Raw genomic sequence first — 56,679 nt, forward strand, 5'->3', positions numbered from 1 at the left:
CTCCGGCACCCAGCCCAGCTCCTCGCGGGCCAGGGCGGCGGAGGCGACCAGCTCGGCCGGGTCGCCGTCGCGGCGCGGCGCCACCTCGACCGGCAGCGGGTGCCCGGTGACCTCGCGGACCACGTCGGCGACCTGGCGGTTGGTGAAGCCGTTGCCGTTGCCGAGGTTGTAGATCCGGTGCCGGCCGGGGACGGCGGCGGAGAGCGCCAGCAGGTGGGCCCGGGCCAGGTCCTCGACGTGGATGTAGTCGCGCACGCAGGTGCCGTCGACGGTGGGGTAGTCGTCGCCGAAGAGCTGGAGCTTCTCCCGCCGGCCGGCGGCGACGTCCAGCGCGATCGGGATCAGGTGGGTCTCCGGGTCGTGCCGCTCGCCGATCGCCAGGCCGTCGCGCAGGTACGCCCCGGCGACGTTGAAGTAGCGCAGCGAGACGGCGGCCAGGTCGTGGGCGATCGCCTCGGAGGTGAGCGCGTAGTCGACGGCGAGCTTGGTCGCGCCGTACGTGTTGGTGGGGGCCTTGACGGCCGTCTCCGGGATGGGCAGCTCCTCGGGGTTGCCGTAGACGGCGGCGGTGGAGGAGAAGACCATCCGCGGCACCCGGGCGGCGCGCACGGCGTCGATCAGGGCGATCGAGCTGACGGTGTTGGCGTGCCAGTAGAGCTCCGGCTTGACCATCGACTCGCCGGCGGCGATCAGCGCGGCGAAGTGCAGCACGCCGTCGAAGCCCGCGTCGGGGGTGAGCACCCGGGCCGCCTCGTGGACCGGCAGGTCGACGTGGGTGGCCTCGGGGGCGAGCGCCTCCCGGTGGCCGGTCCGCAGGTCGTCGAGGACGGTCACCTCGTGGCCGTTGTCGAGCAGCATCCGGGTCACCACGCTACCGATGAAGCCGGCGCCGCCGGTGACGAGCAGTTTCACGTCGGGTCCTCCTGACTTGGCCGCTCCCGCCGCGGCCGTTCGTGATCACCCTACGGCGGCCCGCGGTGACCACGCTTCCCGTCTACGCCTCCACCATTCCATCATAAAGACTCATGATTGAACAGATCCGAACATCGGCCACCGTCCGTGCCGCGCGCCCCTACCATCACCTCTATGCGGGAGGCGGGCGGTCCCGGGCTCCGGAGGCGCGCGCCGGGGCGAACCCGGCGGGCCCCCGGGCCGGTGGCCCGTGGCGTCGCCCGGCTCGTCGTCCGCGCCGCCGACGCCGCCACCCGGCTGGTCACCGACCTGCTCGGCGCCAGCCCGGCCGCCGGTCGGGAGCGGATCAGCGAGGACGAGCTGCGCGACCTGGTCGCCGCCAACACCGTTCTCGACCCGGACGAGCGGCGGATCATCGACGAGGTGCTGGTCGCCGGGGCGAGCCTGGTGCGCGAGGTGATGATGCCCCGGACCGAGGTGGTCTTCCTCGCCGCCGGGCTGAGCCTCGCCGAGGCCGCGCGGGTGGTCCGGGCCGAGACGCACACCCGCTACCCCGTGGTCGACGGCACCCACGACGACGTGGTCGGCTTCGTCCACCTGCGCGACGTGCTGCTCCGCCCCGACCTGGACCCGTGCACCACGGTGGGCGAGCTGACCCGCCAGGTCAAACAGCTGCCCGGCAGCAAGCGGGTGCTCGCCGCGCTGACCGAGATGCGCAAGGAGGGGCACCACCTGGCGGTGGTGGTCGACGAGTATGGCGGCACCGCCGGCATCGTCACCCTCGAAGACCTGATCGAGGAGCTGGTCGGGGAGATCCACGACGAGTACGACGACGCACCCGAGCCGGTCCACGCCGGACTGCCCGCCGTGGTGGACGGCCGGCTCAACCTCGCCGACTTCGCCGAGCGGACCGGGGTGGAGCTCCCCGTCGGGCCGTACGAGACGGTCGGCGGGTTCGTGATGGCGGCGCTGGGCCGGCTGCCGGTGGCCGGCGACGAGGTGCCGGTCTCCCCGGACGACGCGCCGGAGCCGGACGAGCGCGGCACCGGCTGGCTGCTGCGGGTGCTGGCCCTCGAGGGCCGCCGGATCTCCCGGGTCGCGGTCTCCACGGCCCGGCTGCCGGAGCAACGACGCGAGGTCAGCGCCCCGGCCGGGCCGGTGGCGAGCCGACCCGCCGGCCCGTCATGACGTACGCCAGCGGTTGCTGACAGAATTGCCGGCATGTCCGACGTTCCCGCCCGCCCCCGCGTCTTCTCCGGCATCCAGCCGACGGCCGACTCGTTCCACCTCGGCAACTACCTCGGCGCGGTGCGGCACTGGGTGGCCCTGCAGGACACCCACGACGCGTTCTACTGCGTCGTCGACCTGCACGCCATCACCGCGGGGCACGACCCGAAGGTGCTCCGGCAGCGGACCCGGGTGGCCGCCGCGCAGCTCTTCGCGGTCGGGCTGGACCCGGAGCGCAGCACCCTCTTCGTCCAGTCGCAGGTGCCCGAGCACCCGCAGCTGGCCTGGGTGCTCGGCTGCATCACCGGCTTCGGCGAGGCGAGCCGGATGACCCAGTTCAAGGACAAGTCGCAGAAGCAGGGCAGCGAGCGGTCCAGCGTCGGTCTCTTCACGTACCCGATCCTCCAGGCCGCCGACATCCTGCTCTACCAGGCCAACGCGGTGCCGGTCGGCGAGGACCAGCGCCAGCACCTGGAGCTCTCCCGCGACCTCGCCCAGCGGTTCAACTCGCTGTTCGGCCAGACGTTCACCGTGCCGGCGCCGCACATCGTCAAGGACACCGCGAAGATCACCGACCTGCAGGACCCGACGGCCAAGATGTCCAAGTCATCCTCCTCACCGGCCGGCATCATCGACCTGCTGGAGGACCCGGCCCGGTCGGCCAAGAAGATCCGCTCCGCGGTCACCGACACCGGCCGCGAGATCGTCTTCGACGCCGAGACCAAGCCCGGCATCTCCAACCTGCTCACGATCTACTCGGCGCTCTCCGGCCGGAGCATCGACGACCTGGTCGCCGGCTACGCGGGTAAGGGCTACGGCGACCTCAAGAAGGAGCTCGCCGAGGTGGTCCGGGAGTTCGTCACCCCGATCCAGGAGCGCACCCGCGCCTACCTCGACGACCCGGCCCAGCTGGACAAGCTGCTCGCCACCGGCGCGGAGAAGGCCCGTGCGGTCGCCGCGCCGACGCTGCGGGCGGCGTACGAGCGGGTCGGGTTCTTCCCGCCGGTCCGTTTCGAGTAACGGCCCCAGGGTCGACGGGTACGGGTGGAGGGTGGCGCGGAGCGTGGATCGCAGGGACGGGGCGCCGCTGGCCGGCGACACCATCCAGATCGGGATCGCGGTGGACATCCCGGAGCCGTGGGGCGGCATGCTCACCCGGCGCCGGATCGAGGCGGGTGACCCCCAGGCCGTCCCGGCGCACGTGACCCTGCTCGGGCCCACCGAGATCCCGGTGGCGGTGCTGCCGGTGGTCGAGGAGCACCTGGCCGCGGTGGCCGCCACGCACCTGCCGTTCACCCTGCACCTGCGCGGGACGGGCACCTTCCGGCCGGTCACCCAGGTGGTCTTCGTGGCGGTCGCGGCCGGGATCAGCGAGTGCGAGCTGCTGGCCGCCGCCATCAACGCCGCGCCCGGCCTGCACCGGGAGGCCCGCTTCCCGTACCACCCGCACGTCACCGTCGCCCAGGACGTCGCGCCGGAGGCACTGGACAAGGCGTACGAGGACCTGGCCGACTTCTCGGCGATGTTCGAGGTCGAGGCGTTCACCCTCTTCTCGCACAGCGGCCAGACGCGGTGGCAGCCGCGCCGGGACTTCCGGCTCGGCGGCTGAACCCTCTCCGGCGGGCGGTCCGCCGCCCGGGTGACGACAGATCGGCGAGGATGACGTGGTGGACGCGTGGGGTCGACTGACCGGCGGTATCGACCGCCGGTTCACCGTGGCCCGGCACCGCTGGCCCCGGTTCGACCACCTGTGGCGGGCGGTGGACCTGTACGGCGCGGTGCTGGGCGGACGGCTGGCCGCCGCGATCGCCTACTACGGGTTCTTCGCCGTCTTCGCGCTCGCCCTGGTCGGCTACTCGGTCTTCGGCGCGATCCTGGAGGACAACGACGAGGTCAGCGAGGCGGCGGCCGGGTTCCTGAAGGAGAACCTGCCGTTCCTCGACCCGCAGCAGATCGCTCAGAGCAGCAACGCGGTCGGGGTGATCGGCCTGGTCATCCTGGTCTTCACCGGGATCGGCTGGGTGGAGGCGATCCGCTCCTCACAGCGGCTGATGTACGGCTTCAACCAGCAGCCGGGCAACCTGGTGGTGCGCCGGCTGGTGGACCTGGGCGTGCTGCTGCTGGTCTTCGTGCTGCTGGGCATCTCGGTGGCGGCGGTGGACGCGCTGGAGTCGGTGCTGCGTTTCCTGCTGCGCTCCACCGGCTCGGTCGGCCTGACCACGATCAGCGCGGTGCTGAGCGTGCTGATCAACGCGGTGCTGGCCACCGCGCTGATGATCGCCGTGCCCCGGCTGCGGATGAGCCGGCGCCGGCTGCGCCCGATCGTGCTGCTCGTCGCGGTGGGGATCACGCTGCTCAACACCGTCGGGCGCTTCTACGTGGTGCGGACCGAGCGGAATCCGGCGTACACCGTGGTCGCCGGCGCGGTCGGGTTGCTGCTCTACCTCTACCTGCTCAACCAGCTGCTGCTCTTCGGCGCCGCGCTCGCCGCGACCAGTCGGTACGGGCGGGTGGTGGACCTGGCGGAGGGGCCCGCCCCCGCGGATCTCGACGACGACGAGACCGAGGCCGAGGTCGACGCGGACACCGATCCGGGTACCCCGGGAGGGGCGGGCTGACATGCGTCTGGAGATCGACCCGGCCTCGGCGGTGCCCCCGTACGAGCAGGTGCGCGGGCAGTTGGCCGGCATGATCGGCGACGGGCGGCTGGCGGTGGGCACCCGGCTGCCCCCGGTGCGGCAGTTCGCCGCGGAGCTGGGGCTGGCGGTAAACACGGTGGCCCGGGCCTACCGCGAGCTGGAAGCGGCCGGCCTGCTGGAGACGAGGGGGCGGCACGGGACGTTCGTGGCGCCGGGGCGCGACGACGCGGCCGACCGGTTGCAGCGGGCCGCCACGCGGTATGCCGAGGAGGCGCTGCGGCTCGGGGTGCCGCCGGAGCGGGCCCTGGCGCTGGTCCGCGCCGCCCTGGATGCGGCCCGGCCGGGCTGACCGCGCCGCCCGCCGTGGTGGCGTCGGGTCCCGGCCGCGACGGAGAAGTCAGGAGATCGACAGTGCGAGAACCGGTAGTTGCCGCAAATGCCACTCACGTCCCGGTCGGAACGGACCATGATGAGCCGGTGGGCGCACTCGTGACGTTGGACCTGCCGGACGACTCGCCGATGCTCGGCCTGCCGTGGATCATCACGTTCGGCCCGCTGGCCGACCCGGCGGAGTGGGAGCCGGTGGTCTGCGGGCCGTACGAGCGGCCGCACGCGCTGGCCCTGGCCGAGGCGGTGGTCGCCGAGGAGCAGCTGATGGCGGTGGTCGAGCCGCTGCTTCCGGCGCTCTCGGCCGACGAGATCCGGGGTGAGATCGCCGCCGCCCAGATCGCCGCCGAGGACGAGACGGCCGGGATCGAGGAGGCCGACCTCTACGGCGACTTCGAGGACGTGATCGACGAAGAGCTGGAGGCGGCGGCCGCCCGGCACGAGGAGTCCGAGCCGCTGCCCGCGCCGACCGAGCAGGAACTGCGCGCCGGCTTCGAGCGGATCGCCGAGCTGCTGCGGAACAAGGGTCGCTGAGGCATCGGCGGGGCCGTCCCCAGGTGGACGCCGGCGCCCCGGGAAGCGAACTCCCGAGGCGCCGGTGCCACCTCACCCCCCACCACAAGGGGTCGGTAGCCCAGTCGCCCGTCGGCGCGGGGCACAACGGACGACCAGGTCGATGGCGGGTTACCCGGCTCAGCGCCGTTCGAACCACGCAGCACTGTCCACCGGCAGGAGGTGACCGTTCTCCCGCTCGGTGAGGTCGGCGCTGGCGACGATCGGCGGGCCGTAGCCCTCGATCAGCACCTCGGCGCCACTGATGTTGACCACGCAGGTCAGCACGGTCCCGTCCAGGGACCGGCTGAACGCCAGCACGCCCGGCTCGGTCTCCAGCCAGACCACCCCGCCGGCGGTTCCCGCCAGAGCGGGGTGCGCGCGCCGGATGCGCAGCGCGGCCCGGTAGAGCTCCAGCGTCGAGCCGGGCACGTCGGCCTGGGCGGCCACCGAGAGGGCCCGCCAGGTCGCCGGCGCCGGTAGCCAGCTCAGCTCGCTGCCCTCCGGGCCGAAGCCGTACGGGGCCAGCTCGCCGCTCCACGGGATGGGCACCCGGCAGCCGTCCCGGCTCTCGCCGGTGCGCAGGAACGCCGGGTCCTGGCGCAGCTCGTCGGGGAGGTCCAGCACCTCCGGCAGGCCCAGCTCCTCGCCCTGGTAGACGTACGCGCAGCCGGGCAGGGCCAGCATCAGCAGGGCGGCGGCCCGGGCGCGGCGCAGGCCGACCTCGCCGTCGCCGTACCGGGTGACGTGGCGCTGCCGGTCGTGGTTCGACAGCACCCAGGTGGTCGGGGCGCCGACGATGGTCGACTCGGCCAGGGCGGTGTCGATCACCTTGCGGAACGAGTCGGCCGACCAGGTGGCGTCGAGGAAGTCGAAGCTGAACGCCTGGTGCAGCTCGTCCGGGCCGATGTAGCGGGCCAGCCGCTGCGGGGTCTCGGCCCAGGCCTCGGCGACCGCCATCCGGCCGCCCGGGTAGCTGTCCAGGATCGGCCGCCAGGCGCGGTAGATGTCGTGTACCTCGTCCTGGTCGAAGTACGGCAGGCGACCCTTGCCGAGCAGCTCGGACTGGCGCTGCCCGGTGGTCATCGAGTTGAAGCCGACGTCCGGCAGCCCGGCCGCCTTGATCATCCCGTGCGCCACGTCGATCCGGAACCCGTCCACGCCCCGGTCGAGCCAGAAGCGCAGGACGTCCTCGAACTCGGCGCGCACCTCCGGGTGGCGCCAGTTCAGGTCGGGCTGGGCCGGGTCGAACAGGTGCATGTACCACTGGCCGTCGGGCAGCCGGGTCCAGGCGGGGCCGCCGAAGATGCTCTCCCAGTCGTTCGGCGGCAGCTCGCCCTGCTCACCCTTGCCGTCGGCGAAGAGGTAGCGCTCCCGCTCCGGGGAGCCCGGGGCGGCGGCCAGCGCGGCCTGGAACCACGGATGCGCGCTGGAGGTGTGGTTGGGCACCAGGTCCACGATGATCCGCAGGCCCAGCGCGTGCGCGTCGGTGATCATCGCATCGAAGTCGGTGAGGGAGCCGAAGAGCGGGTCGACGTCGCGGTAGTCGGCGACGTCGTAGCCGGCGTCGATCTGCGGCGAGGTGTAGAAGGGGGTCAGCCAGAGCGCGTCCACGCCGAGGTCACGCAGGTACGGCAGCCGCTCCCGGATGCCCTGGAGGTCGCCGACGCCGTCGCCGTTGGCGTCGGCGAAGCTGCGGACGTAGACCTGGTAGATGACCGCGGAACGCCACCAGTCGTTGTCGGAGGTCAGCGGCGTGGGGTTGGTGGCGGCGGTCATCGGTGACGATCCCCGTTCTGTGGCGGGACGGCGGCACCCGCGCGGCGCTGGGTGATGGGCGCGGGTGGTGAGCAGAATGCCGTCCGCACGCTGCAAGAGTCAAGCATTCCTTGCGCAAGAAATGACGGCCGTCACCCTCCGGCCAGCGGCTCGTCACGTTTTTTCCGTCCCACGTGCCGGGACGGAGGGGCGCGACGGGGCCGGAGGGGCGGCCGCCCCTCCGCTTTGGTGATCGACTTCGGCCCGCGGTGGGCCGGGTGGTTGGGGGGTGTGCCGGGTCAGGCCGGGACGGCGAGGGCGGGCGGCGCCGGGCGCTGCCGCTTCGAGCCGCCGGCGGCGGGACCGGCCTGGCGGACCACCGCGGTCGAGCCGCGGACCACCAGTTCCGGGCGGAAGAGGTACTCCGAGTGCGGCGCGGCGTGCCCGTTGATCTCGTCGACCAGGGCGCGCACCGCGGCGACCGACATCGCGCTGACCGGCTGGCGCATGGTGGTCAACGGCGGGTCGGTGAAGGCCATCAGCGGCGAGTCGTCGTAGCCGACCACCGACACGTCGCCGGGGACCGACAGGCCGCGCTGCCGGGCGGCCCGGATCGCGCCGAGCGCCATCAGGTCCGAGCCGCAGACGAGGCCGGTGACCCCGCGCTCGATCAGCCGGCCGGCGGCGGCCTCGCCGCCCTCGACCCCGAAAAGGGAGAGCTCGGCCAGGTCGTCCAGCTCGCTCTCCGGCACGTCGGTGAGCCGGGGCACGGCGGCCCGGAAGCCGGCCACCCGGCGCTGCACCGGCACGAACCGGTCCGGGCCGGTGATCAGGCCGATCCGGCGATGCCCGAGCGCGACCAGGTGGGCGACCGCCAGCTCGGTGGCCTCCCGGTCGTCGCAGGAGACGAAGGGGGCGGGGATGCCGGGGGCGTACCCGTTGATCATGACGACGGGCAGCGGCCGGGCGATCAGCGCCCGGTACCGGTCGTGGTTGGCCGCGGTGTCGGCGTGCAGGCCGGAGACGAAGACGATCCCGGAGACCTGCCGGTCCAGCAGCATCTCCACGTACTCGTCCTCGGTGACGCCGCCGGGGGTCTGGGTGCAGAGCACCGGGGTGAACCCGCTCTGCGCCAGGGTCGACTCGATGACCTGGGCGAACGCGGGGAAGATCGGGTTCTCCAGCTCGGGCACGACCAGGCCGACCAGCCCGGCGCTGCGCTTGCGCAGCCGGGCGGGGCGTTCGTAACCGAGCACATCGAGGGCGGTCAGTACGGCTTGCCGGGTCTCCGGGGCCACTCCGGGGCGGTCGTTGAGCACCCGCGACACCGTGGCCTCGCTGACTTCGGCCTGTTGGGCGATGTCGGACAGTCGAGCGCGCATGGCGGCACTTTAGCTCAAGGGCAAGTTCTTGCGTACACTCCTGCAATCCCTTCCATTCTCTGCAACCTCTTGCTAACGTCCCGGCAACACGCGAGAGCAGCGGCGCGGCAACCCGGCGCCGGTTGGCAAGAACTTTCAGAGGTTTCCACGGCGGGCCGCCCTTCCCCCGGCGGGCCGCCATGACGACAGGAGTACCGATGCGCATCCGTACCGCGGGTGTGGTCACCGTTCTCGGCCTGGCGCTCGCCGCCTCCGGCTGCGGCGGCGACAACAAGTCCGACGAGCCGGCCGCCAAGGCCTCCCCCCAGGCCGCGAGCGGCAAGCTCGTCATCTGGGCCGACGACAAGCGGACGGCGGCCCTCAAGCCGTTCGCGGAGAAGTTCGGTCAGGAGAACGGTGTCACCGTCGAGGTGCAGGCCGTCTCCAAGGACCTGCAGACCAACTTCGTCACCGCCTCCCAGCAGGGCAGCGGCCCGGACGTCGTGGTCGGCGCGCACGACTGGATCGGCAACCTGGTGCAGAACGGGGCCATCGACCCGGTGCAGCTGGCCGACGACCAGAAGAGCGCCTTCAACCCCACCGCGATCAAGGCCGTGACCTTCAACGGTCAGGTCTACGGCGTCCCCTACGCCACCGAGAACGTGGCCCTGTTCCGCAACACCGAGCTGGCCCCCGAGGCGCCGAAGACGATCGAGGACCTGGTCGCCACCGGCAAGCAGCTCAAGGCCCAGAAGAAGGCCAGCGAGATCCTCTGCCTCCAGTCCGGGCAGAACGGCGACGCCTACCACATCTACCCGCTGTACACCTCGGGTGGTGGCTACCTCTTCGGCACGGGCGCCAACGGCGACTACGACCCGAAGGACCTGGGCGTGGGCAAGCCGGAGTCGATCGCGGCCTTCCAGAAGATCGCCAAGCTCGGTGAGAAGGGCGAGGGTGCGCTGAAGCGCTCCATCTCTCCGGAGAACGCCATCGCCACCTTCGGCGCCAAGAAGTGCGCCTTCCTGGTGTCCGGCCCGTGGGCGATCGCCGACGCCAAGAAGGCCGGCATCAAGTACGACATCTCCCCGGTCCCCGGCTTCGCCGGTGGCAAGGAGGCCCAGCCGTTCGTGGGCGTCCAGTCGTTCTACGTGGCCGCCAAGGGCAAGAACAAGGCCCTGGCCCAGGAGTTCGTCACCAACTACGTGACCAAGCCCGAGCTGGCCGTGGCGCTGTACAACGCCGAGCCGCGCCCGCCGGCGCTGACCGCCGCCTTCGACCAGGTCAAGGGCAGCGACCCGGACCTGGCCAAGTTCGCTGAGGCCGGCAAGAACGGCCAGGTGCTCCCGGCGATCCCGGCCATGGCCGCGATCTGGGACCCGTTCGGCAAGGCCGAGGCCGCCGTCATCAGTGGCGCCGACCCGGCCAAGACCGTCACCGCCGCAGGCAAGACGATCTCCGGTCAGATCAAGTAATGAGCACGTCGCTGTCCGGCCCGGGGTCTGCCATGCAGACCCCGGGCCGGGGGCCCGTCCGCTCCGGGCTCCCGCGCAAGTCCCGTACCGCGCGGAACCACGCGCCGATCACCCTGACCGGTCTCGTCGTCAAGGTGGTCCTGCTCGGCCTCGTGGCCGGGATCGCGCTCTGGGCGGCCTTCCCGCTCATCGAGGCAAAGTACTGGGTGGGCCTGGCCATCCTGCTGGCGACCACCGCCGGCCTGTTCTACCTCTACCTGACTCCGCGGCACATCCCCGCCAAGTATCTGATCCCGGGCACGCTCTTCCTGATCGTGTTCCAGGTCTTCCCGGTGCTCTACACCGCCAGCACCGCCTTCACGAACTTCGGCGACGGTCACCGTGGTGACAAGTCCGACGCGATCGTCGCCATCCAGAGCTCGTCGGTGAAGCAGGTCCCCGGCTCCGCCCAGTACCCGCTCTCCGTCGCCACCAAGGGCGACCCGGCCACCGGGTCGCTGGTCTTCCTGGTCACCGACCCGAAGACCGGTGCGGTCTCCGTCGGCGACGCCGGCGGGCTCCAGCAGCTCGACGCCGGCCAGGTCACCGTGGCGCCGGGTGGCAAGGTCACCGCCGCCGACGGCTACACCGTCCTCAACTTCGGCCAGGCCAGCGCCCGCAGCAAGGACATCACCGAGCTGGTGGTGCCGACCGCCGGCGGCGCGCTGCGCTCCTCCGGCCTGTCCCGGGCGTACGAGGGCAAGGCGCTCCGGGCGTACGACAAGGGCTGCGACTGCATCAAGGACAGCGAGAGCGGCAAGAGCTGGACCGCCGACGAGTCCGTCGGCTCCTTCGTCGCCGCCGACGGCGAGCGGCTGGCCCAGGGCTGGAAGGTCAACGTCGGGCTGGAGAACTTCGGCCGGGTGCTGACCGACCCGAACATCTCCGGCCCGTTCTTCGGCACGCTGGTCTGGAACTTCGCCTTCGCGATCGGCTCGACCGGCTTCACGTTCCTGCTGGGCATGTGCATCGCGCTGGCCCTGCACTCGCCCCGGATGCGTGGGACGAACCTCTACCGGGTGCTGCTGATCCTGCCGTACGCCATGCCGTCGTTCGCGATGCTGCTGGTCTGGCGGGACATGTTCAACACCGACTTCGGCCTGGTCAACAACCTGTTCGGGCTGAGCGTCGACTGGTTCGGTGAAACCTGGTCGGCCCGGCTCGCGGTGCTGCTGGTGCAGCTCTGGCTGGGCTACCCGTACATGTTCCTGGTCGCCACCGGCGCGCTCCAGGCCATCCCGCGGGAGCTGACCGAGGCCACCTCGGTCGACGGGGCCAGCCCCTTCCAGTCGTTCAAGGCGGTCACCCTGCCGCTGCTGCTGGTGGCGATCTCGCCGCTGTTGATCGCGTCGTTCGCGTACAACTTCAACAACATCAACGCGATCTGGTTCACCACCGAGGGTGGCCCGTTTCCCGCGGACAACCCGCGCAGCGGCGCCACCGACCTGCTGATCACGTACACCTACCGGTTGGCCTTCGGGGCGCAGGGCGCCGAGTACGGCATGGCCGCCACGGTGTCGATCTTCATCTTCGCGATCGTGGCCATCGTGTCCGCGGTCAGCTTCTCGCGTACCCGCAAGCAGGAGGAGGTGTACTCGTGACCACCTTCGCCGACGCGCCCGTCGCCAACCGCAACGCGACGGGCAGGTCCAAGGGCCGCTGGTTCGCGCAGGTCGGCTGGCGGCACCTGGTCGGGGTGCTGGCGGTGGCGTTCAGCCTCTTCCCGATCCTGTTCGTCGTCTCGGCGGCACTCAACCCGCTGGGCACCCTCTCCTCCACCGAGCTGCTGCCGACCGGGGCGTCGTTCGAGAACTTCTCCAACCTGTTCTCGAAGACCGCGTTCGGCCACTGGTTCCTGAACTCGCTGCTGCTCGCCGGGGTGGCCAGCTTCGCGTCGATCTTCCTGTCGGCGCTGGCCGCGTACGCGTTCTCCCGGATGCGCTTTGCCGGCCGCCGGGTCGGTCTGCTCACGCTGCTGCTGATCCAGATGTTCCCGCAGTTCCTGGCGATCGTGGCGATCTTCCTGATCTTCACCACGGTCACCGACCTGTGGCCGTCGATCGGCTTCAACACCCCGTGGGGCCTGTTCCTGCTCTACATGGGTGGCGCGCTGGGGGCGAACACCTGGCTGATGAAGGGCTTCTTCGACACCCTGCCGAAGGAGCTGGACGAGTCGGCCACCATGGACGGCGCGTCGCACGCCCAGGTCTTCTTCCGGATCATGCTGCCGCTGGTGGCGCCGATCCTCGCGGTGACCGGGCTGCTCGCCTTCATCGGCTCGATCAACGAGTTCATCCTCGCCAACGTGTTCCTCACCAACACCAACTCGAAGACCCTCGCGGTCGGCATGTTCGGTCTGGTGGCGGGGGAGCGCAACAACAACTTCGGGATGTTCGCGGCGGGCACCCTGCTCACCGCCATCCCCACGGTGCTGGTGTTCCAGCTGCTCCAGCGCTACATCGTCTCCGGCCTGACCGCCGGCGCCGTCAAGGGATGAAGCGGATAGGTGGCCGCTGTTCGCGGAGGGCGGGGTCAGCGGTCCGGGTTCGACCGGGGCGCTGACCGGGGGGTGGTCCGGGTTCGTCCGGGCCGCTCCTTTTCCCTGTACCGGATCGCTACCGGAAGGTCCTGGCATGTCCCTCCAGCCGCACCACGACGGATCCGCCACCTACGTACCCGAGCAGGAGCCGGAGCTCGGCGCGACCGTGCCGGTCTTCGTCCGGGCCCCCGCCGGCGCGGGCGTACGCCAGGTGCACGTCCGGACCACCGGTGACGGTGAGCCGCGCTTCGCCGAGGCGACCGTCGACCGGACCGAGGGCGGCGACGTCTGGTGGCGGGCCGACGTCGAGGTCCGCAACCCGGTCAGCAACTACCGCTTCATGCTCTCCGGGGCGCGGGGCCACCGCTGGCTCAACGCCGCCGGCCTGGTCGACCACGACGTGCCGGACAACGGCGACTTCAAGCTGGTCAGCTACGCCCCGCCGCCGGCGTGGGCCCGGGACGCGGTGATCTACCAGATCTTCCCGGACCGGTTCGCCCGCTCCGCCGCCGCCGACGGCCGGACCGCGCCGGACTGGGCGATCCCGTGCGACTGGGACACCCCGGTGATCGGGCGCGGCCCGGAGACGCCGTACCAGTTCTACGGCGGTGACCTGGACGGCATCACCGAGAAGCTGGACCACCTGGACCGGCTCGGGGTGAACACCGTCTACCTCACCCCGATCTTCCCCGCCCGCTCCAACCACCGCTACGACGCGTCCAGCTTCGACACCGTCGACCCGCTGCTCGGCGGCGACGCGGCGCTGGCCCGGCTGGCCGACGCCGTCCGCGCCCGGGGCTGGCGGCTGCTCGGCGACATCACCAGCAACCACACCGGCGACGCGCACGAGTGGTTCACCACCGCCGCTTCCGACGTGCGCGCGCCCGAGCGGGAGCTGTACTACTTCAGCGAGGTGACCGGCGACTACGAGTCCTGGAACGGGATCAAGTCGCTGCCGAAGCTCAACTGGGGCAGCGCCGAGCTGCGCCGCCGCTTCGCCACCGCCGACGACTCGCTGCTGCGCCGCTGGCTGCGTCCGCCGTACGGGCTGGACGGCTGGCGGGTCGACGTGGCCAACATGACCGGCCGGCGCGGCGCGGACGCGTACACCCACGAGGTGGCGCGGTTGCTGCGCGAGGTGGTCGCCGAGACCCGGCCCGACGGGTTGCTGCTCGCCGAGCACGGCCACGACCACACCGGCGACCTGGACCGGGACGGCTGGCACGGCACGATGAACTACGTCGGCTTCACCGACCCGGTCTGGTCCTGGCTGCGGCACGGCGACCAGCCGGTGCCGAACTTCCTCGGCACCCCGGGCGGGGTGGCCCGGCGGGACGCCGACGCGGTGCTGGCGACCATGGACACCTACCGGTCGTTGATCTCGTGGCGGTCGTACACGCACTCGTGGCAGCTGCTCGGCTCGCACGACTCGGCCCGGATCCGGACGGTGGTCGGCGACGCCGCCCGGCAGGAGGTCGCCGCCGGCCTGCTCGCCACGATGCCGGGCACCCCGGTGATCTTCGCCGGGGACGAGCTGGGGCTGACCGGCACCAACGGCGAGGGCTCGCGTACCCCGATGCCCTGGCACCGGCCGGAGAGCTGGGACCAGGGCACGTTCGCCGCGTACCGGTCGCTGCTGGCGCTGCGGCGCAGCGAGCCCGCGCTGCGCCACGGCGGCCTGCGCCGGGTGCACACCGACGCGGACACCCTGGTCTTCCTCCGCGAGGCGCCCACCGGCACGGTGCTGGTGCTGGCCCGGCGGGCGGCCGGCACCCCGGTCCGGCTGGCCGGCCTGGCGGCGGGGGAGAACGTGTACGGCGGCGCCCCGGCGCTGCGCCCGGACGCCGACGGAGTGGTCAGCCTGCCCGGCGACGGCCCCACCTTCCAGGTCTGGCGCCTTCGCTGAGGGGCGCCCCGCGAGATGATCGCGCTCGAACCAGGAAGTAGTGGTCTGCCGGCACCGGGGAGGCCACTACTTCCTGGATTTTGTGGTGCTGGTCGGGCGGTCCCGCTCGGTTCGGCCGGCCGACCGGGACCCGGCGCGGATCTCCGACCGGGAGCCGGCGGAGATCACGGATTGAGCTCGGCCGGCGGGCCCCCTACTACAATCCGTCGTTGATGGGGCAGGATGACCCGCGTGGAAGCTCTTCGCCTGGTACTTCTCTATGTCCATCTGATCGGCTTCGCGCTGCTGCTCGGTGGCGCGATCGCCCAGTACGTCAGCGGCCGGCTGCGGATCAACGCGGCCATGCTCTGGGGCTCGGTGATCGGCCTGCTGACCGGGCTCGGCCTCGCCGCGCCGCTGCGGGACGGCGACGAGCCGGCGCCCGCGAAGCTTGTTACCAAGTTGGTGCTGGCTCTGCTGATCTTTGTCATGGTCTTCTTCTCCCGTAAGCGGGAGTCGGTCGCCCGTGGCCACTTCCTGGCGATCGTCGGGTTGACCCTGCTCAACGCGGCGGTGGCGGTGTTCTGGCGGTAGGCTCCGGGCCGGTTCGGGTGACTCCGGGAAACCGGACGTTACCGACACCGGTCGGGTCTCCTGCGACCACGCGGAGTGATCTGGCCCACGGCAGGGTTACGCCCGGATAACAGGCGTTCAACAGTCGTGCACGATTGGCGGCCGGTGGGTGGGCGCGGGCGTACGCTCCCGTCCGTAACGTGGGATGCCGGCAGCACAGCGCTCGTCGGTTCAAGGGCTGCCACCGCACAAGGCGCGGTGTGCAATGGGAAGGAGACGTCTTGCGCTCTGTGCGTGGGATGCGGATCGCCTCCGCCTTCGTGGCGGGTGGGCTCGTGCTGGGCGCCGCCGCGTGTGGTGAGGCCCCCAAGGACGACAACAACGCCGGTGACGGCGGCAAGAAGTACAGCGCCTGCATGGTGACCGACGTCGGCGGCATCGATGACAAGTCCTTCAACACCTCGGCCTGGAAGGGCCTTCAGGAGGCGAAGAAGGAGAACGACAAGATCGACATCAAGAACGTCCAGTCGAAGGCCGAGGCGGACTACGAGGTCAACCTCAACGGCTTCGTCAACCAGAAGTGCGACTTCATCCTGGCCGTCGGTGGCCTGATGCAGGACGCCACCAAGAAGGCCGCCGCGGCGCACCCGGACCAGCAGTTCGGCATCGTCGACGCGAACCCGGGCGTGGACAACGTCTACCCGATGCAGTTCGACACCGCCCAGGCCGCCTTCCAGGCCGGCTACCTGGCCGCCGGGATGAGCAAGACCGGCAAGGTCGGCACCTACGGTGGCCTGCCGATCCCGCCGGTCACCATCTTCATGGACGGTTTCGCCGACGGCGTGGCCTACTACAACAAGGCCAAGAGCAAGAACGTCCAGGTGCTGGGCTGGGACAAGGCGACCCAGAAGGGTTCCTTCACCAACGACTTCGTCAAGCAGGACGAGGGCAAGAAGGTCTCCGACACCCTGGTCGCCCAGGGCGCGGACATCATCATGCCGGTCGCCGGCGGCTCGGGCCTCGGCACCACCGCCGCGGCGCAGGCCTCGGGCGGCAAGTTCTCGGTGGTCTGGGTCGACGTCGACGGCTGCGAGAGCACCCCGAACTGCGGCGCGCTGCTGACCACGGTCGTCAAGAACATCCCGGACGCCGTCAAGGAGGCCGTGCTCAAGGCCGCCGGTGGCGAGAAGCTCCAGGCCAAGCCGGGCTTCGTCGGCAACCTGGCCAACAACGGCGTCTCCATCGCGCCGTACCACGAGTTCGACAGCAAGGTCCCGGCGGACCTCAAGGCCGAGGTCGAGAAGATCAAGGCTGACATCGCCGCCGGCACCATCACGGTCACCTCGAAGGCCCAGCCGACCAAGTGACCGACCGCCCGGCCGCCACGATGGGATCATCAGCGGGGGCCGGCGAGCACCAGGCATGACGATCGGCCGCCTCGGCGTAGGTGGGGGAGACCCCGCGACCGCCGGGGCGGCCGATCCGCTCCATCCGTCGGCCGGCCCGTGCCGGGTGGCCGCCCCACCGGCAGCTACGCTGCACCATCGCTCGCACTCCAGGAGGTTGCGCTGAGACTCGAACTGCGCGGCATCACCAAGCGGTTCGGTGATCTGGTCGCCAACGACCACATCGACCTGACGGTGGAGCCTGGAGAGATTCACGCCCTGCTCGGCGAGAACGGCGCCGGCAAGTCGACCCTGATGAACGTCCTGTACGGGCTCTACCAGCCCGACGAGGGCGAGATCCTGGTCGACGGCCAGCCGCTGAAGCTGAAGGGCCCGTCCGACGCGATCGCGGCCGGCATCGGCATGGTGCACCAGCACTTCATGCTGGTGCCCGTCTTCACCGTCGCCGAGAACATCATGCTCGGCGCCGAGCAGGTCAGGGGCGGCATCGCCGGCTTCCTGGACCGGCGCCGGGCCCGCCGCGAGGTGGCCGAGGTCTCCGAGCGGTACAACCTGCGGGTCGACCCGGACGCGGTGATCGAGGACCTGCCGGTCGGCATCCAGCAGCGGGTGGAGATCGTCAAGGCGCTCACCCGCGACGTCGACCTGCTGATCCTGGACGAGCCGACCGCCGTGCTCACCCCGCAGGAGACCGAGGAACTGCTGACGGTCATGCGGTCGCTCAAGGCCGCCGGCAAGTCGATCGTCTTCATCACCCACAAGCTCGGCGAGGTCAAGGCCATCGCCGACCGGATCACCGTGATCCGGCGCGGGAAGACCGTCGGCACCGCCTCCCCGGACGCGAGCCGGGACGAGCTGGCCGCGCTGATGGTCGGCCGCAGCGTCCGGCTCACCGTGGACAAGAAGCCGGCCACCCCCGGCCGGCCGATGCTCGAGGTCGCCGGCCTGGTCGTCGACGACGACCGGCAGATCCGCGCGGTGGACGGCGTCGACCTGACCGTGCACGCGGGCGAGGTGCTCGGCGTCGCGGGTGTGCAGGGCAACGGCCAGACCGAGCTGATCGAGGCGATCATGGGGCTGCGTCCCACCCTCGCCGGCACGGTCACCCTCGACGGCCAGCCGGTGCACGGCTGGTCGACCAAGAAGGTGCTCCGCGCCGGGGTCGGCTACGTGCCGGAGGACCGCAGCGTCGACGGCCTGGTCAAGGAGTTCTCCGTGGCGGAGAACCTGGTGCTGGACATCTACGACCGGCCGCCGTTCGGCAAGGGCCTGTCGCTGAAGCCGGACGCCATCGCGAAGTCGGCGCAGGAGCGGATTGCGCAGTTCGACGTCCGCACCTCCTCGGCGGACGCCCCGGTGGGCAACCTCTCCGGTGGCAACCAGCAGAAGGTGATCGTGGCCCGGGAGCTGTCCCGGCCGCTGAAGCTCTTCATCGCCGCCCAGCCCACCCGCGGCGTCGACGTCGGCTCCATCGAGTTCATCCACAGCCGGGTGATCCGGGAGCGGGACATCGGCACCGCCGTCATGGTCGTCTCCAGCGAGCTGGACGAGGTGATCGGGCTGGCTGACCGGATCGCGGTGATGTACCGCGGCCGGATCATCGGCATCGTCGGGCCGGACACCCCCCGCGAGGCGATCGGCCTGCTGATGGCGGGCATCACCCCGGACGCGGCCGCCCCGGGCGGCGCCACCCCCGACGGCGAAGCGACCCCCGGCCCGGCCGTGAGCGGCGGAGGACCGGCCGCTCCGGCCCCCGAGGGCCCAGGTAGCGAGGACGAGGCATGACCAACCCCAACCCCGGCTCGGGCTCCCCGGACAAGGAGCCGGCGACCGAGGCGCACACGGCGGCGCACGCGGCCGGTGACACCAACCGGGCCGCCGCGATGACCGCCCCGAAGGCCCCGGAGCCGGAGCCCCGGCCCTCGCTGGGCCGGCTGTTCCTGGACAACCTCTGGGCCGCCAACACCGTCATGGTCACCGTGCTGGCGCTGGTGCTGGCCATGGTGATCGGCGCGATCCTGATCATCGTGTCGGACCCGGAGGTGCTGGCCACCTACAGCTACATCACCGCCCGCCCGGCCGATGCGCTCAACGCCAGCTGGACCGTGGTGAGCGAGGCGTACGCGAACCTGTTCAAGGGCGCCGTCCTCGACCCGGACGCGGTCGGCTTCTCCGCCGCGCTCGGGCCGATCTCGGAGACGCTCACCTACACCGCGCCGCTGGCCTTCACCGGCCTGTCGGTGGCGCTGGCCTTCCGCGGCGGCCTGTTCAACATCGGCGCCCAGGGCCAGGCCACGATGGGCGTCATCCTGGCGGCGATCGCCGGCTTCGCGCTGCCGCTGCCGCCCGTGCTGCACCTGCTCGTCGCGCTGATCGCCGGCGCCGTGGCGGGTGCGCTCTGGGGCTTCGTCCCCGGCATCCTCAAGGCGAAGACCGGCGCACACGAGGTGATCAACACGATCATGCTCAACTACGTCGCGGTCTACTTCCTGTCCTGGATCATCGTCCAGAGCGGGGTGCAGAACCCGGACCGGTCGGATGCGATCAGCAAGCCGGTCGACTCCTCCGCGCAACTGCCCCGGCTGCTCGGCTCCGACCTGCGGGTGCACGCCGGCATCCTGCTGGCGGTCCTCGCCACCTGGTTCGTGGCCTGGCTGCTCAACCGCTCCACGCTCGGCTTCGAGCTGCGGGCCGTCGGCGCCAACCCGGACGCCGCGCGGACCGCCGGCATCAGCGTCACCCGGACGTACGTGCTGGTGATGGTGATCTCCGGCCTGCTCGCCGGTCTCGGCGGCAGCCAGATGGTGCTCGGCTCGACCGCGAACGCGCTCACTCCCCTGGTGGTCGCGCAGATCGGCTTCGACGGGATCCTGGTGGCGCTGCTCGGCCGGGTGAAGCCGTGGGGTGTGCTGCTGGCGGCGCTGCTCTTCGGCGCGCTCCAGGCCGGCGGCAACCGGATGCAGTCGTACTCGGGGATCTCGCTGGAGCTGGTGACCGTGCTCCAGGCGCTGATCGTCATCTTCATCGCCGCGCCGGCCCTGGTGAAGGCGATCTTCCAGCTCCGGGCCGCCCGCGCCGCCCGGTTGCAGACGAGCCTGGCGAAGGGCTGGTAAGGCATGTCCACCACCGCTGTCCCCGACGTCGCCGTCGCGACGGTCGACGAGGGATTCTGGACCCGCACCCGCAAGGTCGGCGCGGTCCTGCTGGCGCTGGGTGTGCTCGCCGCCGTGCTCTTCGGTGCGCTCGCCACCAGCCAGCCGGCCCGCTTCACCCTCAGCGAGACCGAGGGCGGCGCCGCCCTGGAGATCAACGGCACGGTCGGCGCGATCCTGTTCGGGGTCGTGGCCGCCGTGGCCGGCGCGGCACTGCTGGCCGGGGTGCCGAAGCGCTGGTTCACCCTGGTGCTCGGCGTCGGCCTGGTCGGCTTCGTGCTGAGCTTCCTGTGCTGGCAGGTCTCCGCCGCCCCCGAGGGGCGCAACTTCATGCCGCTGGTCAACATCGTCCGCGGCACGTTCATCCTGGCCCTGCCGCTGATCTTCGGCGCGCTGGCCGGGGTGCTCTGCGAGCGTTCCGGCGTGGTGAACGTGGCCATCGAGGGGCAGCTGCTGATGGGCGCCTTCAGCGGAGCGCTCTTCGGCAGCATCTCCGGCAGCGTCTGGGTCGGCCTGGTCGCCGCGGCGATCGGCGGTGCGGTGATCTCGCTGCTGCTGGCCGTCTTCGCAATCCGCTACCTGGTCGACCAGGTGGTCATGGGCATCGTGCTGAACCTGCTGGCGGTCGGCGTCACCGGCTTCCTCTACGAGCGGCTGATGCAGACCCAGGCGGAGAAGTACAACAGCGCGCCGCGCTTCTCCAACTGGGAGATCCCGCTGCTCAAGGACATCCCGCTGTTCGGCCCGGCGCTGTTCCGCGGCAACATCTTCCTCTACCTGGGCCTGCTGCTGGTGCTGGTCATCCACATCGCGCTGTTCCGCACCCGGTGGGGCCTGCGGACCCGCTCGGTGGGTGAGCACCCGACCGCGGCGGACACCCTCGGCGTCAGGGTGCTGGGGCTGCGCTACCGCAACGTGCTGATGGCCGGCATGGTCGCCGGGATCGGTGGCGCCTCGTACACGCTGGCGCTCTACTCGTTCACCAAGAACATGATCGGCGGTAAGGGCTTCATCGCGCTGGCCGCGCTGATCTTCGGCCGGTGGAGCCCGACCGGTGCGCTGCTCGCCGCGCTCTTCTTCGGCTTCGCCGACCAGCTCGGCACGTACCTCGGGGCGATCGGCAGCAGCATCCCCAGCCAGTTCCTGGCGATGCTGCCGTACCTGGCGACGATCCTGGCGGTGGCCGGGCTGGTCGGCCGGGTCCGGGCGCCCGCGGCGGACGGCAAGCCGTACATCAAGGGCTGAGCGCTCCACGACACCCGGCGGCGTCCTCCCGCGACAGCGGGCGGGCGCCGTCGTCGTCGTACCGTCCGACGGTCGCCGAGGTCCCCGTGCCGGCGGACGGGCCGCGCCGCAGGTCAAAACGGTGATGCGGCAGAATCAGGGGATGACCGAGATCGACTGGGAGCGGCTGCGGGCCGCGGCCACCGAGGCCATGCGGCACGCGTACGCGCCGTACTCGAACTTCCCGGTCGGCGCGGCCGCGCTGGTCGACGACGGCCGGATCGTGGTCGGCTGCAACGTGGAGAACGCCGCGTACGGGGTCACCCTCTGCGCCGAGTGCGGCATCGTCTCCTCGCTGCACGCCACGGGCGGCGGCCGGCTGGTCGCGATGTCCTGCGTCGACGCCACCGGCGAACCGCTGATGCCGTGCGGCCGGTGCCGGCAGCTGCTGTGGGAGAACGGCGGCCCGGAGTGCCTCGTCGAGGCCAAGGGCCGCCCGCTGCGGATGGCGGAGCTGCTGCCGCACGCCTTCGGCGTCGAGGACCTCGACGCGGTGGTCGGCGAGACCCCGCTGCCCGTGGTGCCCGAACGGCTGGCCGCCTGGCGGGGTCGGGGTACCGTCTTTGTCCACCCCGACCTCTCCGCCGGCCAGCAGGTCTGGACGGCGTACTGGGAGCGGTCGGCCGGGGACGACGCGGACGCCGAGACGGGTGTGCTGGAGGAGGCCCCGAGTTGGGACGACTCCGCCGAGGCGATCACCTGGGGGCTGGCCCGTACGCCCCGGGTGGTGGTGGTCGACGCCTCCGGCACCATCTTCTGGGCCGGTGAGGGCGAGCCGCCGATGGAGATCCCGACCCGCTGGGGTGGTTGAGATTAACGGCGGTAGCGGACCACGCGTCGGTATCTGCCATGGCTAAGAAGAGGAACTATCTGATGAGTGCGTTCACGGCGGTTGATGTCATCCGGACCAAGCGGGACGGCGGTGTGCTCACCGACGCCCAGATCGACTGGGTGGTCGACGCGTACACCAAGGGTCTGGTCGCCGACGAGCAGATGTCGGCGCTGGCCATGGCGATCCTGCTGCGCGGGATGACCGCGCCGGAGATCGCCCGGTGGACCGCTGCGATGATCGCCAGCGGTGAGCGGCTGGACCTCTCCCCGGTGGCCCGGCCGACCGTGGACAAGCACTCCACCGGCGGCGTCGGCGACAAGATCACCCTGCCGCTCACCCCGCTGGTCGCCGCGTGCGGCGGCGCTGTGCCGCAGCTCTCCGGCCGCGGGCTCGGGCACACCGGCGGCACGCTGGACAAGCTGGAGTCGATCCCCGGCTGGCGGGCCGCGCTGAGCAACGACGAGTTCATCTCGCAGCTGCGCGACGTCGGCGCGGTGATCTGCGCCGCCGGTGCGGGGCTGGCCCCGGCCGACCGCAAGCTGTACGCGCTGCGGGACGTCACCGGCACCGTCGAGGCGATCCCGCTGATCGCCAGCTCGATCATGAGCAAGAAGATCGCCGAGGGCACCGGCGCGCTGGTGCTCGACGTCAAGGTCGGCTCCGGCGCGTTCATGAAGTCCGTCGACGACGCCCGGGAGCTGGCCCGGACCATGGTGGAGCTGGGTGGCGCGCACGGCGTGCGGACCGTCGCCCTGCTCACCGACATGTCCACCCCGCTGGGCCTGACCGTCGGCAACGCGGTCGAGGTGACCGAGTCGGTCGAGGTGCTGGCGGGCGGCGGCCCGGCCGACGTGGTCGAGCTGACCCTGGCGCTGGCCCGGGAGATGCTGGCCGCGGCCGGCCTGCCGGACGCCGACCCCGAGGCGGCGCTGCGCGACGGCCGGGCGATGGACGCCTGGCGGAGGATGATCCGCGCCCAGGGCGGCGACCCGGACGCCACGATGCCGACCGCCAACGAGGTCGAGGTGGTCCGCGCCCAGGCCGACGGGTTCGTGGCGTCCGTCGACGCGTACGCGATCGGGGTGGCCGCCTGGCGGCTCGGCGCCGGCCGGGCCCGCAAGGAGGACCCGGTCAGCATTCCGGCGGGGGTGGTGCTGCACAAGCGCCCGGGTGACCCGGTGCGGGCCGGTGACCCGCTCTACGAGCTGCGCGCCGACGAGGCCGCCCGGATCCCGGCGGCGCGCGCCGAGGCGGAGCGGGCGGTCCGGATCGCGGCCACCGCGCCGGAGTCGACGCCGCTGGTCATCGAGCGGATCGGCTGAACGGCCGAGCACCCGCGGCCGGTCGGCCGGTGGGGGCGGGGTGACATGGTGTCGGCGTGCCGGGACCGCTATCCTCCCAGCCCAGGGGGATCGACCGGCGGTGACGCCGATGCGAGCAGACAGGGACTTCGACCGTGCTGGTACCCGCCCCCGACCCCCGGGAAGTACGCGAGGCGAGCCTCGACGAGCTGTCCCGGCTCGGCCTGCCGCTGCCACCCGCCCAGTTCCCGCTGGTCTGGGAGCCCGGCGACGAGATCGAGCTGCGCCCGCTCGGCGAGATCGAGGCGCGCATCGCGGTGCTGCACGTGATCCTGGCCCGCTGCTTCGGGATGCCGCCGCAGGCGGCGATGAGCTGGCTGCTCGGCTCGCACCTGGTCGACATGGTCACCCCGCCGGAGTGGCAGTTCGTGATGGGCGGCAAGGGCGACCACCGGTCGTTCGTGCTGCACCACGACGCGCTCTTCTCGCTGTGCTGGGTGCTGGGCCTGACCAAGGAGCTGGACCCGACGGTGCCGGTGGACGAGCGGCTGGTGGAGCGGCTGCCGCACATCCCGGCGGGGGAGACCTTCACCGAGTGGCGGTCCCGGATCCTGGCCGCCCCGCAGCACCCGGCCGACGCGGCCGCCCTGCTCGACCTGCACTACTGCCTGGACTGGGCGTACCTGGAGATGCAGAAGGCCGGTCGGCGGCTGCCGGGCCTGGTGGACGCCAACGCGATCGGGCAGCGGCGCTGGGCGCTGGAGTGGGCGGTCATGCTGCGCGGGCCGTACCACGACGAGCCGCCGGGCTGGGAAGAGGTCGACCTCTCCACCTGAGCCGGCTGACGGTCAGCGCGGGCGCCAGACGGTGAGCCGGACGGCGGCGGTGACCGTGACCGGCTCGGGCAGGGCGGCGACCCGATCGGCCAGCCGGGCCGCGTCGGCGTGCCAGGCGCTCGGCCCCATGCCGACCAGGGTGGTCACCTCGGCCCGGGTGAGGGCCAGCCGGCTGTCGTGCACCGCCGTCGCCTGCTCGGTGAAGTGCCCGGCCAGGCTCTCCGCCACCCGGTCGGCCTTGGCCGGGTCCACCCGGAGCAGGCCGAGCGCCTCGACCAACTCGGTGAGGTGGGCGTCGGTCGGGGTGACCACCAGCAGCGCCCCGGCCGGATCGAGCACCCGGCGGAACTCGGCGCCGTTGCGCGGGGCGAAGACGTTGAGCAGGACGGCCGCCGACGCGTCCGCCAGGGGTAGCCGGCGCCAGGTGTCCGCCAGTGCGGCGGCGGCCCGGGGGTGGGCCCGGGCCGCGCGGCGCAGCGCCGGCTTGGAGACGTCCAGGGCCAGGCCGACGGCGTCGGGCAGCGCCGCCAGCACCGCGGCGAGGTGCGCGCCGGTACCCGCCCCGGCGTCCACCACGAGGGGGTACGCCCCGGCGGCCGGCCGGACGACGGATGCCGCCGCCCCGGCCAGCGCGGCGGAGATCGGGTCGTAGTGCCCGGCGGCCAGGAAGTCGGCCCGGGCGGTCACCATCGCGGCGGTGTCGCCGACGTGCGGGGCGCTGCCGGTGAGCAGGTTGACGTACCCCTGGCGGGCGATGTCGAAGCTGTGCCGGCGCGGGCAGCGCAGCGCCCGGGTGTCGGTGGCCTCGGCCAGCGGTTCGGCGCAGACCGGGCAGCGCAGCCGGTCCAGCACCCGTGGGTGCACGAGGCCCCCGTGCTGGTCGGACGGGCGCGACGCGGTCACCAGGGCAGCGTACGGGAGCGGGGTCGGGGCTCGGCCGGGCCGGGCGCGGTGCCGGCCGGGGCCGGTGGTGGTCAGGACCGGCCGGCGGCGAGCCGGTCCACGACCCGGTGGGTGAGCCGCTCCAGGGCGGCCAGCTCGTCGGGTTCGAGCAGGTCGATGAGGTGGCGGCGGACGGCGGCGACGTGGGCGGGTGCGGCCGCCTCGATGGCCCGCCGGCCGTCGGGGGTGAGCGCCACCACCGAGCCCCGGCCGTCGGTGGCGCACTCCTCGCGGATGACCAGGCCGCGCTGCTGCATCCGGGTGAGGTGGTGGGACAGCCGGCTGCGGGACCAGAGCATCCGGTCGGCCAGTTCGCTGAGGCGCAGCCGGCCGTCGGGGGTTTCGGAGAGGTCGGAGAGCACGTCGTAGTCAGGCTCGGAGAGGCCGGCGTCGGCCATCAGCTCCCGGGCCAGCTGGAGGTCGAGCAGCCGGCGCATCCGGCGGTAGCCCCGCCAGGCCCGGTCCTCGCGGTCGTTCAGCCAGCGTGGTGCGTCCATGGGCCGAGCGTACGCCAGTGGTTGACATGTCATCAACCTCGCTCTACGGTATGTGACATGTCAACCAAGCTTTCCGAGCGGATCGTCCGGCTGCTGTCCGGGCTGATCCTCTTCGGGGTGAGCGTGGCGCTGATGGTCCGTGCCAACCTCGGCCTGGCCTCCTGGGACGTCCTGCACCAGGGCCTGGCCGAGTGGACCGGCCTGCCGCTGGGTCAGGTGGTCAATGGGGTCGCGGTGGTCGTCCTGCTGCTCTGGATCCCGCTGCGGCAGCGTCCCGGCATCGGCACGCTCGGCAACGCGGTCCTCGTCGGCCTGACCGTCGACGCCGCCCTGCGGGTGCTTCCGGCCGGCGGTCCGCTCACCCTCCGGATCCCGCTGCTCCTCGCCGGGATCCTGCTCAACGGGGTGGCCACCGCGCTCTACCTCGGCGCTGACCTCGGCCCCGGGCCGCGGGACGGGCTGATGACCGGCCTCGCCGCCCGTGGCCTGCCGATCCGCCGGGTCCGGACCCTGATCGAGCTGGCGGTGCTCGCCGTCGGCTGGCTGCTCGGCGGCACGGTCGGCCCCGGAACCCTGCTGTACGCCGCCGCCATCGGGCCGCTCGCGCACCACCTGATCCCGAAACTCGCCGTGCCGGCCACGAACCGGCCCACCCCGACTGGAGTCACCCCGTCATGCCCCGTCTGAACGTCATCGTCGCCAGCACCCGACCCGGCCGGGTGGGTCGCTCGATCGGCGACTGGTTCGTCTCCACCGCCGCCCGGCACGACGCCTTCGACGACGTACGCCTGGTCGACCTCGCCGAGGTCGCGCTGCCCTTCCACGACGAGCCGCACCACCCCTCCGAGGGGCGGTACGTCCACCGGCACACCCGGGAGTGGAGCGCCACCACCGCCGCCGCGGACGCCTTCGTGTTCGTGATGCCGGAGTACAACTACGGCTTCAGCGCACCGCTGAAGAACGCGATCGACTTCCTGTTCCACGAGTGGCGCTACAAGCCGGTCGGCTTCGTCAGCTATGGGATGACCTCGGGGGGCCTGCGTGCCGTACAGATGATCAAGCAGGTGGTCACCACGTTGCAGATGATGCCGGTCAACGACTCGGTGCCGATCTTCCTTCGGCAGGCGCTCGACGACCAGGGGGAGCTGCTGCCCGACCCGGCGCGCGACGCCGCGGCCGACCTGATGCTCGACGAGATCGCCCGGCTGGCTGCCGCGCTCGCCCCGCTGCGGGTGCCGGCGTGACGGCCCGGCTGTGGGAGCTGTTCGGCGCGCGCGGTCGCGGCGTGCTGGTGACCCTGCGCCGCGACGGACGCCCCCAGCTGTCCAACCTCGACTACCTGGCCGAGCCGGGGCTGATCCGCTGCTCCACCACCGGCGACCGGGCCAAGGCCCGCAACCTGCGCCGGGACCCCCGGGCCAGCTTCCACGTGACCACCCCGGACGGCGGCGCGTACGCCGTCGCCGAGGGCACCGCGACGCTCACCGCGCCCGCGACGGCGGAGGACGACGCCACCGTCGAGGAGCTGGTCGAGGTCTACCGCCGGATCCGCGGCGACCATCCCGACTGGGCTGAGTACCGGGCCGCGATGGTCGCCGACGGTCGGCTGGTGGTCTGGATCGCCGTCGAGCGGGTCTACGGCTGGCGGCCCTGACCCGCTGGCTAGGGTCAGGGCATGGTCGCAATCCGATACGAGGACATCGTCAAGGTCCCGAAGGCGCTGCTGCACGATCATCTCGACGGCGGCCTGCGGCCGGCGACGGTCGTCGAGCTCGCCGCCGAGGTGGGTCACGAGCTGCCCACCACCGACCCGGCGGCGCTCGGCCGCTGGTTCGTGGAGGCGGCGAACTCCGGCTCGCTGGAGCGCTACCTGGAGACCTTCGCGCACACCGTCGCGGTGATGCAGACCCCCTCCGCGCTGCGCCGGGTCGCCCGGGAGTGCGCCCTCGACCTGGCCGCCGACGGGGTGGTCTACGCCGAGGTCCGGTTCGCCCCCGAGCAGCACCTGGAGCAGGACCTCACCCTGGACGAGGTCGTCGAGGCGGTGCTGGCCGGCTTCGACGAGGGCAGCGCGCAGGCCGTCGGCGCCGGCACCCCGATCCGGATCGGCACCCTGCTCACCGCGATGCGGCACGCCGCCCGGTCGCAGGAGATCGCCGAGCTGGCCGTCCGGCACCGGGACGCCGGCGTGGTGGGCTTCGACATCGCCGGCGCGGAGGCCGGCTTCCCGCCCACCCGGCACCTGGACGCCTTCGAGTACCTCCAGCGGGAGAACTTCCACTTCACCATCCACGCCGGCGAGGCGTTCGGGCTGCCGTCGATCTGGCAGGCCATCCAGTGGTGCGGCGCCGACCGGCTCGGCCACGGGGTGCGGATCGTGGACGACATCAACCCCGGCCCGACGCCGGTCCTCGGCCGGCTGGCCGCGTACGTGCGGGACAAGCGCATCCCGCTGGAGCTCTGTCCCTCGTCGAACGTGCAGACCGGGGCGGTGGCCTCGATCGCCGACCACCCGATCGGGCTGCTGCGTGACCTGCGTTTCCGGGTGACGGTCAACACCGACAACCGGCTGATGAGCGGCACCTCGATGTCCCGGGAGATGGCGCTGCTGGTGGACGCCTTCGGCTACGGCTGGAAGGAGCTCCAGTGGTTCACCATCAACGCCATGAAGAGCGCCTTCATCCCGTTCGACGAGCGGCTGCGGATCATCGACGAGGTGATCAAGCCGGCGTACGCGAAGCTGCTCGGCTGATCAGTGGTGCGGGTGGCTGGCCACCAGGCCGGCCACCCGCCGCAGGATGTCGCGGGCCCGGGCCGCCTCGGCGCCGAGCCCGGTCTGCCGGCGCAGCACCGCCGGCTCCGCGCGCAGCAGCGCCACGCCGCGCCGGACCAGCACCCGGGGCGCCTTGCGCTGTTCGGCCAGGTCCCGGGTCAGTCGACGGACGAACGTCGCGCCGCGCGGGCGGCGCAGCGCGTACGCCCCGGCGAGCAGTCCCCGGCGGCGGCACTCCGCCACGATCTCGGCGGCGAAAATCCCTTCGGCCAGGAAAAGTGGCGATCCGGTCACCTCGAATGGCCGGGTGGCCACCCTCCGGTCGGCACCGATCGCATAAACCGGCACATCGGCCTTGCCCTCCCGGGCCAGCCGGGCAATCGTTTCCACGGCCGTTCCGGCGTCCCACGAGTCGGGCGAGTCCCAGTCCACCTGGCCGTTCTGTCGTGGCAACGTAGGGTCATCACCGTCCTTGTAGAAGTCGTCCAGACAAAGCACGGGAAGTCCGGTTCGCTGCGCTATGTACGACTTTCCCGAGCCCGAAGGGCCGGCGAGCAGGACGACGCGGTGACGGTATTTCATTACTTTAGGTGACTCCGGCCAGACGGAATGCGAGCAAAGTGCCTCCACATCTCATCACACCCTCGCTGAGCGCCAGCCTGGGCTTTCTCTTTCAGGGACGGCGTGATGGAATCTCGGAGGTCCGACCCGCCGGGTCGGTCGCTGGGCGTTGCCCGAGGCAACGCGGGACGCTGTAATCGCGAGGGCGGTGACGTGAGCAAACGGCCAAAGGCGGCGGGCTCCTTCCTGTCGCGTCTGCGTCGGCCTGCCAGCCGACTCCGCGACATGCCGATCTGGTCCAAGCTCGGTCTGATCATGATCGTGCCGACCATCGCCACGGTCGTCGTGGGCACCAGCGGGCTGGTGGACCACCTGCAGACGCTCAACAACGCCAACCGGGCCGGCGACCTGGCCAACCTGGTCGGCTACTCCGGTGACCTGGTGAACAGCCTCCAGGACGAGCGGACCTCCGCCGTCCTGCTGCTCGACTCGCCCAAGGGGCAGGCCCGCGAGCAGTACCAGGAGGCGTACAACCGGGTCAACTCCCGGGTGGACCAGTCCAAGGCGCCGTACTCGCAGCAGCGGGTCGAGATCGAGGACCTGCCGGGCAGCCTCGACGCGCTGCTCGACCAGATCGACCAGGACCTGTCCGACCTGCCGGGCACCCGTAGCCAGGTCTACAGCGGCAAGCTGAGAGTCAGCCAGGCGATCGCCTTCTACCAGGAGCTGATCGACCACCTGCTCAGCGTCCGCGACTCGACCACCCAGCTCGCCGGCGACAACGACCTGAGCGACCGGATGCGTTCCGCGGCCGCGATCGCCCGCACCAAGGAATACCTCTCGCTCCAGCGCACCGTGGTGCACCAGGTGCTGGGCAAGTCGTACCCGCCCGCCCTGCGGGACAACTACATCGCCACGAAGACCGGTCAGCAGCAGGCGATGCAGACCTTCCGGGCAATCGGTACCCGCGAGGAGCGCGAGTTCTACGACCAGACCGTCGCCGGCTCCGACCTGCGTCAGGGCAAGCAGTACATCGGCGAGGTCGACGGCCTGATCACCGAGGACATCTCCTCGCTGGACTTCGGACCGGACCAGTGGGACGCGGCCATGGTGGCCTACTCCGCGCTGTACCGGACGGTCGAGGTGAAGCTCGACGGGAACGTGGTCTCCCAGGCCGACGGTCTCCGCTCGGACGTCCAGCGCCAGGTCTTCCTGGAAACCGGCCTGCTGCTCAGCATGCTGCTGCTGGCCATCCTCTTCGCCTACCTGGTCGCCCGGTCGATGGCCCGCTCCCTGCGCGACCTGCGCCAGGGTGCCCTCTCCATCGCCCAGTACGGGCTGCCCCAGGCGGTGGCCCGACTGCGCGACCCGCAGGTCAGCGGACAGCTCACCCCGGCCCAGCTGGCCACCCAGATCGCCGAGCCGCTGCCGGTGCGCAGCAAGGACGAGTTCGGCCAGGTGACCGAGGCGTTCAACGCGGTCCACCTGGAAGCCGTCCGCACCGCCGCCGAGCAGGCCGCGCTGCGCTCCTCCGTCGCGACGATGTTCGTCAACCTCGCCCGCCGCTCGCAGATCCTGGTCGACCGGCTCATCGGTCACCTCGACCGGCTGGAGCGCGGCGAGGAGGACCCGGACCGGCTGGCTGAGCTCTTCCAGCTCGACCACCTGGCCACCCGGATGCGCCGCAACGACGAGAACCTCCTGGTCCTCGCCGGCGCGGACTCCACCCGCGTCCAGCGGGAGCCGGCCGCCCTGATCGACGTGCTGCGGGCCGCGCAGTCCGAGGTCGAGCACTACACCCGGATCGAGTTCGGCATCATCGACCGGGACATCGAGGTCGCCGCGCACGCGGTCAACGACTTGGTGCACCTGGTCGCCGAGCTGTTCGACAACGCCACCGCCTTCTCGCCGCCGGACTCCCAGGTCATGGTCGAGGCACGGCGGATCGGCGACCGGGCCACGCTCTACGTCGAGGACCGCGGCATCGGCATCAGCGCCGACCAGCTGGCCGACCTCAACGAGCGGCTCGCCACGCCGCCCCAGGTGGACGTGGCCGTCTCCCGGATGATGGGCCTGGTCGTGGTCGCCCGGCTGGCGTCCCGGCACGGCGTCAGGGTCGAGCTGCGCCCCGGTTCCGGTCGCGGCACGGTGGCCGAGGTCACCCTGCCCACCTCGGTGCTGGTGCCCCGCGCCCTCACCGGCCGGCAGCCCGGCGCGCTGCCGGCCGCCCCCGGCCCGCAGGGCTCGGGCGGCACCCCGGTCTTCGGCGCGCTCCCGGCGCTGAGCAGCGGTCCCACCCCGACCCCGCGCCCCAGCGACTCGGGCAACCAGGTCACCCTCGGTGGCCGCCCCTTCGACCCGGCTCCGCGCAACGGCTCGGGCGTTCCGGCCGACGCCGGCGCGACCCGGTCCATGCCGGCCTGGTCCGACCTGACCGGCGCCGGCAGCCTCAACGGCGGCGACGGCCAGCCGCCCGCCCGCCCCGCCAACGGCCACCAGGTCGACCCGCTGCCGCAGCGGCGGGCCGGTGGCGACGGCGACCCGGGGAGCACCGGCCAGCAGCCGGCCATCCCACGGCAGTTGCCCAGCAGCCCGGAGGTGCGGTCGTACAGCGCGCCGCCGTTCCCGCCGGTCTCCTCGCCCCCGGTGCCCCCGGTCTCGGCCCCGCCGCTGCCGCCGGTCTCCGGCGTACCGGTCTCCGCCGCGCCGATCTCCGGTCAGCCGGCCTCGGGCCAGCCGTACCCCGGCCAGCAGTACCCGGGTCAGCAGTACCCCGGCCAGCAGTACCCCGGTCAGCCGGTCTCCGGTCACCCCTACCAAGGCCAGCCGGTCTCCGGTCACCCGTACGCCGGTCCGCCGGTCTCCGCCGCTCCGGCCCCGACCTCGGCGCCGCCCGCCGGCCCGCTGCCGACCCGACCGACCACGTCGGCCCCCGGCACCGCCGGGGCACCGCCGGTCTGGCCGCCGGTGGCCAACCCGGAGCGGGAAGCGGCGACCCCGCCGGTCCCCGAGCGGCTCGCCGCCGCCCTGGACATGACCACCGAGCTGCCCCGGGTGGCGCGTCCCGAATCGGCCGCGCCGCAGTCGGCGGCCACCGCGCCGGCGCAGCGACAGTCGGCCGCGGCACCGCAGGCCCGGCCGGCGCAGTCGCCGCCCGCCAACCGACCGTCGACGCCGCAGCAGACACCCAACCGGCAGCGGTACGCGGACGAGACGATGGAGCTGCCGATCTTCCGGGAGCTCGAGTCGGCCTGGTTCCGTACCCGCAAGCCGGGTCCCGAGGAGGCGGCCGGCGCCCGCCCGGCGGCGAACGGCGCGGCGGCTCCGCAGGCGCCCGCCGCCGACCAGGCCCGCGCCGTCCCGAACACCGCACCGATGACAGGTAACGCACCGATGGCAAACACTCCGACGGCCGGAGGGGCGCCGCGCGACAACGGGGCGGCGACGAACGGGGGTCACCCCGGTCTCGGCGACGGCTTGCCCAGCCGCCGACCCACCCCGCAGCCCGCTGGCTGGCAGACCGCGGCCGACGACGGCTGGCGGGCCGCCGTGGCCGCGTCCGATGCGCCGGTGGCGGGCACCACCCAGACCGGGTTGCCGAAGCGCACGCCGATGGCCCAGCTCGTGCCGGGCACCATCGAGAAGCCGACCACCTCGGTGCAGCGCCGGACGCCGGAGGCCGTACGCGGCCTGCTCTCCGCCTACCATCGGGGCGTGCAGCGCGGGCGCAGCACTCCCTCGGACAGCAACCCCACCAGCCCGGAGGCGACTCCGGGAGGGCAGCAATCCTCGCAGTCGGGCGCAGACCGGGCCGCCGGGAGCGGGCAGAAGGAGCAAGAAGGATGACAACTACGCAGGATCTCGGTTGGCTGCTGGCCAACTTCGCCGACCGGGTGCCGGGTGTCGCGCACGCGGTCGCCGTCTCCGCGGACGGCCTGCTCCTCGCGTCGTCACGAGACCTGCCCCGGGACCGGGCGGACCAGCTGGCGGCCATCTCCTCCGGCCTGGTCAGCCTGACCCAGGGCGCGGCCCGCTGCTTCGAGGGCGGTGCGGTGCTGCAGACGGTCGTCGAGATGGACAACGGCTTCCTGTTCCTGATGTCCATCTCGGACGGATCCTCGTTCGCCGTGCTGGCCGCCCGCAGCTGTGACGTGGGCCAGGTCGGCTACGAGATGGCTCTCCTGGTCGACCGGGTGGGCGACGCCCTGACGCCGCAGCCGCGTACGGCTGTCGGGATGATGGGCTGACCGCTGACCGGCCGATCGGCGGGGCAGCTACAACACGACAAGAATGACGGGTTCCACCGGTGAAGGCCGGTGTCGGGTGCGAGGGAGGTGAGCGGCGACATGGCTGATCGTGACGAACCGACCGGAGCGTTGGTCCGTCCATACGCCGTTACCCGTGGTCGTACCCGTCCCCGGCTCGACATCGCCATGGAGGCGCTCGTCGAGACTACGGTGCGCGGTCGGGCCGCTGCCAGTGGCAACAGTGGCCAGGGCCGAGAGCACCAGTACATCGCCGCGCTGTGTGACGGACGCGTGCAGTCGCTGGCCGAAATTGCGGCGCGGATGCAGCTTCCGCTCGGTGTGGCCCGGGTGCTCATCGCCGATATGGCGACGGACGGCCTGGTCGCGGTTCACGAGCCGACCATCTTGGACGACTCGGACGACGCGGTGGGCACTGAACTGCTGGAGAGGGTGCTGAGTGGACTTCGCAGGCTCTGACATGTCGCACCGCCCGCCTGCGCCGAGCGGGCGAGTGACGTCGGCGAAGATCGTTATCGCCGGTGGGTTCGGCGTCGGCAAGACGACGCTGGTCGGCTCGGTCTCGGAGATCACGCCGCTGACCACCGAGGCCATCATGACCTCCGCTGGCGTGGGCGTCGACGACACCCGGCAGGTGCCGGGCAAGACGACGACCACGGTAGCGATGGACTTCGGCCGTATCTCGATCGACCGGGATCTGATCCTGTACCTGTTCGGCACGCCGGGCCAGACGCGGTTCTGGTTCATGTGGGACGAGCTGGTACGCGGGGCGATCGGCGCGGTGGTGCTGGTCGACACCCGCCGGTTGGCCGACTGCTTCGCGGCGATCGACTTCTTCGAGCACCGGCGGCTGCCGTACCTGGTGGCCATCAACTGCTTCGACGGGATGCAGTACCACGACCCGCAGGACGTCCGGGACGCGCTGGCGATCTCGACCGACGTCCCGGTGGTGGCCTGCGACGCCCGGAACCGGGAGTCGACCAAGCACGTGCTGATCTCGCTGGTCGAGTACGTGCTGACCATGCGCCGCACGCGCGCGGTCGCCCCGGCCTGACGGTCCCGACGCGCCCGGTGGCGGCTCCGGCCGTCCCCGGGCGCGTCGTGCTGTCCCGGACGCGCGACGCCCGCCCCACCACCGACCGGTCGGCGGGGCGGGCGATCGGGGAGGTCAGGAGATCCGGTTCCAGCCGCTGTTGATGACCCGGTAGATGCCCAGGGCGCTCGGGTCCAGTCCACTGTGCTTGTTCGGCTCGAACGCGTACGCGCCGGTCATCCCCTCGATGCCCTGGTTGCGCAGGTACGCCCGCACCCGCCCCCGGTCGAGGCTGCCGGCGGCCCGGGCGGCCCCCACGATCAGGGTCAGCGCGTCCGAGGCGTACGGGGCGAAGCCGCGGTAACTGCCGTACCGGTGCAGGTACCGGGAGGACAGGTCGCGCAGCGCCAGGGCGCCGGTGGAGGTGTTCGTCAGCGTCGAGTCGCCCAGCGACAGCGGGTGCACCGCGTACGCCCCCTCCACGGCCGGGGCGTTCCGCTCGTCGAGGGTGTCCTCGGCGACCCCTGCGGCGTCGAAGTAGAGCCGACCGCGGTAGCCGGCCTGACGCAGGGCCCGGGCCGCGGCGCCGGAGTCGGGGGCGTTCGCCCAGATCACCACGGCGTCCGGCGCCTTCCGGACCACGGCCCGCGCGGCGGTGAGGAAGCTCGTACCGGTCGCCGGCAGCCGGCTGGTCACGGCGAGGTGCAGGCCGGCCGAGTCGACGGCGGCGCCGATCGCGGCCACCCCGGAGTCGCCGTGCAGGCCGTGGCCGGCCAGCAACGCCACCCGATGCCGGCTCTGCTCCTTCAGCAGGGTGACGAGCCTGGTGGCCAACTGCTCGGCGTCCGGCGTCACCTTGTAGACGAAGGTCCGGTCGGCGAGCGGGTGGACGATCCCGTCGCCGTACGCGAGGGAGAGGTAGGGGACGCGGACCCGCTGGGCCACCCTGATGATGCCCAGCGAGGTCTCGGCGAGCGTCGCGCCGAGCAGGGCGTGCACGTCGTCGCGGGTGGCCAGCTCGGCGGCGTGCCGGGCGGCCAGTCGCGGGTCGCTGCCGTTGTCCCGTACCTCCAGGCGGATCTTCAGCCGCTGGTTGCCGACCGGCACCCCGTACTCGTTGAGCGTGTCGGCGGTGATCCGCAGCGCCCGCTCCTGGGGCACACCGAGCGTGGCGCCCGGCCCGGTCAGCTCGAGGCTGACGCCCACCACCAGCTCGCCGAACCCCGCGGGGGGCCCGGCGGTGCCGCCGTCCCGGCCCTCGTCGCGCCCACAGGCGCTGAGCAGGAGGGTGCTGGCCGCCGCGGCGAGCACCCCCCGTCGGGTGAGCACGGAGGAGCCGATTGCCGGTGTCGCCATTGGAGTCGCCTTCCCACCCCGGCGTCACCTGTCGGCGCCGGTCCGCCGGGTATGCTCCCGGCCGCCCCGACCCGGCGTCAACTTATCCGGGTGTGGGCAGAAACACCGGGGCGGGAAGTGCTCGGATCGCGCTCAGGACCGGTAGCCGGCGGAGCGGAACTCGTACTCCCGCTCGTCGTCCCGCTCGGCCGGGTCGCGGCTGAAGTCCCAACCGCCCGCCGCCTCGCGCCCCGGCCGGCCACCGACCGCGAAACCGCCGATCTCCTGACCGCGACGCCAGCCGCGGAAGTAGCCGGTGGTGTTCTCGGCCAGGCTCGCCGCGTCCCGGACGATCCGGAGGGGACGCTCCTCGCGCAGCGGTGAACCGGGCACCAGGTTGGCCTGGGGCACCCGCTTCGGCAGGCCGGCGTTGGTCTCCGCGCCCACCGCCGGACGGGCCGCCTGCTCGGCGGCCTGCCAGCCGGTGTCCGCAGTGGACGCCCACTCCAGCTCGCTCTCCTCGGTGTGCCCGACGAACCAGGCGGACCGCGCCTGAGCGAAGATCAGCAGGTCGCCGTCGCCCTCGTCCGAGATCGGCGGGGGCCGGTGCTCCATCGGGGCGGGCCGGCGCTCGGCCGGATCGGGGCGGCGCTCCGTCAGCTCCGAGCGGCGCTCCAGCGGTTCCGGCCGGCGATCGAGGGGCTCCGGGCGGCGGTCGAGCGGTTCCGGGCGGCGCTCGGGCAGCGGACGCTCACCGCGGCCGGCGCGAGCCGACCGGCTCGCCTCTTCGCGGTCGACGAGTCGCAGCGGCGGCGTCTCCAGGTGCGGGTCGGCGGATGCGATGCGCCCCTCGCGCAGCGCCCGGTCGGCCAGCGGCGGCGGCTCGACCAGCCGCAGCATCGGCGGCTCCTGCGGCAGGTCGTCGGCGAGCCAGGGCGGGGTGACCCGCCGCTCCGTGCCGGGATCGGTCGGGGCGTCCACCGGCCGCCCGGCGCGCTCCCCGTACGGCGGCACGACCGGGTTGTCGGCGGCGCTGTCGGACGGGTTCTCCGGGTTGTTGACCAGCGGCCAGTTGGCCCGCGAGCCAGGGGGCGCCGAGTCCACCTCCGGGCGGGGGGTGGGCACCGGCACGCTGAGGTCGGTGGCGCTGAAGCCGCCGGTGGGTGACGAGAGCGCGCCGTTGGTCTTCGGGCGGGGCGGGATCACGGTGCGCTGCCGCTCGGCACGGGCGTTGTTGATCGCCGCGGTGGTCAGCGTCGGCCGGAACGGCTCGCCCGCCTCGGCCGGGGGCACCGTCCCACGCTGCGCCGGAGCGATCGGGGTGATCCCGGGCGGCGGGGGCGGCGGCGCGGAGACCGGCCGGTTGGCGGGATCGACGCCGCGTCGCACCACGGGCATGCCGGGGTCGGTGCCGCGCCGCACCACGGGCATGCCCGGGTCGGTGCCACGGCGCACCACCGGCATCGCCGGGTCGGTGCCGCGTCGCACCACCGGCATCGCCGGGTCGGTGCCGCGTCGCACCATGGGCATGCCGGGGTCGGTGCCACGGCGCACCACGGGCATCCCCGGGTCGGTACGCGAGGGCGGGGCGGAGGTCGGGATGCCGGCGGCGGCCGGGCTGAGCGGCTGCGGCGCCACGGGCGGTGGGGCGACCGGGGCGGGTGCCATCGGCGGCGGGCCGAGCGGCCGGGGGGCGGTCGGCAGGTTGCCGCCGGAGATCGGCTCGGGTCGGCTGCGTCGCCCGGACGGCACGGGCGCCTCGGTCTCGGCGGGCCGGAGGGAGCGCAGCCCGGCCGCGGTGCCGCTGATCCCCGACAGGTCGCCGACCTGCTCGCCGCGGCGGGCGGCGGCGCGTCGGCCGGGTGCCGGTTCGGGCGTGGTGACCCGGGCGCTGAGGGCGCTGATCAGCGCCTCGCAGCCCGCGTCGCAGGCCCGCACGGAGGCGACCGCCTGGCGGACGGTCTCCGCCACGGCGGAGGTGAGCGTCCGGTTGACCGTGGCGCGGCGCGGTGTCTCGGAGATGGCCACCCGCAGCGCGGTCACCGCGGCCTCGATCTCGTCGGCCTCGGCCACGCCGTCGGCCGCCAGGTGCGCGGCGACCGCGTCCGCGGCGACGGAGACCTCCCGGCCACGGCCGGTCGTGCCGGCGAGCATGCCGGGCTCCGGCAGCGCGTCGAGGACGGCGAGCGCCACCGACTCGGCCGGGTCCGGGTACGCCCGCAGGGCGGCCGGGTAGAGCTCGCGGAGCACCTCGCGCAGCGCCGCGGCGGCGGCGTGCCGGCCGCTGGAGAGGGCGGCGTGCGCGGCGAGGACCTGCTTGTAGCCGGCCAGGTCGCGGGGTGCCGGCAGGGTGACCGCGGAGAGCGCGCCGGCCTGGAGGGCGCGGGCCAGGCCCACCGCCCGCCGCTCGGCCGGCGGAGACTGCATCTCCTCCAGGGAGTCGTCGTCGGCGAACCGCTCGGCGAAGTCGTCGACGGAGTCGTCGTCCGCGATGGCCAGCGGCCGGCCCGCGGCGCTCAGCAGGGAGGTGACCGTGTGGTCGTCGCTGTCGGCCGCGATCGCCGCTCCGCTCGGCCCGCCCGACCGCTCCACGAGCAGCGCGACCAGCTGGGCGTAGCCCGTCGGGTCGTCGCCGATCTCGCAGACATGCAGCAGCCGGCCTGCGTCGTCGACCACAGCGGACGTCAGCGACGAACCGGCCGATGCCGGTCGGTCGGCCGGATCCGCCGAGGCCAGACCGCAGTACACGCGCACGAGCGCCACGGCGTCGTCCTCCTCCCGGGACACAGGTCTTTTCTCTGCCAGAGACTGATGCTCCCCGCTCGGGGTCAGTCGCGCCAGTCCACGACAGCAGAGATCTTGCCGACAATGGTGCGCCAACCCAAACTTGCGGTTTGTGCCCCGATTTTCTTCAGGCGCCGTCGGCCGAGGAAAGCACCGATTCCGCCGTTGACAGTGGCGCGCAGGGCCTCATCCAGGTCGTCCAGGCTGGAGCCGGCGGAGAGCATGTCCAGCACAGCCGGTAGCCGCAGCGCGTACGAGATGTCACGGGCGACCTCGCCGGCCTCGATCAGGAGCGTGGGATCCCACGTGTCGTGCCCGCCGCGCAGGTTCTCCACTACCAGGTCCAGCTCGTAGGTGTCCTCGTCCAGCGGGGCGATGTCGGCGGGTTCCACCCGTTCGGACAGTTCATTCCAGCCGTCCAGTTGCGACATGTCGTTGGGCGCGCCGGAACGGATGAAACTGACCAGCGCCTCGGGGGTCTTGAAGAGCAGCAGCCGGCCCTTGTGACTGAGGAAGACCGGCACCTCCTCGTCGCCCGCCGCGTCGGTCTCCTCGTCCTCGTCCTCGTCCGGCTCGTCCTCGCCGTCGACCGCGGCCGCGCGGCGCTTGCGCCGCTCGTCGTCGTCCTCTTCCTCGCCGGCGGTCAGCTCGGCGTACTCCTCGTCGAGGATGACCACCTCCTCGTCGTCCTCGGCCTCCACGACCTGGCGGCGGGCGAGGAAGGGGTCGTCCTCGTCGCGCTCGGCGACGTCGGTCGGGGCCAGCTCCCGCGCGGGCCGGTACGCCCGCAGGGTGAAGCCGGTGCCGGCCGGCAGGGCGATCTCCACCGGGTCGATGCCCAGCTCGTCCCAGAGGGTGCGGTCGGCCGCGCCGCGCTCCACCTCGGGCTCGACCGGCCCGTCGGTGTCGTCGAGCTCGGGCTCGTCGGCGTCGGGCCGGTGGGGCGACTGGCGGGCCACGCTGACCTCCGTGTGCGTCGGGTGTGCGCACTCGTCGACACGTCCGGCCGCCGAGTGACTCTGGGCACATACCCTAGTGGGCGGCCCGCGAGGTCCGGACCCCGCACCCCGGTGGCGGTTCGTCCGGTTGACAAGTAGCGTAGCTACGCATGAAGGCCCAGGCGCTGCACGGACACCTCGACGCCCTGCTGCTGGCCGTGCTGGAACGGGGCGCGCTGCACGGCTACGCCATCATCGAGGCGCTGCGCGACCGCAGCGACGGCAGTCTGGATCTGCCCACCGGAACGATCTACCCGGCGCTGCGCCGGCTGGAACGGGCCGGCCACGTCGCCAGCTCGTGGAGCACGGTGAACGGGCGGGAGCGGCGCACCTACGAGCTCACCGACGCGGGCCGTCGGGCGCTGGCCGGCGAGCGGGCCGGCTGGCGCGACTTCCGCGCCACCGTCGGCCGGTTCCTCGAGCCCGACACCACCCCACCCGGCGCCCCCGCCTGACCCCGCGGCCCGCAGCACGGGTCAGCGGGCGGCGACCAGCCAGATCCGGGTGGCCCGGCCGAGGGAGAAGTAGGCCGCCCCCACCAGCACCGCGCCGACCATCATCGGTGGCCAGGTGAGCGCGGCGTCCCAGAGCCCCAGCGACCAGGCGAACAGCCCGGTACCGGCGGCCGTGGCGAACCCCAGCGCCCCGGTGAGCCCCAGCCCGAGCAGCCGGCCCGCCGTCGCCGACCAGTCCCGCCGGGCCGCCAGCGGGCCGTACACCAGCGCGGCCAGGGCGAGCCCGGCGACGACCAGCCAGATCCCGTTCATGGACGCGGAGAGCAGCAGGTAGCCGGCCGGCGGCCGAGGACCGTCGCTCCAGCTCGACCCCCGCCAGGTCAGGTCGCCGGCGGTGGTCAGCGCCAGGGCCACCAGCAGGGCCCGCAGCGACAGGCCGCGCAGCGCCGCCGCGGCCAGCTCGGCCTGGTAGGCGGGGAGCAACTGCGCCGGCGTCCCGAACTCGGCCACCGCCCGCCGCTCGGCCTCCGCCGCCGGCAGCCCACCCTCCCGGTACGCCTCGGCGGCGTCGCTCAGCGCGTCCCGCAGCTCGACGAGGAGTTCCGCCTTGAGCCGGGCCGGCCCGCGCAGCCGGTCGTCCAGCTCGCGCAGCCGTTCCTCCACCCGTACGTCTTCACCCGCCCGCATAGGGCCACCCTGTCACCCCGGGCGGCGCGGCGCGTCGGGGAGATTCCCGGAGCCGGGCCTCAGGGTGCCAGGGCGAGGTAGCCGCGCTCGGCCGCCTCCTGGAGCTGCCACTGGTCCCGGTACCAGCCGGGGGCCGCCACCAGCTCGGCGTGCCGGCCGCGCTGGATCACCCGGCCGGCGTCCAGCACGACGATCTCGTCGAAGCCGCCCAGGCCGCTTAGCCGGTGGCTGATCAGCAGCACCGAGTGCCCGGCCGGGGTGGCGGCCAGCGCCGAGGCGAGCACCGCGTCGGCGGCGGCCGGGTCGAGCCCCTCGGTCGGTTCGTCGAGGACGAGCACGCCCGGGGCGGCGAGCAGCGCCCGGGCCAGGGCGAGCCGCTGCCGCTGGCCGCCGGAGAGCTGGCCGCCCTCCTCGCCGACCACGGTGTCCCAACCGTCGGGCTGGTCGCGTACCCAGTCCAGCAGGCCGGCCGCGCGGGTCGCCGCGGCCAGCTCCTCCTCGTCCGCCTTCGGACGACCGAGCAGCAGGTTCTCCCGGACCGAGGCGTGGAAGACGTACGCCTCGGCGAGCAGCCCGCCGACCGCCCGGGGCAGCGCCTCGGCGGGGTAGCGGGACAGTTCCACCCCGTCCAGGGTGATCCGGCCGGCGTCGGGGCCTACCGCCCCGGTGAGGACGGCGGCCAGGGTGCTCTTGCCGGCGCCGCTGGAGCCGACGACGGCGATCCGGCGCCCGGCGGGCAGGTCCAGGTCGAGCCCGTCCAGGGCGGGTGCGGCTCCCGCCCGGTAGCGCACGACGACCGCGTCGAAGCGCACGTCGTGCGGGGCCGCCGGGTCGACCGCGGCGTCCCCGGCCGTCGGCGCGGGCACCGGTTCGTCCAGCAGCGCGGCTACCCGGTCCAGGCCGGTACGGAGCTGGGTGCGCTGCCGGGCCGCGCCGACCAGGGCCAGCGCGATCTCCACGGCGGCGAGGGTGCCGACCGCCAGCACGCCGACCAGCACCCCGCCCACCCCGGCGCGCAGGGCGGCGAGCACCACCCCGCCGGCGGTCAGCCCGGCGACGAGCACCCCGGCGGCGTCGACCGCGAAGCCGGTCGCGGCGAGTCGGCGTTCCAGCCGGGCCAGCCGGTCGGCACGGTCGGTGGCGGCCCGCAGGGCGTGCCCGGTGGCCCCGAAGGCGGCCAGGTCGGCGGCGCCGTGGGTGAGGTCGATGGCGTCGGTGGCGAGTGCGCCGCGCAGCGGGGCGACCTCGTCGGCGGCCCGCCGGGTGAGCGCGGTGGCCAGCGCGGGCAGCGCCACCCCGGCGACCAGCAGGCCGACGGCGAGCACCCCGGCGGCGGGCGGCGAGACCAGCGCGGCGCCGCCGACCGCCAGCAGGGCGACCAGGGCGGCCGCCGCCCCGGGCACCAGGACCCGGAGCAGCAGGTCCTGGACGGCCTCGACGTCGGAGACGAGCCGGCTCAGCGCGTCCCCGGAGCGTTGCCCGGCGCTGCTCCGGCGGGCGGCCAGGGTGGCGAAGACCCGGGCCCGGACGTCGGTGATCATGCGGAGCACCGCGTCGTGGCCGGCGAGCCGTTCGGTGTAGCGGAACACGCCGCGGCTGATCGCCAGCGCCCGGACCGCGACGATGGCCACGGTCAGCCGGTCCAGCGGCGGCCGGCCGGCGGCGCTCATCAGCAGCCAGGTGGCGGTGGCCATCAGGGCCAGCCCGGCGAACTCGGTGGCGGCGGCGAGCAGGCCCGCGCCGACCAGCCGACCCAGGTACGGCCGGGCGAAGCGCAGCACCGCCCGTTCCGGCGATCCGCCGCTCATCGGGTCACCTTCCCGGCCGGGGCGGGCGTCAGCTCGACCACCCGGCTGTCCTCGATCCGCAGGATCCGGTCGGCGTCGGCGAGCAGCGCGGGCCGGTGCGCGACCAGCACGGCGGTGCGCCCCGCCACCAGCCGCCGGGTGGCGTCGAGGACGACGGTCTCGCTCGCCGTGTCCAGTCGGGCGGTCGGCTCGTCGAGCAGCACCAGCGGGGCGTCCCGGAGGAAGGCCCGGGCCAGCGCGACCCGCTGCCGCTGCCCGCTGGACAGGCCGTGCCCGCGCTCGCCCAGCGTGGTGGCGAGCCCGTCGGGCAGGGCCGCGACGACCTCGTCGAGCGCCGCGTCGGCGACCGCGCCGGCCAGCGCGGCGTCCGGGATGTCGGGGGCGCCGAGCCGGATGTTGTCGGCCAGCGAGGCGGCGAAGAGGTGGGCGCGCTGCGGCACCCAGGCGACCTGCTGCCGCCAGGCGTCCGGGTCGACGTGCGCCAGGTCGACGCCGTCGATGGTGACCCGGCCGGTGGTCGGCGTGACGAAGCCGAGCAGCAGGCCGAGCAGGGTGCTCTTGCCGGCGCCGCTGGGGCCGATGACGGCGATCCGCTCGCCGGGGCGGATGGTCAGCGTGACGTCGCGCAGCGCGGTGGTCCGTTCGTACGCGACGGTCACGCCCTCGAAGCGGATCTCGCCGCGCCCGCTCGGGGCCGGCAGCGGCGCGGTGGCCGGGGTGGTGGTGGCCGGCGCGGCGGAGACGGTCAGCGCCTCGTCCAGCGCGGTCAGTCCCTCCATGCTGGCGTGGAACCGGCTCCCGGCGGCCCGCAGCGGCAGGTACGCCTCCGGGGTGAGCAGCAGCACGAGCAGCGCGGTGGAGAGGGTGATCCCGCCGCCGAGGAGCCGGATGCCGACCGGCACCGCGACCAGCGCCACCGACAGGGTGGCGACCAGTTCCAGGACCAGCGCGGAGAGGAAGGCGATCCGCAGGGTCTTCATGGTGGCGACCCGGTGCCCGTCGGCCATCCGGCGGACCACGTCGGTCTGCGCCCGGGCCCGGCCGAACGCGCGCAGCGTGGGCAGCCCGGCGACCATGTCGAGGAAGTGGCCGCCGAGCAGCGACAGCCGCCGCCACTGCCGTTCAGTAGCGGCCTGGGCCTGCCAGCCGAGCAGCGCCCCGAAGACGGGGATCAGCGGGATGGTCAGCGCGATGATCAGCGCGGAGGACCAGTCGGCGAAGACCAGCCGGGCCAGCACGGCCAGCGGCACGGTCACGCTCAGCACGAGCTGGGGGAGGTAGCCGGTGAAGTAGGCGTCCAGCGCGTCCAGGCCGCGCCCGGTGAGGGTGGCCAGTTGCCCGGCCCGCTGGCCGGCGACCCAGCCGGGGCCGTGCCGGCCGACGGCGGCGAGCAGGTCGGCGCGCAGCGTCGCCTTCACGGTGGCGGCGGCGCGGGCCGCGACGGTGCCCTGCGCCCAGCCGACCAGCGCCCGCCCGGCGACGGCGGCGACGAAACCGGTCAGCGCGGGCCGGTCCAGTCGGCCGTCGATGGCGGTGGCGAGGAGTGCGGCGAGGGCGGTGGCCTGCCCGACGACCAGCAGCGCGGTGAGCCCGCCGAGGAGTGCGAGCACGGCGAGGTCGCGCCGGGCCGCAGGGACCCGGCGCAGCAGACGCGGGTCGAAGGGACGGCGGTTCACCAGTACACCGGTGCCCTGCCGTCGGTCCGTCCCCTGAACACCCACCAGCACATCGCCTGAAAGCCTAGTAGGGCCGGCAGGAGCGGCAGCACGAGCCAGCCCAGCAGGCGCAGCGTGGGTCCGCTCGCCGCCGCGTCGGCGACGCTCAGGGACGCCGCCGGGTCGACCGTGGAGACCAGCACCGCTGGCCAGAGCGCTGCCCCGATCAGCGCCACCGGCGCCGCGAGCGCCAGGCCGGTGGCGGCCAGCGCCACGCCGGGCCGGCCCCGGCCGAGCGCCGTCCGCGCGGCCAGCAGCGCCGTGACCAGCACCAACGGCAGGAGTACGGCGACCAGTGGGCGCGCCGCGGCGAGGCGTACCCGGTCGGAGAGCAGGCCGAGGAGGGTGGCCGCGGCGACCGCGGCGAGCGCCGCCGGGACGAGTCGGCGGGCCAGCCGGGCGGCTGCGGCGGCCTCGCCGGCCGGCAGGCGCAGGGTGAGGAACGTCGCACCGTGCGCGGCGACGACGGCGAGCATGGCGAGCGCGGCGGCGGCGACGAACGGGGTGGCTAGGTGGGTCACCCCGGCGATGTGGCCGTCGGCGTGCCGGGGTACGCCCTGGAGCAGCCCGGCGAGCAGGGCGCCCCAACCGAGCGCGGCGAGGGCACTGCCGATCACCACCAGCCGGTCCCAGCCGGTCCGGGCCCGGGCCCCGCTCGGCCGGCTGCGCAGCTGCACCCCGGCGGTGACCAGGACGACGCCGGCCAGCGCCCCGACCACGGCCGGGTAGAAGCCGGAGAGCAGCTCGCCCTCGAGGGTGGGGAAGGCGCCGAAGAGGATGCCGACGGCGGCGACCAGCCAGACCTCGTTGCCGAGGAAGAACGGCCCGAGCGCGGTGAGGGCGGCCCGCCGGCGGGCGGGCGCCTGGGCGCGGGCGAGCAGCAGGCCGACGCCGTAGTCGTAGCCGGCGAGGACCAGGTAGGTCGCGAAGAAGAGGCCGAGCAGGGCGTACCAGGCGGTTTCCATCTCGGGTCCTATCGGGCGAAGACGGGTTCGGGGCGGGCCTCGTCGTCTCCGATGCCGAGCGGACGGCCGAGGGCGGGGTCGGCGGCGCCTCGGGCGGCGGCCCGGGCGAGCAGCGTCCAGTTGGTGACGGCGAGGGCGGCGAGCAGCAGGCTGAAGCCGATCAGCGAGGCGAGCATGATGCCGGGGTCCACAGCGGAGACGGCCCGGTCGGTGGGGAGCAGCCCGTAGGCCACCCAGGGTTGGCGGCCCACCTCGCGGGCGATCCAGCCGAGGATCACCGCGACGAAGGGCAGCGGCAGCGCGAAGAGGACGACCCAGAGGGGAAAGCGCAGCCGGATGACCGCGTCCCGCCAGAGCAGTGGGAGCAGCAGCCAGGTGCCGCCGAGGGTGAGGCCGATCAGGATCATGAAGCCGAGGCCGACGCTGGAGAGCACCGGCGGGGTGTAGTCGCCGGGCCCGAACCGGGCGGTCCACTCGGCGATCTGCGCGTCGGCCGTCGGGCCCCCGCCGAACTTGGTGGGCTGGAGCTGCCCGACCGGGCCGAACTGGGCGAAGCCGAAGCCCTGCACCGCGGTGACCGCGAGCGCGGCGGTGACCAGCCCGATCCGCAGTGCGGTGCGGTGCAGCGCGAAGTCCGGGGTCCGGCGGATCAGGTGCCAGGCGCTGACCGCGGCCATCAGCACCCCGCCGGTGAGCAGCCCGGCGGCGACCACGTGGCCGAAGGCGAAGCCGAGGGTGGGGTTGGTGAGCAGCGCGCCGAAGTCGGTGAGGTGGGCGATGCCGTCGCGCACCTCGTACCCGACGGGGTGTTGGAGCCAGGCGTTCGCCACCATGATCCAGAAGGCCGAGGCGTACGCGGTGAGCGCGACGCCCCAGAGCAGCGCGAGGTGTACGCCCCGGCGCAGCCGGTGCCAACCGAAGATCCACATCCCGAGGAACGTGGATTCGAGGAAGAACGCGACCAGCGTCTCGATCGCCAGCGGGGCGCCGAAGACGTTGCCGACGTAGCGCGACAGGCCGCTCCAGTTCAGCCCGAACTGGAACTCCATCACCAGGCCGGTGGCGATGCCGAGCACGTAGTTGATCACGTACAGCTGGCCCCAGAACCGGGTCAGCCGTTCCCAGCGGGGGTTCCCGGTCAGGAACCAGGCGGTCTGGAGGCCGACCAGGAGGGTGACCAGCCCGAGAGTGACCACGACGAAGAGGAAGTGGATCGAGGTGGTGGTGGCGAACTGCAGGCGCGCGAGGAGCAGGGTGTCCATGACCGCTCTCCAAGGGTTGGCTCGCTTGTAGTAGCGAGCCTACACGTAGCTGCACTACCTATGCGTACTACGTTGCGTAGTAACAGGGGACGCGAAGCGGGCCCGCGCCGTGCGGCGGGGCGGGTCAGTTCAGGAACAGCGAGATCGGCAGGGCGACCAGGGTGGTCGACACGGCCAGCGCGGCGGCCCCGAGCAGCCGGGGCGGCCGGTCCGCCACCATCAGCCGCTGCACCCGCACGTCCAGGTCGCGGTCGCCCACGCCGAGCGCACCGGCCGGGGTGATCCGGTCGCCGCAGGCCGCGAAGCGGCGCAGCGCCCCGGCCAGCGGCGCGTCGGCGTGCAGCTCCCGGGCCTTGTCGTCGGCGCGCATCTCGACCAGCAGCGCCACCCGCTCGTGCGCCTCGCGCACCCAGCGGAACCAGGGCAGCGCCCGGCGCAGCGCGGTGAACGGCAGCAGCACCAGGTCGTGCCGCTCGTGCGCGTGCGCCCGCTCGTGGGTCAGCACCGCCGCCAGTTCGGCGCGGTCCAGCAGGCTCAGCGTGCCGGCGCTCACCACCACCCGGGGCTTCACCCCGGGCAGGCAGTACGCCGCCGCGCTCGGGTGGTCCAGCACCAGCGCGCCGGGCACCGTGGGATCCCGGCGGGCGACCAGGGTGAGCAGGTCCCGGTGCCGACGCTGCGCGCGGACGCTCGCGTGGACGCTGCGCGCGGTCGTGGTGACCAGCACGGCGCCGATGCCGAAACCGACCCCGATCAGCCCCAGGTGGACCGCACCCAGCCCGACGGGAAGGGTGCCGTGGGCCAGGTCGGTGGCGAGGGCGAGCAGGGCGCTGCCGGTCGGCCGGTCGTACGCGGCCAGCCCGACCGCCATCGGCAGCCCCATCGCGGAGAGGCCGAGCGCCAGCCCGACCGCCTGCCAGCAGACGATCGCGACCCGGGGGGCACGCCAGGTCCAGGTGGACCGGGCCAGGACCTGCGCGGTGAGATAGCAGGCCAGCATCGACACGGCGAAGTGCACGGCGAAGGCCACGGCTGCCGCCCTACCGGTCCGTCGCCTCGTCGGCCGTCCGGGCCCGGACGGCCCGGGGGTCCTCGATCCGACCGGTCAGCCCGGCCTCGGCGCCCAGCGCCGCCCGCAGCACCTCCGCCTCGGTGCCGGTCACCGACCGGGCGAAGCGGACCAGCGCCGCGTCCCGGCTGCCGCCGAGGTCGAGGGCGTCGAGCATGAGCTTGGCGATGTGCGCCTCGCGGCTGGCGGCGGCCCGGTAACGCCAGGCCCGGCCCTCCCGCTCGCGCTGCACCATGCCCTTGCCGGCGAGCCGGTCCAGCACCGTCATCACGGTGGTGTACGCCAGCTCGCGCCCGTCCAGCGCGTCGGCGACCTCCCGCACGGTCACCCCGTCCGACGTGCCGGGGACCACGTCCCACAGCACGTCCATCACCGCGCGTTCCAGATCACCGAGCCGAGTCACCCGGCAATCCTACCTCGCGTAGTAGATTGCTGGCCCAGCCCGGGGGCGTCCCACGGGCCGCTACCGCGCGATCAGGTTGACGAGACCGAGGATCAGCAGCAGGACCAGCAATGGACCGCCGATCATCCAGGCGAGGAGGCCGGTGGTGAACAGCGCCCGGTCGAGCCCCCAGGTCGTCGCCGGGGCCGCCGGCCGGGACTCCGCCGCCTCGGCCTCCGACCGGGGCGGGCTGAAGTCGGTCGGATCCTCGGGCCGGGGGCGCGGTCGCACGAACAGCCCCCCGGCGCAGGCGAGCACGGCGAAGGTGAGCAGCACGCAGGCGAGCCAGGCCGGGTAGATGCCCGACGCGTCGTGCCTGGTGCGGCGGATAGCCGCGTCCGGGGAGAGCGGCGCCACCAGCCAGGCCACGGCGGCGACCAGCACGCCGTAGGCCAGCAGGCGGGCAGCGTTCTCCCACCCTCGCCGCACCGACACCCCGGCGGCCGCGGCGGGCGCGGTGTGCAGCAACGTGCCGACCGGCACCGCGATCGCGAAGAAGAGGATCATGAAGGAGCCGGTGTCGAGCCAGTGCTGCCGCACCGTCCGCATCGTCGGGTAGCCCTCCGACAGCTGCCCCAGCCAGGCGGTGAGGCCGGCGCTGACGCCGATCGCCACCAGCGTCAGGGTGATGCGCAGCGCGCGGTTCTCGGTCGGGGGAGCGGGGTTGATCACGGCCGGCAGCGTAGCCGGTCCCCGCCTGTCGTCCCCGGTCTCGGCGTCGGGCGGGGCCCGCGGGGGCCCCACCCGACGCCCGTCACACCCCCTTGGGGTGCCAGACCGTCTTTGTCTCCAGCAGCGTGGTCATCCGGGTGACGCCCGGGTCGACGGTCCAGTCGTGGTCGGCCGGGGCCGGCCGCAGCACCCGCTTGAGGTTCTGCGCCGCCTTGACCTCCAGGTCGACCGCCAGTTCGGCGTCCGTCACCCCGGTCAGGTCGATCGCGTTGACGTCCATGTGCGCGGCCAGCGTCGGCGCCGTCTCGGTGATCTTCCCGGTGAGGATGTTGACCACCCCGCCGGGCAGGTCGGAGGTGGCCAGCACCTCGGCCAGGGTCACCGCAGCCAGGGGCGCCGCCGGGGAGGCGGCGACCACCACGGTGTTGCCGGTGACGATCGCCGGGGCGATCACGCTGACCAGGCCGAGCAGCGCCGGCGCCTCGGGGGCCACCACGGCCACCACGCCGGTCGGTTCGGGCGCCGACAGGTTGAAGTACGGCCCGGCGACCGGGTTCGCGCCGCCGTACACCTGGGCGAGCTTGTCGGCCCAGCCGGCGTACCAGACCCAGCGGTCGATCGCGGCGTCGACCTCGTCGGCCGGCACGCCGAGGGCGACGAACTGCTCGCGGCGGCCCTCCAGCATCTCGGCGACCCGGTAGAGGATCTGACCCCGGTTGTACGCGGTCGCCCCGGCCCAGCCCTTGACAGCGGCGCGGGCGGCGAGCACGGCGTCCCGCGCGTCCTTGCGCGAGGCCAACGACACATTCGCGTCCTGCACGAGATACGACCGTCCCGACTCGCTGCGCGGGAACTTCCCGCCGATGAAGAGCTTGTACGTCTTGCGTACCGCGACCCGCTCAGACATTGAGGTAGCCCTCCAGCCCGTGCCGGCCGCCCTCGCGACCGTAGCCCGACTCCTTGTAGCCGCCGAAGGGCGAGGTGGGGTCGAACTTGTTGAACGTGTTGGCCCAGACGACGCCGGCGCGGAGCCGGTCGGCCATCCAGAGGATCCGCGAGCCCTTGTCGGTCCAGATGCCGGCCGACAGCCCGTACGGCGTGTTGTTGGCCTTCTCCACGGCCTCGGCCGGGGTGCGGAAGGTCAGCACGGACAGCACCGGGCCGAAGATCTCCTCGCGGGCGATCCGGTGCGCCTGGGTCACCCCGGTGAAGATGGTCGGCGCGAACCAGAAGCCCCGCTCGGGCAGCTCGCACGGCGGCGACCAGCGCTCGGCGCCCTCGGCGGAGCCGGCGTCGGAGAGCTCGCGGATCCGCTCCAGCTGGGCGGCCGAGTTGATCGCGCCGATGTCGGTGTTCTTGTCCAGCGGGTCGCCGACCCGCAGCTGGGCCATCCGGCGCTTCAGCGACTCCAGCACCCGGTCGGCGACGTTCTCCTGGACGAGCAGCCGGGAGCCGGCGCAGCAGACGTGCCCCTGGTTGAAGAAGATGCCGTTGACGATGCCCTCGACGGCCTGGTCGACCGGCGCGTCGTCGAAGACGATGTTGGCGGCCTTGCCACCCAGCTCCAGGGTGAGCTTCTTGCGGCTGCCGGCGACCGAGCGGGCGATGGCCCGGCCGACCTCGGTGGAGCCGGTGAACGCGACCTTGTCCACGCCGGCGTGCTCGACCAGGGCGCGACCGGTGTCGCCGGCGCCGGTGACGATGTTGACCACACCGGCCGGCAGGTCGGCCTGCTGGCAGATCTCGGCGAAGAGCAGCGCGGTCAGCGGCGTCGTCTCGGCCGGCTTCAGCACCACCGTGTTCCCGGCGGCGAGCGCCGGGGCGATCTTCCAGGCCAGCATGAGCAGCGGGAAGTTCCACGGGATGACCTGGGCGGCCACCCCGAGCGGCTTCGGGTCGGGGCCGAAGCCGGCGTGCTCCAGCTTGTCGGCCCAGCCGGCGTAGTAGAAGAAGTGCGCGGCGACCAGGGGCAGGTCGACGTCGCGGGACTCCTTGATCGGCTTGCCGTTGTCCAGCGACTCCAGCACGGCCAGCTCGCGGGAGCGCTCCTGGATGAGCCGGGCGATCCGGAACAGGTACTTGGCGCGGTCCCGGCCCGGCATCGGGCCCCAGACCCGCTCGTACGCCTCGCGGGCGGCCCGGACCGCGCGCTCCACGTCCTGCGGGCCGCCCTCGGCGACCTCGGCGAGCACCTCCTCGGAGGCCGGGTTGACCGACTTGAAGCTGCCGCCGTCGGCCGGGTCGACGAACTTGCCGTTGATGAACAGCCCGTAGGAGGGCTTCAGATCCACCACCGAGCGGGACTCGGGGGCGGGCGCGTATTCGAACATCACTCTCAGTCCAGGGTGAAGTAGTCGGGACCGGAGTAGACGCCGGTCGTCAGCTTGGTGCGCTGCATGAGCAGGTCGTTGAGGAGGCTGGAGGCGCCGAACCGGAACCAGTCCGGGTCGAGCCAGTCCGGGCCGACGGTCTCGTTGACCATCACCAGGTACTTGATGGCGTCCTTGGTGGTCTTGATGCCGCCGGCCGGCTTCACGCCGACCTGCCGCCCGGTGGCGGCGCGGAAGTCGCGGACCGCCTCCAGCATCACCAGGGTCACCGGCAGGGTGGCCGCGACGGGCACCTTGCCGGTGGAGGTCTTGATGAAGTCGCCACCGGCCAGCATGGCCAGCCAGGAGGCCCGGCGCACGTTGTCGTAGGTGGCCAGCTCGCCGGTCTCCAGGATCACCTTCAGGTGGGCGTCGCCGGAGGCCTCCTTGGTGGCCACGATCTCGTCGTAGACCTCCTTGTAACGGCCGGCCAGGAAGGCGCCCCGGTTGATCACCATGTCGATCTCGTCGGCGCCGGCCTCGACGGCCGCCCGGGTGTCGGCGAGCTTGATCTCCAGCGGCGCCTGACCGGACGGGAAGGCGGTCGCCACGCTGGCCAGGTGTACACCGGATCCGCGCAGCACCTCGGCCACGTACGGGACCATCGCCGGGTAGACGCAGACCGCGCCGACGTGCGGGCAGGAGAGGTCGGCCGGGTCGGGGCGCAGCGCCTTGGCGGCCAGCGCCCGGACCTTGCCGGGGGTGTCCGCGCCCTCCAGGGTGGTCAGGTCGACCATCCGGATGGCCAGGTCGATCGCCTGGGCCTTGGCGGTGGTCTTGATGGAGCGGGTGCCGAGCTGTGCCGCCCGCTGCTCCGCGCCGACCTGGTCCACGCCCGGTAGGCCGTGCAGGAAGGTCCGCAGAGCGGTCTCGGATCGTCCCAGCTCGGAGAGGTCCGACCGGGCCGACGTCGCTGTCGCCGTCATGACCCGAATACTACGCATCCCGAGGTCGAGTGATCTTGGTCACGGCGGACCGGTCGCGCGCCACACGTGAGCGGCGTCGCTGGTCACCCCGCAGGCGCAGTGCGCGGCGGCCCGGACCGGTAGGTTGAGCGATCGTGGACGTACACGTCATTGACCACCCGCTCGCTCAGTCGCGGCTGACCGCCATGCGGGACGCCCGGACCGACTCGTCGACGTTCCGGGCCGCGCTGCACGAACTCACCACCATGCTGGTGTACGAGGCCGCGCGCACCTTCCCGGTCGAGAAGTACCCGGTGCAGACCCCGGTCACCGGCACCGAGGGCACCCGACTGGCCAACCCCCCGCTGCTGGTGCCGGTGCTGCGGGCCGGTCTCGGCATGGCCGACGCCGCGCTCGGGCTGCTGCCGGAGTCGTCGATGGGCTTCGTCGGCCTGGCCCGGGACGAGAAGACGTACGAGCCGCGCGCGTACATGGAGTCGCTGCCCCGCGACCTGTCCGGCCTGCCCGTGCTGGTGCTCGACCCGATGCTGGCCACCGGTGGCTCGCTGGAGCACTGCTGCCGGCTGCTGGCCGACCGTGGTTGCACCGACATCACCGTGCTCTGCGTGCTGGCCGCGCCGGTCGGCATCGCCCGGCTGGAGCAGTCGGGCCTGCCGCTGCGCCTGGTCACCGCCTCGATCGACGAGGGCCTGAACGAGAACATGTTCATCGTGCCGGGCCTCGGCGACGCCGGCGACCGGCAGTTCGGCGGCATGCCCCGGTTCTGACCGATCACCGTCACGGTCCCGGGGCGGATGTCGGCGGGTCGGCGCGCGGGGGAGCGCGCAACCGCTACCGTCTCGGGCCATGACTGGTGTTGCGCTCGCCGAAGAGCTGCTGCTGCTGGCGTACGACGACGAGACCGGCAAGGCGACGATGCCGCGGATCAGCCTCGACCTGGGGATGGCCGCGGCCGTCCTGGTCGAGCTGGCCCTGGCCGGCCGGATCGCGTACGCCGAGGGGTCCCTGACCGTCACCGACCCGACGCCGGTGGGTGAGCCGATCATCGACGAGGTGCTGGGCCGGATGGCCGCGGACACCCCGCACACGCCCTCCTCGTGGGTGCAGCGGCTCCGGCACGGCCTGCGCGACCGGATCCTCGGCGATCTGGTCGACCGGGGCGTGGTCCGCGACGTCGAGGAGACCGAGCTGGGCTTCATCCACGTGCACCGCTATCCGACGGCGGACGCCACGGTGGAGGAGGAGACCCGGCGGCGGCTCGCCGAGGCGCTGGCCGACGGGCAGCTCCCCGACGAGCGGACGGCCGCCCTGGCCACCCTGGTCGCGGTGCTGCGGATGGAACCGGCGCTCCGGCTGACCGGCGCGGCGGCCGAGGACGCCCGCCGCCGGCTGGAGGAGATCGCCGGCGGTGCCGGCTTCTCCGGCAACGTCAGCCTCGACGACTCCGTGGTCCGCCCCTCGGTCGGCCTCGTCGTAGCCGCCCTGGGCCAAGCCGTGGACCAGGCCCTCGGCAAGCGCACGTGACTAACCGGAGGCCGTGACGCGGTGTGATCGCGCCCCGCTCTCGGCCCTCGACTACTCCTTGTCACCGCCGTGCGCCGCCGTTCGGTCGGCGGCCGGTCGCCCCGACCGGCGTACCGCCGTGAGCAGCGATTTCGCTGGTGAACCCGCCGCCACCCACATCCTCGGTCCGGATGCTTTGCTCTGCTGCAGCGGAGGCAACAGTCACTGAACGTGCCTGTTGCGTCGAGGGCAGCAGAGCAAAGCGTCTAAGCAGGTGTCCGGGGTCGCCCGACCATCGCTACGGGGCGTGACGGTATCGGAGTGGCGTCCGGCCGGCACCGTGCCATGCCCACGCCGCCGAGCGGGGGCACGGCAGCGTGGGCCGGCAGACCGACCCGCCCGGCGGGCGGCCGGGGCTAGCGGCCCACCCCCAGAGGGTGCCGATGCTCAGAGACCCAGCGCGGTGGCGATCTCGGTGCGGAGGGTTGCGATCGCGGTGTGGGCGCGGGTGCGGGCTGCGGGCACGTCGCCGTCCGCGACCGGCTCCACCACCTCCAGGTACGCCTTGAGCTTCGGCTCGGTGCCGGACGGGCGGATCACCACCCGGACGGCGTCGGTCCGCAGGATCACCACGTCCGAGGCGGGGAGCAGGTCCTCCGCCGCCGTCACCGGCCGCCCCAGCAGCGCGGTGGGGGTGGCCACCCGGACCCGGGCCATCGCGTCGGCGATCACCCGCAGGTCGTCCACCCGCACGGAGAGCTGGTCGGTGTGGTGCACGCCGAACTCGGCGGCGAGCTCGTCCAGCCGGTCGGTCAGCGTGCGGCCCTGCGCCTTCAGCCCGGCGGCCAGCTCGGCGACGGTCAGCGCGGCGGTGATCCCGTCCTTGTCCCGGACGTGCTCCGGCGCCACGCAGTAGCCGAGCGCCTCCTCGTACCCGAAGACCAGCGCCTCGGCCCCGCCGCCGGCCCGGACGATCCACTTGAACCCGGTCAGCGTCTCGTCGTAGGGCAGGCCCCGGGCGGCGCACATCGCCCGCAGCAGGGACGACGACACGATCGTGGTGGCGTACAGGCCGGTCACGCCGCGGCGCATCAGGTGGTCGGCGAGGAGCGCGCCCACCTCGTCCCCGCGCAGCATCCGCCAGCCGGTCTCCCCGTCGCGCACCGCCACCGCGCAGCGGTCCGCGTCGGGGTCGTTGGCAATGGCGAGGTCCGCCCCGATGGAGCCGGCGAGCGCGACGAGGTGGTCCACCGCGCCCGGCTCCTCCGGGTTGGGGAAGCTCACCGTCGGGAAGGCCGGGTCCGGCTCCGCCTGGTCGGGCACCACCCCGGGCACCGGGAAGCCGGCCCGGGCGAAGGCCGCGGTCAGCACCGCCCCGCCCACCCCGTGCAGCGGCGTGTACGCCACCTTCAGGTCGCGGGGGCCGTCCGGGTCGACCACCGCGGCGGCCCGCTCCACGTACGACGCGACCAGGTCGTCGCCGAGCACCTGGCCGGGCTGGCCGAGCGGCACCTGGGCCAGCACGCCGACCGCCCGGATGGCGGACTCGATCCCGGCGTCGGCCGGCGGCACGATCTGGGCGCCCGCGCCGAGCGCCCCACCGAGCTGCGCGCCCAGGTAGACCTTGTAGCCGTTGTCCTGCGGCGGGTTGTGGCTGGCGGTCACCATCACCCCGGCCACCGCCCCGAGGTGGCGCACCGCGTACGCCAGCACCGGGGTGGGCAGCGGGCGGGGCAGCAGCAGCGCCGGCCGGCCGGCGCCGGTGGCCACCTGGGCGGTGCGCTCGGCGAACGCCCGGGAGCCGTACCGGGCGTCGTACCCGATCACCAGCGGCCCCTCGCCGCCCTGGGCGGCGAGCCAGCCGACCAGCCCGGCCGCGGCCCGGGTGACCACCGCGAGGTTCATCCCGTTCGGGCCGGCCCGCAGCGGGCCGCGCAGCCCGGCGGTGCCGAAGGTCAGCGGCCCGGCGAACCGGTCGGCCAGCTCCGGCGCGCTCTCCGGCAGCCGGTCGAGCACCGCCCGCAGCTCGTCCCGGCTGACCGGGTCGGGGTCGTCGTCGAGCCAGCGTCGAGCCTGGTCGCGCATCTGGTCAAGGTCAGTGGTTTCCGCCGCCATTGCCTCTTGATAGCACGGCGGCGGATCACCACGTCCCGTCGGCCTCGACTCAGCCGGCCGTCGTGAGCTGGAACGTCTTCGTCATCTCGTCGAAGATCGGCTTGCTCTCCTCGAACTTGGCGTCGGTGGCGGAGAGGTAGAACGAGTACATCTTCCCGTCGCTGAGCACGCCCCGCCACACCCCGTGCCGCTTGCCGTCGCCGTCGCCGCAGGTGTACTCGAACTGGACGCCCGGCTTGCCGGCGGTCTCCTGCTCGTCCATGCCGACCTGCTGGTACGGCTTGTCGCAGGTGGTGCTCTTGGTCTTCAGGAAGTTCTGGGCCACGTCGGCCCACCGGGTGGGGGTGCCCTTCCACTTCTCGGCGAGGATGCGCACCTTGCGCCCGCTGTCGGCCGGGTCGACGTAGTCGATGTAGGACGTGCCCGTGGCCTTCTTCCAGCCCTTCGGCACCATCAGCCGCACGCCCCTGGCGTTGTGCTCCTGCATCTCCGGCAGTTCGGCACCGGCCGCCGGCGCGGTCGGCTGGGCCTGCTGCGGCGCGCTCGGCTTCGGATCGTCGCCGCCGCTGAGCGAGATCACGCCGATCAGCAGCACCACGGCCAGGCCGGCTGCCGCCGCGAGCTGGAGCTTGCGCGGCCAGCCCTTCACGGTGGTGACCATCTGGCCGCCGGCCCCCTTGACCTTGCCGAGGGCGCCACCGTCGGTCCCCGCCGGCGCGGTGGCCGGCGACGTCCACGGCTGGCCGGTGCCCGGCACCGACCACTGGCCGCCGCCGTAGACCGGCTGGGTGGCCTCGGGCCGGCCGGCGTACATCTGCTGGGTGGCGTCCGGGGTGCCGCCGTAGACGCGCTGGGTGGCGTCGGGGTGGCCGGTGCCGATCCGCCGGGTTGCCTCGGGCGCCCCGCCCGGGTTGATCCGCTGGGTGGCCTCCGGTGCGCCGCCGTACGTCCCGGCCACCGGCCGGCCCGGGGTGGGCATCGCGCCGGTGGGCGTGTGCAGCGGGCCGGCGAGCACGTCGGCGCTGGTGTCGTCCAGGCCGGCGGCGGCCGGCGCCGACGTCGGCCGCTCACCGCGGCGCAGCGCGGCGAGCCGGTCGGTCAGGGACTCGCCGGGGCCGATCATGGCCCGACCGCCGATCTGACCGCTCGGCTTCGGTTCGGGCTGGGCGGGCGGGGCGGGCGGCGCCGAGGGACGCTGCACCGGCACCACCGCGTACGGGTCGGTGACCGAGTTGACCGCGGTGGCGGTGCTGGTCAGCGGCCCGGCGAGCAGCTCACGGAGCATCGCCCGGGCGGTGTGCACGTCGAGGCGGCGGGCCGGGTCCTTCTCCAGCAGGCCCATCAGCAC

At 73.2% G+C, this 56,679-nt stretch carries 49 protein-coding genes and 3 pseudogenes (2 of these 52 running past the window's edge); 29 read left to right on the plus strand and 23 right to left on the minus strand.

Translation table 11 applies throughout. The annotated features are described in order from the left end of the window. Positions 1-858, minus strand: the 5' portion of a protein-coding gene (galE, locus tag V6U81_RS05020) for a UDP-glucose 4-epimerase GalE (protein WP_334485184.1). Its footprint begins 72 nt before the window's first position; only the first 858 of its 930 coding nucleotides appear in the window; it begins with the start codon at positions 856-858; the stop codon falls past the left edge of the window. A 228-nt stretch (positions 859-1,086) separates the two neighbouring features. Here galE and V6U81_RS05025 point away from each other — a divergent pair, with 228 nt between their 5' ends. The 6 genes from V6U81_RS05025 to V6U81_RS05050 all read left to right on the plus strand — a co-directional run bounded on the left by V6U81_RS05025 (position 1,087) and on the right by V6U81_RS05050 (position 5,699). Continuing rightward, complete coding sequence (locus tag V6U81_RS05025; RefSeq protein WP_334484924.1) at positions 1,087-2,100, plus strand: hemolysin family protein; 1,014 nt, start codon at positions 1,087-1,089, stop codon at positions 2,098-2,100. Positions 2,101-2,133: 33 nt separating this feature from the next. Beyond that, positions 2,134-3,159 (plus strand): tryptophan--tRNA ligase, encoded by a 1,026-nt coding sequence (gene trpS, locus V6U81_RS05030; RefSeq protein ID WP_334484926.1) that lies wholly within the window; start codon positions 2,134-2,136, stop codon positions 3,157-3,159. A gap of 31 nt (positions 3,160-3,190) precedes the next feature. Then, entirely contained in the window at positions 3,191-3,748 is a 558-nt protein-coding gene (locus V6U81_RS05035) for a 2'-5' RNA ligase family protein (protein ID WP_420883973.1), read from the plus strand. Positions 3,749-3,806: 58 nt separating this feature from the next. Continuing rightward, positions 3,807-4,757: a YihY/virulence factor BrkB family protein gene (locus V6U81_RS05040; protein WP_420883974.1), complete on the plus strand. Its 951-nt coding sequence runs from the start codon at positions 3,807-3,809 to the stop codon at positions 4,755-4,757. 1 nt (position 4,758) lies between these two features. Continuing rightward, positions 4,759-5,127 carry a GntR family transcriptional regulator gene (locus tag V6U81_RS05045; protein WP_334484930.1) on the plus strand — a complete coding sequence of 123 codons (369 nt, stop codon included), beginning with the start codon at positions 4,759-4,761 and terminating at the stop codon, positions 5,125-5,127. Between the two features lie 128 nt (positions 5,128-5,255). Continuing rightward, complete coding sequence (locus V6U81_RS05050) at positions 5,256-5,699, plus strand: hypothetical protein (protein ID WP_334484932.1); 444 nt, start codon at positions 5,256-5,258, stop codon at positions 5,697-5,699. 159 nt (positions 5,700-5,858) lie between these two features. Here the strand turns inward: V6U81_RS05050 and V6U81_RS05055 are convergent, their stop codons facing one another. Beyond that, positions 5,859-7,496, minus strand: a complete 1,638-nt coding sequence (locus V6U81_RS05055; RefSeq protein ID WP_334484934.1) for a glycoside hydrolase family 13 protein — start codon at positions 7,494-7,496, stop codon at positions 5,859-5,861. Positions 7,497-7,774: 278 nt separating this feature from the next. After that, positions 7,775-8,857, minus strand: a complete 1,083-nt coding sequence (locus tag V6U81_RS05060; RefSeq protein WP_334484936.1) for a LacI family DNA-binding transcriptional regulator — start codon at positions 8,855-8,857, stop codon at positions 7,775-7,777. A gap of 197 nt (positions 8,858-9,054) precedes the next feature. On the opposite strand from V6U81_RS05060, the gene V6U81_RS05065 reads away from it, so the two are divergent. The 12 genes from V6U81_RS05065 (at position 9,055) to V6U81_RS05120 (ending at position 24,155) form a co-directional block, all read left to right on the plus strand. After that, positions 9,055-10,308 carry a sugar ABC transporter substrate-binding protein gene (locus tag V6U81_RS05065; protein ID WP_334484938.1) on the plus strand — a complete coding sequence of 418 codons (1,254 nt, stop codon included), beginning with the start codon at positions 9,055-9,057 and terminating at the stop codon, positions 10,306-10,308. Next, positions 10,308-11,948 (plus strand): ABC transporter permease subunit, encoded by a 1,641-nt coding sequence (locus V6U81_RS05070; RefSeq protein ID WP_334484940.1) that lies wholly within the window; start codon positions 10,308-10,310, stop codon positions 11,946-11,948. Before V6U81_RS05065 ends, V6U81_RS05070 begins: the two co-directional genes overlap by 1 nt. Beyond that, a complete protein-coding gene (locus tag V6U81_RS05075; RefSeq protein ID WP_334484942.1) occupies positions 11,945-12,844 on the plus strand; it encodes a sugar ABC transporter permease in 900 nt (299 codons plus the stop codon). The genes V6U81_RS05070 and V6U81_RS05075 overlap by 4 nt, the downstream gene beginning before the upstream one ends. Positions 12,845-12,980: 136 nt before the next feature. Next, on the plus strand, positions 12,981-14,792 hold the full coding sequence (locus tag V6U81_RS05080) for a glycoside hydrolase family 13 protein (RefSeq protein WP_334484944.1): 1,812 nt from the start codon (positions 12,981-12,983) through the stop codon (positions 14,790-14,792). A gap of 231 nt (positions 14,793-15,023) precedes the next feature. Continuing rightward, a complete protein-coding gene (locus V6U81_RS05085; protein ID WP_334484946.1) occupies positions 15,024-15,365 on the plus strand; it encodes a hypothetical protein in 342 nt (113 codons plus the stop codon). A 278-nt stretch (positions 15,366-15,643) separates the two neighbouring features. Next, a complete protein-coding gene (locus V6U81_RS05090) occupies positions 15,644-16,711 on the plus strand; it encodes a BMP family lipoprotein (protein WP_334485188.1) in 1,068 nt (355 codons plus the stop codon). A gap of 138 nt (positions 16,712-16,849) precedes the next feature. Next, the gene (locus tag V6U81_RS05095; protein WP_334484948.1) at positions 16,850-18,535 is read left to right on the plus strand and encodes an ABC transporter ATP-binding protein; all 1,686 of its coding nucleotides are present in this window, start codon (positions 16,850-16,852) and stop codon (positions 18,533-18,535) included. Beyond that, positions 18,532-19,863 (plus strand): ABC transporter permease, encoded by a 1,332-nt coding sequence (locus V6U81_RS05100; RefSeq protein WP_334484950.1) that lies wholly within the window; start codon positions 18,532-18,534, stop codon positions 19,861-19,863. The genes V6U81_RS05095 and V6U81_RS05100 overlap by 4 nt, the downstream gene beginning before the upstream one ends. 3 nt (positions 19,864-19,866) lie before the next feature. Further along, positions 19,867-21,147, plus strand: coding sequence for an ABC transporter permease (locus V6U81_RS05105; protein ID WP_334484952.1), 1,281 nt, complete (start codon positions 19,867-19,869; stop codon positions 21,145-21,147). Between the two features lie 142 nt (positions 21,148-21,289). After that, on the plus strand, positions 21,290-21,997 hold the full coding sequence (locus tag V6U81_RS05110; RefSeq protein WP_334484954.1) for a cytidine deaminase: 708 nt from the start codon (positions 21,290-21,292) through the stop codon (positions 21,995-21,997). A gap of 62 nt (positions 21,998-22,059) precedes the next feature. Beyond that, complete coding sequence (locus V6U81_RS05115) at positions 22,060-23,340, plus strand: thymidine phosphorylase (protein ID WP_334484956.1); 1,281 nt, start codon at positions 22,060-22,062, stop codon at positions 23,338-23,340. A gap of 134 nt (positions 23,341-23,474) precedes the next feature. Beyond that, entirely contained in the window at positions 23,475-24,155 is a 681-nt protein-coding gene (locus V6U81_RS05120; RefSeq protein WP_334484958.1) for a DUF4272 domain-containing protein, read from the plus strand. 12 nt (positions 24,156-24,167) lie between these two features. On the opposite strand, the gene V6U81_RS05125 is transcribed toward V6U81_RS05120, so the two are convergent. Continuing rightward, a complete protein-coding gene (locus V6U81_RS05125; RefSeq protein ID WP_334485190.1) occupies positions 24,168-25,019 on the minus strand; it encodes a putative RNA methyltransferase in 852 nt (283 codons plus the stop codon). Positions 25,020-25,129: 110 nt separating this feature from the next. Beyond that, a complete protein-coding gene (locus V6U81_RS05130; protein WP_334484960.1) occupies positions 25,130-25,594 on the minus strand; it encodes a MarR family winged helix-turn-helix transcriptional regulator in 465 nt (154 codons plus the stop codon). Between the two features lie 57 nt (positions 25,595-25,651). Here V6U81_RS05130 and yczE point away from each other — a divergent pair, with 57 nt between their 5' ends. The 4 genes from yczE to V6U81_RS05150 are packed head-to-tail and all read left to right on the plus strand — an operon-like array spanning position 25,652 to position 28,346. Then, a complete protein-coding gene (gene yczE / locus V6U81_RS05135) occupies positions 25,652-26,281 on the plus strand; it encodes a membrane protein YczE (RefSeq protein WP_334484962.1) in 630 nt (209 codons plus the stop codon). Continuing rightward, positions 26,269-26,838: an NADPH-dependent FMN reductase gene (locus tag V6U81_RS05140; protein WP_334484964.1), complete on the plus strand. Its 570-nt coding sequence runs from the start codon at positions 26,269-26,271 to the stop codon at positions 26,836-26,838. Before yczE ends, V6U81_RS05140 begins: the two co-directional genes overlap by 13 nt. Further along, complete coding sequence (locus V6U81_RS05145; protein ID WP_334484965.1) at positions 26,835-27,248, plus strand: PPOX class F420-dependent oxidoreductase; 414 nt, start codon at positions 26,835-26,837, stop codon at positions 27,246-27,248. Before V6U81_RS05140 ends, V6U81_RS05145 begins: the two co-directional genes overlap by 4 nt. A 21-nt stretch (positions 27,249-27,269) precedes the next feature. Continuing rightward, positions 27,270-28,346: an adenosine deaminase gene (locus V6U81_RS05150; RefSeq protein ID WP_334484967.1), complete on the plus strand. Its 1,077-nt coding sequence runs from the start codon at positions 27,270-27,272 to the stop codon at positions 28,344-28,346. Here V6U81_RS05150 and V6U81_RS05155 read toward each other — a convergent pair whose 3' ends face one another. Continuing rightward, on the minus strand, positions 28,347-28,757 hold the full coding sequence (locus V6U81_RS05155) for a hypothetical protein (RefSeq protein WP_334484969.1): 411 nt from the start codon (positions 28,755-28,757) through the stop codon (positions 28,347-28,349). A 384-nt stretch (positions 28,758-29,141) separates the two neighbouring features. Between V6U81_RS05155 and V6U81_RS05160 the strand changes: the two genes are divergently transcribed. The 4 genes from V6U81_RS05160 (at position 29,142) to V6U81_RS05175 (ending at position 34,247) form a co-directional block, all read left to right on the plus strand. Then, entirely contained in the window at positions 29,142-32,774 is a 3,633-nt protein-coding gene (locus V6U81_RS05160; RefSeq protein WP_334484971.1) for a sensor histidine kinase, read from the plus strand. Then, entirely contained in the window at positions 32,771-33,175 is a 405-nt protein-coding gene (locus V6U81_RS05165) for a roadblock/LC7 domain-containing protein (protein WP_089011242.1), read from the plus strand. Before V6U81_RS05160 ends, V6U81_RS05165 begins: the two co-directional genes overlap by 4 nt. Positions 33,176-33,274: 99 nt before the next feature. Beyond that, positions 33,275-33,652: a DUF742 domain-containing protein gene (locus V6U81_RS05170; protein WP_334485192.1), complete on the plus strand. Its 378-nt coding sequence runs from the start codon at positions 33,275-33,277 to the stop codon at positions 33,650-33,652. A gap of 1 nt (position 33,653) precedes the next feature. Then, complete coding sequence (locus V6U81_RS05175) at positions 33,654-34,247, plus strand: GTP-binding protein (RefSeq protein ID WP_210775114.1); 594 nt, start codon at positions 33,654-33,656, stop codon at positions 34,245-34,247. A 114-nt stretch (positions 34,248-34,361) separates the two neighbouring features. Here V6U81_RS05175 and V6U81_RS05180 read toward each other — a convergent pair whose 3' ends face one another. The 4 genes and pseudogenes from V6U81_RS05180 to V6U81_RS05190 form a co-directional block, all read right to left on the minus strand. Next, positions 34,362-35,582, minus strand: a complete 1,221-nt coding sequence (locus V6U81_RS05180) for an ABC transporter substrate-binding protein (RefSeq protein ID WP_334484980.1) — start codon at positions 35,580-35,582, stop codon at positions 34,362-34,364. 132 nt (positions 35,583-35,714) lie between these two features. Beyond that, positions 35,715-36,932, minus strand: a pseudogene (locus V6U81_RS29295) (transposase); the annotation flags it as partial. A 462-nt stretch (positions 36,933-37,394) separates the two neighbouring features. After that, positions 37,395-38,348, minus strand: a pseudogene (locus V6U81_RS29120) (transposase); the annotation flags it as partial. Between the two features lie 41 nt (positions 38,349-38,389). Then, entirely contained in the window at positions 38,390-39,304 is a 915-nt protein-coding gene (locus V6U81_RS05190) for a DNA primase (RefSeq protein ID WP_334484984.1), read from the minus strand. A gap of 149 nt (positions 39,305-39,453) precedes the next feature. Here V6U81_RS05190 and V6U81_RS05195 point away from each other — a divergent pair, with 149 nt between their 5' ends. Next, positions 39,454-39,798, plus strand: a complete 345-nt coding sequence (locus V6U81_RS05195; RefSeq protein ID WP_334484986.1) for a PadR family transcriptional regulator — start codon at positions 39,454-39,456, stop codon at positions 39,796-39,798. A 21-nt stretch (positions 39,799-39,819) separates the two neighbouring features. On the opposite strand, the gene V6U81_RS05200 is transcribed toward V6U81_RS05195, so the two are convergent. The 11 genes and pseudogenes from V6U81_RS05200 to deoC form a co-directional block, all read right to left on the minus strand. Next, positions 39,820-40,485 (minus strand): permease prefix domain 1-containing protein, encoded by a 666-nt coding sequence (locus V6U81_RS05200; protein WP_334484988.1) that lies wholly within the window; start codon positions 40,483-40,485, stop codon positions 39,820-39,822. 59 nt (positions 40,486-40,544) lie between these two features. Then, positions 40,545-42,344: pseudogene (gene cydC / locus V6U81_RS05205) on the minus strand (thiol reductant ABC exporter subunit CydC); the annotation flags it as partial. Next, complete coding sequence (cydD, locus tag V6U81_RS05210) at positions 42,290-43,969, minus strand: thiol reductant ABC exporter subunit CydD (protein ID WP_334484990.1); 1,680 nt, start codon at positions 43,967-43,969, stop codon at positions 42,290-42,292. The gene cydD and the pseudogene cydC, both read right to left, overlap by 55 nt. Further along, positions 43,966-44,973: a cytochrome d ubiquinol oxidase subunit II gene (locus V6U81_RS05215; RefSeq protein WP_334484992.1), complete on the minus strand. Its 1,008-nt coding sequence runs from the start codon at positions 44,971-44,973 to the stop codon at positions 43,966-43,968. Before V6U81_RS05215 ends, cydD begins: the two co-directional genes overlap by 4 nt. 8 nt (positions 44,974-44,981) lie before the next feature. Further along, positions 44,982-46,235 carry a cytochrome ubiquinol oxidase subunit I gene (locus V6U81_RS05220; RefSeq protein ID WP_334484994.1) on the minus strand — a complete coding sequence of 418 codons (1,254 nt, stop codon included), beginning with the start codon at positions 46,233-46,235 and terminating at the stop codon, positions 44,982-44,984. A 124-nt stretch (positions 46,236-46,359) separates the two neighbouring features. Continuing rightward, a complete protein-coding gene (locus V6U81_RS05225; protein ID WP_334484996.1) occupies positions 46,360-47,265 on the minus strand; it encodes a M56 family metallopeptidase in 906 nt (301 codons plus the stop codon). 10 nt (positions 47,266-47,275) lie between these two features. Then, positions 47,276-47,707 (minus strand): BlaI/MecI/CopY family transcriptional regulator, encoded by a 432-nt coding sequence (locus V6U81_RS05230; protein WP_334484998.1) that lies wholly within the window; start codon positions 47,705-47,707, stop codon positions 47,276-47,278. 60 nt (positions 47,708-47,767) lie between these two features. Next, complete coding sequence (locus tag V6U81_RS05235; RefSeq protein ID WP_334485000.1) at positions 47,768-48,418, minus strand: hypothetical protein; 651 nt, start codon at positions 48,416-48,418, stop codon at positions 47,768-47,770. A gap of 82 nt (positions 48,419-48,500) precedes the next feature. Further along, positions 48,501-49,325, minus strand: coding sequence for an aldehyde dehydrogenase family protein (locus V6U81_RS05240; RefSeq protein ID WP_334485002.1), 825 nt, complete (start codon positions 49,323-49,325; stop codon positions 48,501-48,503). Further along, positions 49,318-50,748 carry an aldehyde dehydrogenase family protein gene (locus tag V6U81_RS05245; protein ID WP_334485004.1) on the minus strand — a complete coding sequence of 477 codons (1,431 nt, stop codon included), beginning with the start codon at positions 50,746-50,748 and terminating at the stop codon, positions 49,318-49,320. Before V6U81_RS05245 ends, V6U81_RS05240 begins: the two co-directional genes overlap by 8 nt. Positions 50,749-50,753: 5 nt before the next feature. After that, entirely contained in the window at positions 50,754-51,713 is a 960-nt protein-coding gene (gene deoC / locus V6U81_RS05250; protein WP_334485006.1) for a deoxyribose-phosphate aldolase, read from the minus strand. 134 nt (positions 51,714-51,847) lie between these two features. Here deoC and upp point away from each other — a divergent pair, with 134 nt between their 5' ends. Both upp and V6U81_RS05260 read left to right on the plus strand, forming a co-directional pair. Continuing rightward, entirely contained in the window at positions 51,848-52,480 is a 633-nt protein-coding gene (upp, locus tag V6U81_RS05255) for a uracil phosphoribosyltransferase (RefSeq protein ID WP_334485008.1), read from the plus strand. 79 nt (positions 52,481-52,559) lie between these two features. Continuing rightward, entirely contained in the window at positions 52,560-53,237 is a 678-nt protein-coding gene (locus tag V6U81_RS05260) for a GOLPH3/VPS74 family protein (protein WP_334485010.1), read from the plus strand. A 426-nt stretch (positions 53,238-53,663) separates the two neighbouring features. Here V6U81_RS05260 and V6U81_RS05265 read toward each other — a convergent pair whose 3' ends face one another. Both V6U81_RS05265 and V6U81_RS05270 read right to left on the minus strand, forming a co-directional pair. Then, on the minus strand, positions 53,664-55,331 hold the full coding sequence (locus V6U81_RS05265; RefSeq protein ID WP_334485012.1) for a phospho-sugar mutase: 1,668 nt from the start codon (positions 55,329-55,331) through the stop codon (positions 53,664-53,666). A gap of 49 nt (positions 55,332-55,380) precedes the next feature. Beyond that, positions 55,381-56,679: the 3' portion of a serine/threonine-protein kinase gene (locus V6U81_RS05270; RefSeq protein WP_334485014.1), read on the minus strand. Its footprint extends 780 nt past the window's final position; only the last 1,299 of its 2,079 coding nucleotides appear in the window; the start codon falls outside the window, past its right edge; it ends in the stop codon at positions 55,381-55,383.

This window comes from Micromonospora lacuserhaii (assembly GCF_036902735.1).
Classification (GTDB): domain Bacteria; phylum Actinomycetota; class Actinomycetes; order Mycobacteriales; family Micromonosporaceae; genus Micromonospora.

Excerpts from the sequence above, each read along its gene's own strand:
- V6U81_RS05105 (WP_334484952.1), top strand. The coding sequence starts at position 19,867 with ATGTCCACCACCGCTGTCCCCGACGTCGCCGTCGCGACGGTCGACGAG.
- V6U81_RS05195 (WP_334484986.1), top strand. The coding sequence starts at position 39,454 with ATGAAGGCCCAGGCGCTGCACGGACACCTCGACGCCCTGCTGCTGGCC.
- V6U81_RS05055 (WP_334484934.1), bottom strand. The coding sequence starts at position 7,496 with ATGACCGCCGCCACCAACCCCACGCCGCTGACCTCCGACAACGACTGG.
- V6U81_RS05070 (WP_334484940.1), top strand. The coding sequence starts at position 10,308 with ATGAGCACGTCGCTGTCCGGCCCGGGGTCTGCCATGCAGACCCCGGGC.
- V6U81_RS05240 (WP_334485002.1), bottom strand. The coding sequence starts at position 49,325 with ATGTCTGAGCGGGTCGCGGTACGCAAGACGTACAAGCTCTTCATCGGC.
- V6U81_RS05165 (WP_089011242.1), top strand. The coding sequence starts at position 32,771 with ATGACAACTACGCAGGATCTCGGTTGGCTGCTGGCCAACTTCGCCGAC.
- V6U81_RS05245 (WP_334485004.1), bottom strand. The coding sequence starts at position 50,748 with ATGTTCGAATACGCGCCCGCCCCCGAGTCCCGCTCGGTGGTGGATCTG.
- V6U81_RS05175 (WP_210775114.1), top strand. The coding sequence starts at position 33,654 with ATGTCGCACCGCCCGCCTGCGCCGAGCGGGCGAGTGACGTCGGCGAAG.
- V6U81_RS05180 (WP_334484980.1), bottom strand. The coding sequence starts at position 35,582 with ATGGCGACACCGGCAATCGGCTCCTCCGTGCTCACCCGACGGGGGGTG.
- V6U81_RS05150 (WP_334484967.1), top strand. The coding sequence starts at position 27,270 with ATGGTCGCAATCCGATACGAGGACATCGTCAAGGTCCCGAAGGCGCTG.
- V6U81_RS05045 (WP_334484930.1), top strand. The coding sequence starts at position 4,759 with ATGCGTCTGGAGATCGACCCGGCCTCGGCGGTGCCCCCGTACGAGCAG.
- V6U81_RS05025 (WP_334484924.1), top strand. The coding sequence starts at position 1,087 with ATGCGGGAGGCGGGCGGTCCCGGGCTCCGGAGGCGCGCGCCGGGGCGA.
- V6U81_RS05080 (WP_334484944.1), top strand. The coding sequence starts at position 12,981 with ATGTCCCTCCAGCCGCACCACGACGGATCCGCCACCTACGTACCCGAG.
- V6U81_RS05265 (WP_334485012.1), bottom strand. The coding sequence starts at position 55,331 with ATGGCGGCGGAAACCACTGACCTTGACCAGATGCGCGACCAGGCTCGA.
- V6U81_RS05110 (WP_334484954.1), top strand. The coding sequence starts at position 21,290 with ATGACCGAGATCGACTGGGAGCGGCTGCGGGCCGCGGCCACCGAGGCC.
- V6U81_RS05090 (WP_334485188.1), top strand. The coding sequence starts at position 15,644 with ATGCGGATCGCCTCCGCCTTCGTGGCGGGTGGGCTCGTGCTGGGCGCC.
- V6U81_RS05200 (WP_334484988.1), bottom strand. The coding sequence starts at position 40,485 with ATGCGGGCGGGTGAAGACGTACGGGTGGAGGAACGGCTGCGCGAGCTG.
- V6U81_RS05215 (WP_334484992.1), bottom strand. The coding sequence starts at position 44,973 with ATGGAAACCGCCTGGTACGCCCTGCTCGGCCTCTTCTTCGCGACCTAC.
- yczE (WP_334484962.1), top strand. The coding sequence starts at position 25,652 with ATGTCAACCAAGCTTTCCGAGCGGATCGTCCGGCTGCTGTCCGGGCTG.
- deoC (WP_334485006.1), bottom strand. The coding sequence starts at position 51,713 with ATGACGGCGACAGCGACGTCGGCCCGGTCGGACCTCTCCGAGCTGGGA.
- V6U81_RS05115 (WP_334484956.1), top strand. The coding sequence starts at position 22,060 with ATGAGTGCGTTCACGGCGGTTGATGTCATCCGGACCAAGCGGGACGGC.
- V6U81_RS05140 (WP_334484964.1), top strand. The coding sequence starts at position 26,269 with ATGCCCCGTCTGAACGTCATCGTCGCCAGCACCCGACCCGGCCGGGTG.
- V6U81_RS05060 (WP_334484936.1), bottom strand. The coding sequence starts at position 8,857 with ATGCGCGCTCGACTGTCCGACATCGCCCAACAGGCCGAAGTCAGCGAG.
- V6U81_RS05065 (WP_334484938.1), top strand. The coding sequence starts at position 9,055 with ATGCGCATCCGTACCGCGGGTGTGGTCACCGTTCTCGGCCTGGCGCTC.
- V6U81_RS05260 (WP_334485010.1), top strand. The coding sequence starts at position 52,560 with ATGACTGGTGTTGCGCTCGCCGAAGAGCTGCTGCTGCTGGCGTACGAC.
- V6U81_RS05220 (WP_334484994.1), bottom strand. The coding sequence starts at position 46,235 with ATGGACACCCTGCTCCTCGCGCGCCTGCAGTTCGCCACCACCACCTCG.
- trpS (WP_334484926.1), top strand. The coding sequence starts at position 2,134 with ATGTCCGACGTTCCCGCCCGCCCCCGCGTCTTCTCCGGCATCCAGCCG.
- V6U81_RS05130 (WP_334484960.1), bottom strand. The coding sequence starts at position 25,594 with ATGGACGCACCACGCTGGCTGAACGACCGCGAGGACCGGGCCTGGCGG.
- V6U81_RS05170 (WP_334485192.1), top strand. The coding sequence starts at position 33,275 with ATGGCTGATCGTGACGAACCGACCGGAGCGTTGGTCCGTCCATACGCC.
- V6U81_RS05100 (WP_334484950.1), top strand. The coding sequence starts at position 18,532 with ATGACCAACCCCAACCCCGGCTCGGGCTCCCCGGACAAGGAGCCGGCG.